Origin of the sequence: Halomonas sp. AOP30-A1-24 (genome assembly GCF_052378165.1) — a bacterium.
GTDB classification, from domain to species: domain Bacteria; phylum Pseudomonadota; class Gammaproteobacteria; order Pseudomonadales; family Halomonadaceae; genus Vreelandella; species Vreelandella citrativorans.
Genome location: NZ_JBQSXL010000012.1, coordinates 1 through 57671, shown reverse-complemented (window position 1 = coordinate 57671; position 57671 = coordinate 1). Strand labels below are relative to the sequence as shown.

Annotated in this window: 42 protein-coding genes, 1 tRNA gene and 1 pseudogene (1 of these 44 running past the window's edge); 27 read left to right on the top strand and 17 right to left on the bottom strand. The window is 54.2% G+C overall.

What is annotated here, in order from left to right:
• From ACT3TJ_RS08765 to cysQ, 10 genes are all read left to right on the top strand, one after another.
• Nucleotides 1–52, top strand: the final stretch of a protein-coding gene (locus tag ACT3TJ_RS08765) for a glycosyltransferase (RefSeq protein WP_444665605.1). Its footprint begins 1601 nt before the window's first position; only the last 52 of its 1653 coding nucleotides appear in the window; its start codon lies off the left edge, out of view; it ends in the stop codon at nucleotides 50–52.
• Between the two features lie 43 nt (nucleotides 53–95).
• Nucleotides 96–2213, top strand: coding sequence for a hypothetical protein (locus ACT3TJ_RS08760; protein ID WP_444665603.1), 2118 nt, complete (start codon nucleotides 96–98; stop codon nucleotides 2211–2213).
• Between the two features lie 2 nt (nucleotides 2214–2215).
• Nucleotides 2216–5332, top strand: a complete 3117-nt coding sequence (locus ACT3TJ_RS08755) for a glycosyltransferase (protein ID WP_444665601.1) — start codon at nucleotides 2216–2218, stop codon at nucleotides 5330–5332.
• A gap of 127 nt (nucleotides 5333–5459) precedes the next feature.
• Nucleotides 5460–6872: an alginate O-acetyltransferase AlgX-related protein gene (locus ACT3TJ_RS08750; protein WP_444665599.1), complete on the top strand. Its 1413-nt coding sequence runs from the start codon at nucleotides 5460–5462 to the stop codon at nucleotides 6870–6872.
• Nucleotides 6873–6983: 111 nt separating this feature from the next.
• Nucleotides 6984–9206, top strand: a complete 2223-nt coding sequence (locus ACT3TJ_RS08745) for a glycosyltransferase family 2 protein (RefSeq protein ID WP_444665597.1) — start codon at nucleotides 6984–6986, stop codon at nucleotides 9204–9206.
• Nucleotides 9207–9767: 561 nt separating this feature from the next.
• Nucleotides 9768–10826, top strand: coding sequence for a glycosyltransferase (locus ACT3TJ_RS08740; RefSeq protein ID WP_444665595.1), 1059 nt, complete (start codon nucleotides 9768–9770; stop codon nucleotides 10824–10826).
• 93 nt (nucleotides 10827–10919) lie between these two features.
• Complete coding sequence (locus tag ACT3TJ_RS08735; protein ID WP_444665593.1) at nucleotides 10920–12086, top strand: nucleotide sugar dehydrogenase; 1167 nt, start codon at nucleotides 10920–10922, stop codon at nucleotides 12084–12086.
• 880 nt (nucleotides 12087–12966) lie between these two features.
• Nucleotides 12967–14538: a phosphoglucomutase (alpha-D-glucose-1,6-bisphosphate-dependent) gene (pgm, locus tag ACT3TJ_RS08730; protein ID WP_444665591.1), complete on the top strand. Its 1572-nt coding sequence runs from the start codon at nucleotides 12967–12969 to the stop codon at nucleotides 14536–14538.
• A 55-nt stretch (nucleotides 14539–14593) separates the two neighbouring features.
• The gene (locus ACT3TJ_RS08725) at nucleotides 14594–15448 is read left to right on the top strand and encodes a UTP--glucose-1-phosphate uridylyltransferase (RefSeq protein WP_193054197.1); all 855 of its coding nucleotides are present in this window, start codon (nucleotides 14594–14596) and stop codon (nucleotides 15446–15448) included.
• Nucleotides 15449–15688: 240 nt separating this feature from the next.
• Complete coding sequence (cysQ, locus tag ACT3TJ_RS08720) at nucleotides 15689–16450, top strand: 3'(2'),5'-bisphosphate nucleotidase CysQ (RefSeq protein ID WP_193054196.1); 762 nt, start codon at nucleotides 15689–15691, stop codon at nucleotides 16448–16450.
• A gap of 452 nt (nucleotides 16451–16902) precedes the next feature.
• On the opposite strand, the gene ACT3TJ_RS08715 is transcribed toward cysQ, so the two are convergent.
• From ACT3TJ_RS08715 to ACT3TJ_RS08660, 12 genes are all read right to left on the bottom strand, one after another.
• Nucleotides 16903–17412: an REP-associated tyrosine transposase gene (locus tag ACT3TJ_RS08715; RefSeq protein ID WP_441680232.1), complete on the bottom strand. Its 510-nt coding sequence runs from the start codon at nucleotides 17410–17412 to the stop codon at nucleotides 16903–16905.
• Nucleotides 17413–17591: 179 nt separating this feature from the next.
• The gene (gene rnk / locus ACT3TJ_RS08710; protein WP_193053109.1) at nucleotides 17592–18005 is read right to left on the bottom strand and encodes a nucleoside diphosphate kinase regulator; all 414 of its coding nucleotides are present in this window, start codon (nucleotides 18003–18005) and stop codon (nucleotides 17592–17594) included.
• A 151-nt stretch (nucleotides 18006–18156) separates the two neighbouring features.
• On the bottom strand, nucleotides 18157–19509 hold the full coding sequence (gene gdhA, locus ACT3TJ_RS08705) for an NADP-specific glutamate dehydrogenase (RefSeq protein WP_193056240.1): 1353 nt from the start codon (nucleotides 19507–19509) through the stop codon (nucleotides 18157–18159).
• A gap of 320 nt (nucleotides 19510–19829) precedes the next feature.
• Nucleotides 19830–20222: a hypothetical protein gene (locus tag ACT3TJ_RS08700; RefSeq protein WP_444665589.1), complete on the bottom strand. Its 393-nt coding sequence runs from the start codon at nucleotides 20220–20222 to the stop codon at nucleotides 19830–19832.
• 268 nt (nucleotides 20223–20490) lie between these two features.
• Nucleotides 20491–22098, bottom strand: a complete 1608-nt coding sequence (locus tag ACT3TJ_RS08695) for a gamma-glutamyltransferase family protein (RefSeq protein WP_193053880.1) — start codon at nucleotides 22096–22098, stop codon at nucleotides 20491–20493.
• A gap of 116 nt (nucleotides 22099–22214) precedes the next feature.
• The gene (gene rfaH, locus ACT3TJ_RS08690; protein WP_193053879.1) at nucleotides 22215–22760 is read right to left on the bottom strand and encodes a transcription/translation regulatory transformer protein RfaH; all 546 of its coding nucleotides are present in this window, start codon (nucleotides 22758–22760) and stop codon (nucleotides 22215–22217) included.
• Nucleotides 22761–22764: 4 nt separating this feature from the next.
• Complete coding sequence (locus tag ACT3TJ_RS08685) at nucleotides 22765–24114, bottom strand: aminotransferase class I/II-fold pyridoxal phosphate-dependent enzyme (protein ID WP_444665587.1); 1350 nt, start codon at nucleotides 24112–24114, stop codon at nucleotides 22765–22767.
• Nucleotides 24111–31469 carry an SDR family NAD(P)-dependent oxidoreductase gene (locus tag ACT3TJ_RS08680; RefSeq protein ID WP_444665585.1) on the bottom strand — a complete coding sequence of 2453 codons (7359 nt, stop codon included), beginning with the start codon at nucleotides 31467–31469 and terminating at the stop codon, nucleotides 24111–24113. The genes ACT3TJ_RS08685 and ACT3TJ_RS08680 overlap by 4 nt, the downstream gene beginning before the upstream one ends.
• The gene (locus ACT3TJ_RS08675) at nucleotides 31466–33097 is read right to left on the bottom strand and encodes an LTA synthase family protein (protein WP_444665583.1); all 1632 of its coding nucleotides are present in this window, start codon (nucleotides 33095–33097) and stop codon (nucleotides 31466–31468) included. The genes ACT3TJ_RS08680 and ACT3TJ_RS08675 overlap by 4 nt, the downstream gene beginning before the upstream one ends.
• Nucleotide 33098: 1 nt before the next feature.
• Nucleotides 33099–33908, bottom strand: a complete 810-nt coding sequence (locus ACT3TJ_RS08670) for an SDR family NAD(P)-dependent oxidoreductase (protein WP_444665581.1) — start codon at nucleotides 33906–33908, stop codon at nucleotides 33099–33101.
• Nucleotides 33905–35140, bottom strand: a complete 1236-nt coding sequence (locus ACT3TJ_RS08665; protein WP_444665580.1) for a capsule biosynthesis protein — start codon at nucleotides 35138–35140, stop codon at nucleotides 33905–33907. Before ACT3TJ_RS08665 ends, ACT3TJ_RS08670 begins: the two co-directional genes overlap by 4 nt.
• A 1-nt stretch (nucleotide 35141) precedes the next feature.
• Nucleotides 35142–37145 carry a capsular polysaccharide biosynthesis protein gene (locus tag ACT3TJ_RS08660; RefSeq protein WP_444665579.1) on the bottom strand — a complete coding sequence of 668 codons (2004 nt, stop codon included), beginning with the start codon at nucleotides 37143–37145 and terminating at the stop codon, nucleotides 35142–35144.
• Between the two features lie 278 nt (nucleotides 37146–37423).
• Between ACT3TJ_RS08660 and ACT3TJ_RS08655 the strand changes: the two are divergent.
• From ACT3TJ_RS08655 to ACT3TJ_RS08625, 7 genes and pseudogenes are all read left to right on the top strand, one after another.
• Nucleotides 37424–37649 (top strand): annotated as a pseudogene (locus ACT3TJ_RS08655) (GGDEF domain-containing protein); the annotation flags it as partial.
• Nucleotides 37650–37763: 114 nt separating this feature from the next.
• Nucleotides 37764–38711 carry an AEC family transporter gene (locus ACT3TJ_RS08650; RefSeq protein ID WP_087109657.1) on the top strand — a complete coding sequence of 316 codons (948 nt, stop codon included), beginning with the start codon at nucleotides 37764–37766 and terminating at the stop codon, nucleotides 38709–38711.
• Between the two features lie 67 nt (nucleotides 38712–38778).
• A tRNA-Arg gene (locus ACT3TJ_RS08645) sits at nucleotides 38779–38855 on the top strand.
• 166 nt (nucleotides 38856–39021) lie between these two features.
• Complete coding sequence (locus ACT3TJ_RS08640; RefSeq protein WP_444665577.1) at nucleotides 39022–39555, top strand: hypothetical protein; 534 nt, start codon at nucleotides 39022–39024, stop codon at nucleotides 39553–39555.
• Nucleotides 39556–40492: 937 nt separating this feature from the next.
• Nucleotides 40493–41350, top strand: coding sequence for a tyrosine-type recombinase/integrase (locus tag ACT3TJ_RS08635; protein ID WP_444621973.1), 858 nt, complete (start codon nucleotides 40493–40495; stop codon nucleotides 41348–41350).
• Nucleotides 41343–42494: an IS91 family transposase gene (locus ACT3TJ_RS08630; protein WP_444621974.1), complete on the top strand. Its 1152-nt coding sequence runs from the start codon at nucleotides 41343–41345 to the stop codon at nucleotides 42492–42494. Before ACT3TJ_RS08635 ends, ACT3TJ_RS08630 begins: the two co-directional genes overlap by 8 nt.
• A gap of 331 nt (nucleotides 42495–42825) precedes the next feature.
• Nucleotides 42826–43842: an AbiV family abortive infection protein gene (locus ACT3TJ_RS08625; protein ID WP_444621975.1), complete on the top strand. Its 1017-nt coding sequence runs from the start codon at nucleotides 42826–42828 to the stop codon at nucleotides 43840–43842.
• 469 nt (nucleotides 43843–44311) lie between these two features.
• Here ACT3TJ_RS08625 and ACT3TJ_RS08620 read toward each other — a convergent pair whose 3' ends face one another.
• Nucleotides 44312–45355 carry an IS110 family transposase gene (locus ACT3TJ_RS08620; protein WP_444621976.1) on the bottom strand — a complete coding sequence of 348 codons (1044 nt, stop codon included), beginning with the start codon at nucleotides 45353–45355 and terminating at the stop codon, nucleotides 44312–44314.
• Nucleotides 45356–45494: 139 nt separating this feature from the next.
• Here ACT3TJ_RS08620 and ACT3TJ_RS08615 point away from each other — a divergent pair, with 139 nt between their 5' ends.
• The 3 genes from ACT3TJ_RS08615 to ACT3TJ_RS08605 all read left to right on the top strand — a co-directional run bounded on the left by ACT3TJ_RS08615 (nucleotide 45495) and on the right by ACT3TJ_RS08605 (nucleotide 47308).
• Nucleotides 45495–46454, top strand: coding sequence for a DUF4238 domain-containing protein (locus ACT3TJ_RS08615; RefSeq protein WP_444621977.1), 960 nt, complete (start codon nucleotides 45495–45497; stop codon nucleotides 46452–46454).
• Between the two features lie 85 nt (nucleotides 46455–46539).
• Nucleotides 46540–46887: a hypothetical protein gene (locus tag ACT3TJ_RS08610; protein WP_444621978.1), complete on the top strand. Its 348-nt coding sequence runs from the start codon at nucleotides 46540–46542 to the stop codon at nucleotides 46885–46887.
• Nucleotides 46888–46990: 103 nt separating this feature from the next.
• On the top strand, nucleotides 46991–47308 hold the full coding sequence (locus tag ACT3TJ_RS08605; RefSeq protein WP_444621979.1) for a hypothetical protein: 318 nt from the start codon (nucleotides 46991–46993) through the stop codon (nucleotides 47306–47308).
• A 782-nt stretch (nucleotides 47309–48090) separates the two neighbouring features.
• Here ACT3TJ_RS08605 and ACT3TJ_RS08600 read toward each other — a convergent pair.
• Nucleotides 48091–49455 (bottom strand): aminotransferase-like domain-containing protein, encoded by a 1365-nt coding sequence (locus ACT3TJ_RS08600; RefSeq protein ID WP_444621980.1) that lies wholly within the window; start codon nucleotides 49453–49455, stop codon nucleotides 48091–48093.
• Between the two features lie 178 nt (nucleotides 49456–49633).
• On the opposite strand from ACT3TJ_RS08600, the gene ACT3TJ_RS08595 reads away from it, so the two are divergent.
• The 7 genes from ACT3TJ_RS08595 (at nucleotide 49634) to hmpA (ending at nucleotide 55948) form a co-directional block, all read left to right on the top strand.
• Complete coding sequence (locus tag ACT3TJ_RS08595; RefSeq protein ID WP_444621981.1) at nucleotides 49634–49867, top strand: hypothetical protein; 234 nt, start codon at nucleotides 49634–49636, stop codon at nucleotides 49865–49867.
• 2 nt (nucleotides 49868–49869) lie between these two features.
• Nucleotides 49870–51222: a tripartite tricarboxylate transporter permease gene (locus tag ACT3TJ_RS08590; RefSeq protein WP_444621982.1), complete on the top strand. Its 1353-nt coding sequence runs from the start codon at nucleotides 49870–49872 to the stop codon at nucleotides 51220–51222.
• Nucleotides 51223–51321: 99 nt separating this feature from the next.
• The gene (locus tag ACT3TJ_RS08585; protein WP_444621983.1) at nucleotides 51322–52581 is read left to right on the top strand and encodes a hydroxymethylglutaryl-CoA reductase, degradative; all 1260 of its coding nucleotides are present in this window, start codon (nucleotides 51322–51324) and stop codon (nucleotides 52579–52581) included.
• 9 nt (nucleotides 52582–52590) lie between these two features.
• The gene (locus ACT3TJ_RS08580) at nucleotides 52591–53496 is read left to right on the top strand and encodes a hydroxymethylglutaryl-CoA lyase (RefSeq protein WP_444621984.1); all 906 of its coding nucleotides are present in this window, start codon (nucleotides 52591–52593) and stop codon (nucleotides 53494–53496) included.
• 126 nt (nucleotides 53497–53622) lie between these two features.
• Complete coding sequence (locus ACT3TJ_RS08575) at nucleotides 53623–53862, top strand: DUF333 domain-containing protein (protein WP_444621985.1); 240 nt, start codon at nucleotides 53623–53625, stop codon at nucleotides 53860–53862.
• A gap of 129 nt (nucleotides 53863–53991) precedes the next feature.
• Nucleotides 53992–54483, top strand: coding sequence for a CreA family protein (locus ACT3TJ_RS08570; protein ID WP_444621986.1), 492 nt, complete (start codon nucleotides 53992–53994; stop codon nucleotides 54481–54483).
• 295 nt (nucleotides 54484–54778) lie between these two features.
• Nucleotides 54779–55948 carry an NO-inducible flavohemoprotein gene (gene hmpA / locus ACT3TJ_RS08565; protein ID WP_444621987.1) on the top strand — a complete coding sequence of 390 codons (1170 nt, stop codon included), beginning with the start codon at nucleotides 54779–54781 and terminating at the stop codon, nucleotides 55946–55948.
• A 150-nt stretch (nucleotides 55949–56098) separates the two neighbouring features.
• Here the strand turns inward: hmpA and ACT3TJ_RS08560 are convergent, their stop codons facing one another.
• The 3 genes from ACT3TJ_RS08560 to ACT3TJ_RS08550 all read right to left on the bottom strand — a co-directional run bounded on the left by ACT3TJ_RS08560 (nucleotide 56099) and on the right by ACT3TJ_RS08550 (nucleotide 57631).
• Complete coding sequence (locus ACT3TJ_RS08560) at nucleotides 56099–57076, bottom strand: cation diffusion facilitator family transporter (RefSeq protein WP_444621988.1); 978 nt, start codon at nucleotides 57074–57076, stop codon at nucleotides 56099–56101.
• The gene (locus ACT3TJ_RS08555; RefSeq protein WP_444621989.1) at nucleotides 57073–57456 is read right to left on the bottom strand and encodes a hypothetical protein; all 384 of its coding nucleotides are present in this window, start codon (nucleotides 57454–57456) and stop codon (nucleotides 57073–57075) included. Before ACT3TJ_RS08555 ends, ACT3TJ_RS08560 begins: the two co-directional genes overlap by 4 nt.
• A 64-nt stretch (nucleotides 57457–57520) precedes the next feature.
• Nucleotides 57521–57631 carry a hypothetical protein gene (locus ACT3TJ_RS08550; RefSeq protein WP_444624381.1) on the bottom strand — a complete coding sequence of 37 codons (111 nt, stop codon included), beginning with the start codon at nucleotides 57629–57631 and terminating at the stop codon, nucleotides 57521–57523.
• Nucleotides 57632–57671: the final 40 nt, after the last annotated feature.

Sequence of the window (57671 nt, the reverse complement as noted above, 5' to 3'; positions counted from 1 at the left end):
TAGTCCAGAAATACGCCCTTTCCCAGCGCCGGATGCCAACTTGCCCGGTTAAGCTGGTATTCTATTGTTAATCTATTACCTGTCAGGAATTTATTGTGAGCCAGCAACAACACCAGGTAGCACCGCACGCCGCCACGGAACTCGCTATTAAGCCCTCTATTAATACCTTGGCCCAAGGGTCAATGTTCTGGCAGCCTGATTATCGCGAAGCTTCTTCCTGGCTGGAACATTTGCCGTTCCTGTTCTGGTTGGTGGAGGCATTAAGGCCACAGCAGGTAGTAGGGCTGGGGGTGGATGATGTACCCCACTTTGCGGTTTGCCAGGCGGCTTCGCGCCTTCGCTTGGGTGCACGCTGCTACATGGTGGGTGAGGACGTAGACGAAAAAGCGGCGAATGAGATTCACGCCTATGCGTCCGATCACTTTTCAGCCATCAGCCAATGGCTTCAAACCAACCCAACTCGGGCAATCGAACAGTTTGATGAAGGCTCAATTGATCTGTTGCTGCTGCATATAAGTCCTGATGACAATAGTGTCGATTACCTGTTGGACCGCTGGTTGTCGCGGCTCTCCTCGCAAGGTGTGGTGGTAGTGCCGGGTATTGCCCGCCGCGAGCCGGGGTGCTTTGTATTCCGTGCCTTTGAGTCCATTAAGAATCGTTACCCGCATTTCGTATTTCATCATGCCGGTGGGTTGGGTGTGATTGCCGTGGGTAACGAGTTGCCCCATCTGGTTAATAACCTGTTAGGCGCACTGGAATCCAATGCCTCTACTCAAGTAGTGCAGGACGTGTTCGCGCGCCTTGGCCGCAGTTGCCAGGATAAGGTGACGGTTCGCCAGCAACAGGCGCTATTTCAAACGCTGGAAACTCGGGTAAGCGAGCAGGCAGGCAGCCTGGCGGAAGCGGAGCGACAGGTAGCCCAGCAGGCAGAGCAGCTGCGCCAAGCGCATGATGAGCGCATCAAGCTCAAGGAGCGCTTGGAACAACAGGAGGCACGCTTTGCCCAGGAGCGTGGCCGGTTGGCCGAGCGGGTTAGCTCTCTTGAGGAGTTCAACGCTGAGTTGAAAAGTGAGTTGATGCGCCAGCGTGAACAGGGCGAACGCCACGCGGCTGAGGCACGCGAACATGCTCAAGCCGCCAAGGTAAGCGAGCAGACGCTGAGCCAGGCCCAGAAGCAGTTGGAAGAAAAGAACAACGCGCTTGAAGCGGCGCGTACAGAACACACCCAGCTAACCGGTAAGCTTGAGAAAACCGAGCATGCTCTTGCCGAGTCGCAGGCGCAGGTTGAGTCGCTACAAAGCAGTGAGCAAGCGCTTCAAAGAGAAGTAAATGAAACCCAACAGATAGTGGAAACGCGTTTTAGTGAGCTTACCAAACTCACCAGTTTGCTTGAGGCCAATGAGCAGAGTTTGCACAGTGCACACGAAGAGCGCGCTGAGCTCAACGCCAAGCTGCGGCAAACCGAGTCCTCACTTCAGGCGCGTTTTAACGAGCTGGGCCAGTTAACCCGCAAATTGCAGGAAGCTGAACAACGCATCGCGGATGGCGAACAAAGTCGAGCAGCTTCAGAAAAACAGCTGGCTCAGCAAAAAAAGGCGAGTGAGGACGCATTGAAAGATGCGCGCCATAGTGTGGACGAGCGCTTCAAGGAGCTGGCCGTACTCACTGACCTGCTGGAGAAAAACGAAGCACAACGTGAGCAACTGGAGCGTGAGCTTGGAAGTGCGAAAGCCGCTAGGCAGAAGGTTGAAGCAGAGGCTAAATCCAGCCAGGAAACCCAGGCACAACAGCGCCGCGAGATAGAGCGACAAACGCATGAGCTGGCACATCTGGTTGAGCAGCTTGAAGCGTTGCGTATGAGCCAGGTAGCTAAATCCCCGGAAGCTAAAGGCACTGGCGCTTCCGTTGCCAAGACGCCTGCATTAACGAAGCGCGCGATTAAGCGTCAGGTGTCGTTGATTGAAGCCAGCCAGTGGTTTGATGCCAAATGGTATTTAGCACAGTACTCGGATATTGCTTCAGACCCTAAAATGTCGGCCAGCCCGGCCCGCCACTATCTGCTGATGGGCGGTTTTGAAGGTCGCAACCCCGGCCCAGAGTTCGATTCAGTGTACTACTTGACTCATAACCCGGATGTAGTGGAGAGCGGTATCAACCCGCTGGTGCACTACCTTAAGTTTGGCGAGAAAGAACAGCGCAGCGTGAAGGGCTAATAATGAGTAATGCTAAGCGCGCGCTACTGCTGGATTCCGGCTTATTTGATGAAACCTGGTATGTACAGCGCTACCCGGATGCTTCCTTTAGCCAGCTATCTCCACTAGACCATTTTGTAAACTACGGATGGGCTCTGGGCCGTTGCCCAGGGCCACACTTTGACACTGACGCGTACCGAACTCGCTACCCTGATATTAGCAACTCCGGGCTAGACCCCTTAATGCACTATCTCTGCCACGGTTGCCATGAGGGGCGGCTTAAACTGGCGGGTGATAGTAACATCGCGCCAGTGTCTCGGTTGGCGGTGGTAGCGCATGTTTACCATCTTGATTTGATAGCCCCATTAGGTGACCGGCTAGCGTTATTAAGCGAGCCATTTGACCTGTTCATTACCACGCCGCATGCCTCGGATACGAAAGAAGTGGTCGCCTTGCAGCGCCGCTTCAGTGGTGCGCAAGTAGTAAACTGCCCCAACCAGGGGCGCGATATAGCACCGTTTTTTTCGTTGCTACCGCGTTTGCAGGGCTATGAGCTATGCCTGAAGCTGCACACCAAGCAGGGCGTTACACCGGTTGCCCAGCAGTGGCGAGAGGCGCTGGTAAGTAGCGTATTACCAAGTCGTGAGGGCGTGCGGCGATTGGTGGCCAAGCTGCGAAGTGACTCGCGGTTGCAGTTAGCCGGGCCAAAGCGTTTGTTCATGAGCCAACAGGCCATGCGCTTTGGAAACGAAAACTGGCTTACGCGGATCGCCAAGCCATTGGGTGTACCGTTTGAAAGCGATTGGGGCTTCTTGGCTGGCAGCATGTTCTGGTGCCGACCCCAAGCACTATTGCCGTTGGCGCAAGAGGTGGCCCAACATCAGTTCGAACCTGAGACTGGTAAACAGGATGGTGAGCTGGCGCATGCGTTGGAAAGGCTGGTAGGCGGCGTCATCCAGCCCCAGGAAGGGCAGATTTTGCTTCTGGAGCTCGCTTCTTCTGGTGAGTTTTCCATTGCGCCGTATCAATCGCATATGCCCCTTGAGCGCACTATGCCCTCACGCCTGCTTGCAGCGCCAATTACCAGCGCTGACGTTAGCCAAAACGAGAGCAGCCTGCGCATAACCGGCGATCTCAATTTAGACAGCAGTAACGCCATTCGCGGGTGGCTGGCATCACTCGTAAACCCGGCGCCCCGAGAAGTTATTATCCGTATTGATGGCGTGCGAGACATCAAGACATCTGCCAATCACTTTCGAGCCGATTTACGTGCCAACGGGCTGCACCAGGGGCGCCATGCCTTTGATGTATATCCGCCCGTTGAGCTGTTGGATGACCAGCAGCATAGTATCGAACTGTTGGATGCCGAAACCGGCGAATGTATCGCCAGTAAAAAGGTGCGCTGGGCTTTTGAGCGCAGCTTTAGCGATTTTTCCGGGTATCTGGCGCACACTCTGGTCAACCCTTACGTCGCGCAGCCTTTCCGCGAAGCCGACAAGCGCTGTTTTGCCGCCATGGAAAACGTGGCTCGCATACTCGTTGAGCACACTCAGGTGCTAACTGAGCCGCCGCTTGTGTCAGTCATCATGCCTTGCTTTAACCGGCTGGATACCATTGAGGAAGCGGTAAACTCGGTACTGGCGCAGTCGTATGCGTGCATCGAGCTGATTTTGATCGACGACGGCAGCGAAGATGGTACGGCCCAGTGGTGTGAGCGCTGCGCTAATACTAACCCCCAGGTAAACGCACTGTTGCTGAGCCAAAACGGTGGGGTATCGGCGGCACGTAATCGAGGGTTAGAAGCCGCCCAGGGCGAGTACATTATGTACCTGGATTCCGACAACCGCTGGGATACGCGTTATGTGGCAGCCATGGTAGGGGCGTTTAAGAAACTGCCCCACGCCGAAGCGCTATATTCAGGCTTATACCGTTACCATGGCGATAGTGAAACACCCGCCGGGGTGATGTTTGGGCCGCTTAATCGATCACTGCTGTTCAATCGCAATTACGTTGATTTGAATACGTTTGTGCATACTCGCAAAGCGTGGCAGCGCTTGGGAGGCTTCGATGAAGCACTACCGCGTTACGTGGATTGGGATCTGGTACGCCGTTACGCACTGGATGCCGTGCTGTATTCAGTGCCGGTAATACTCACCCATTACTTCATCGATAAAGCGAGCAATTCGCTGACCAATAATCAGCAGTATTTATCTTATCTGGAGGCTGTGCGCGAAAAAACCGGGGCTACTTACGCCGCCAAACCACGTCAAACTCAGGCGGTCGTTACTGATAACTCCGTGACTGGTACGCCGCAAGCGGAAGTAGCTACCCTTGAGCGGGGCGTAGCAGTCGTTATTCCCAGCTACGAGTCCAGAGATGATTTACAAGAGTGCCTGGAAAGCCTCTACGCACTGAATTTAGGTGCCTCACTTGAGATCATCGTGGTGGATAATAACTCCTCGCCAGCGGTATGCGAGTTCATCCGCCATGAAAGTGACGGCGGGCGCATCAAAGCGGTTTTCAACGATGCGAACTTTGGTTTTACCCACGCGGTTAATCTGGGCATTCATGCGGCGAAAGCCGACCATGACATCGTACTTCTCAATAACGATTCGCTAGTAACCCCTGGCGCGTTTGAGGCTATGCAGCATGCAGCTTACAGCTTGCCTGAGTGCGGCTTGGTAGTGCCCCAGCAAGTGCTGTTGGGAGGTACTAAAACACTGAATGATCACGTGCCGTATGCCGATGCTAGCTATCCATGCGACGTGAATATTTCAAAACATCACGCTAACGTTCACCACGTGCCACTCTTTCACGATGGTCGCACGCTGGAAATTACCTTTGCGCCGTTTTTCTGCGTGTATATTCCCCGCCACGTGTATCGCGAAGCTGGCGATCTGGATGCTCAGTACGGGCGCCACTACCGGTCAGACCGTATTTATTGCGATGTTGTACGCCATATCCTCGGTCTCAGAATCTACCACGTCAGCGATGCGTTGATTTATCACAAGTTGCAAAAATCCACTGATGAGCTGGCGGGTAAGAAAGAGAGCGAGTTCGATATCATGTTCAAGAAAAATCGCTGGGACCCCGCTAATAAAATGAGGCTGGACTTCGTGGATGCTCCTTGGGATATATAACGTTTCCAGAGGCACTACTGAAATTTGTTGTTCAGGCAAGCCGCACTTTACGAGATGCGGCTTGTCTCATTTTATACAATTCTTACCGAGTGTCGCCGTGGCGTAAGGTTATGATGGAAACTTCGATGTGAAAAGCCTACGTACAGCGTCTAATCACTGGCTGCAGCAGGTGAAAAAAACAGTCATCAGTCATCGGGGGCAGCAGGTGGTTAACCAAGGCCTGCGATGGCATCTGGATTACCCATCGCTTGAATGCCCGCCTTGGTTGAATCAAAACGGCTGGGTAGTGCAGGGCTGGGTGTTACTTCCCCCTTCGCTTTCGAAATCCATGGAAGATGTAAGAGTCATTGCTTGCTGGAACTCGGTATTTGAGCTTTGCCATCCGCTGAGCCTGGAGCGCCCTGACGTTATTGAAACCGTGCTTGGCGAAGACCCAGCTAAGCACCCTCAATTACGCTGTGGATTTCGCTTTACTGTTCCGCGTCAACTAACTACCTGTACGCTGGAATTATGTGTCAACGGTGAACGTATACCGTTGCCCATAGTGAGTATGCCCGAATTGCCGGATTCAGACGGTGCTGAAGTCGCACCCTTGAAAGTACTGGAAGGTAAAGCGAACTGGCTATTTCTGGACAACGATACCAACGGCAGCGTTGACCAGTACCGAGGGCGTTTACTGCTTACCGATGAAGGGGTTAAAGGTTGGCAGCGTTATTTGAAAGACTTCCGCACGCTTGCTGAAAAGCATGGAGCGGACTCTGCAGTGCTGGTGGCGCCTGCCAAGGAGAGCGTGATGGGGCCTCGGTATCACCCTTACGCGGAAGGCGCAGGCGGGCCCATTCAACAACTGTTAGCGCTGCCGGAAGCCCAGGTGCTGGTCTATCCCGTGCAGGCATTAATGGCACTAGGTGATGACGCATTTATTCAGACGGATACGCATTGGACGCAGCGGGGCGCCATGGCGGCGTCCAAGGTGCTGGCAGCGGCGCTTGGGCTTGATGAGTGGGCGGTGGAGAACACCTTTGTCGATGATGAGTATGGTGAACGTTCCTTGACCGGCGATTTGGGCAGTAAGCTAAAACCCGAACGAACCTGCCGTATCAACTCGCTGCGCACGTTTAATTATCATCAGTACCGCTGTTTTGATAATGGCCTGCCGAACTTTGGACGCCTGATAGTGCTTGCCAATGGAAAGGCTTTGATGCCGGGTACTTGCTTGATATTTGGTTCTTCATCCAGCTATTCGATGTTTAACTACGTGAGTCGGCTGTTTAAGCGTGTGGTGTTTGTGCATAGTGCTGGTAATCTTGACCCTGAAGTGGTCAAGGCTGTACAGCCTGAATTTTTGGTCGCTCAAACGAATGCGCGTTTTGTGGTGCAGGTGCCTAGGGCTAGTTGTTCGTTGCAGGCGTTGATCGCTGAAAAAAAAGCGTGTCTTTCCGAGGAGGAGATCATGATGGTGGCCAAGCGTCGTATAGATGTAGAAACGCATAACCCTATCATTTCCTCACTGGGTCTTTCTCCTTGGATAGTTACATAAGGTGTCTTCCGGGATGTTGCAAACGCTGCTGGCTGTTAAGATACCCGCTTTTTTAAAGCTGGGTACGCCGCTGACACAATGAAGAGAATCCAACCCTATGAGATGCCCAAAATGTGGCGTCTTCATCACCGCGCTCCCCAGCATTTTATCCCGTTGCAGCAGCTATCTGCCGCTACCCGTCCAAGTGAATGGTGCTCGCTTGGCACACAGCCTGTTTTCCAACTGCGTGGACAATTGCCGCTTGCGGGCTGGAACATGCTCGAAATGGCCTGTGAGTGCGATAAGAGTGGGGTCGTAGCCACCTTGACGCTTGAAACGGCGCGGCAATCCATAACGGTCGATTTCCCGTTGCGCATGGGCAAGATCACCAAGCGATTGGTCTATGTGCCGTACGGGGTTGAGCGAATGACGCTGACGCCGGTAAATACAGAGTGCACCTTTTCCTACCGCCATTTCAGGTTTGTCTGGCTAACCCCCAGGTTTGCCTATAACCGCTTGTTTCAGCGGTTAACCAACATGCACCAGCACTACCGCGACTTGACGTTGGCCGAAGTAAAGCAGAGCTTGCAGCAGCAGGCGCGCAAACAGAGTCGAAAATGGCAGACTATCGCCCTTGAAGATTACGATAGTACCTTTATCAGTATGTCGACAAGGCGCCATTACCAGCAGTGGATCCACCAAGTGGAGCGCCGTCGAGGGCCCAGCGAGCAAGATGCCAAGGAGCGGCGCCAATTTGCATGCAGTGTGCTGCTGATTAACGGAAGCTTCTCAGCAACCGATGTAGCAACGTTTAAAAAGGGCTTGAGCCATAGTTTGGCGAGTTTGGCGGAACAGTCGCTTTTCCCTCGTCAGGCGCTACTGCTAATAACCCCCGCTGTTCATCAACAATTACATAGCTGGCTGGCGGAATGGATGCGCGAGCTACCCTTTCTGGAAGTTAAAGAGAGCGAGGCGCAAAGCGTGGCAGCACAGCGCTTGGAAGCACTGACCTATTGCGAGCACCCTTGGGTGTGGTTTCTACGCCTTGGCGACCGTTTGGCAGATAATGCCTTATTTCATTCGGCTAGCATTGCTCACGATAACCCGCAGGCGCAGGTGCTGGTGGCCGATGAAGACAGCTTGGACGAGGACGGCGTACGTCATTCGCCGCAGTTCAAGCCAGCGTTCAATTCGGATATGCTGCTTTCCATGCCATATGTAGGGCGGGCGGTATGTTACAAGCGTGCGTTTTTGCCAAGGCTTACCGTACAAAGTGATGCAGGGGGCGCGGCTAACGCAGATTGGTTGGACTACTCGCAAGTTCTAAGCGTTATGCGCCGCGCCGATTTTACGCACGCCATGCTGGCGCATATTCCCCATGTTGCCTATCACGGAGTGCCCGAAACGGCTAGCGCCTCCTATGTTTCGCTGGTTCAGCAGCATCTTGACCAGTTGGGCGTGGGGGCCAAGGTAAGTGAAGGGCTGTTACCCGGCACTCAGCGGGTACGTTGGCCAATGCCTGAGCCCAAGCCTTTAGTGACTCTATTGGTGCCCACTCGCGATGGTGTGAATATTCTTCGCCCCTGTGTCAACGCGATATTAGAACGTACCGACTACTCCCATTTTGAACTCCTGATTCTTGATAACCAGAGTAGCTGTGCTGAGACGCTGTCCTACCTGAAAGATGTGGAAGCTCGGGATTCACGGGTTAAGGTGCTGCATTGGAACCATTCGTTTAACTATTCGGCCATTAATAACTTTGGTGCTGCTAACGCGAAAGGCAGCATCATTGGATTAATCAACAACGATATCGAACCCATGGAAGGCACCTGGTTAACCGAAATGGTCGAACAGGTGTCACGCCCTGAAATTGGCTGTGTCGGCGCCAAACTTTATTATCCTAATGATACGATTCAACACGGTGGGGTAATTTTGGGGTTGGGGGGCTTGGCTGGTCACGCTCATCGTTTCTTCCAGCGCGACGAAGACGGTTATATGGGGCGGCTTAAGGTAATTCAAAATCTTTCAGCCGTTACCGCTGCCTGTTTGTTGGTGCGTAAATCAGTCTTTGATGAAGTGAATGGCCTGAACGAGACTGACTTGGCCGTGGCTTACAACGACGTTGACTTATGCATTAAGGTACGCGAAGCAGGTTACCGCAATCTTTGGACCCCCTACGCGGCGCTCTATCATCACGAGTCGGTCTCACGCGGTGCAGATGATACGCCTGAGAAACGCGCAAGATGGCTAAGTGAGTATGCCTATATGCGCAATGCCTGGGGCGAACTGCTCGACAGTGACCCTGCCTATAACCCAAATTTAACCTTGGTGCACGAAGATTTCTCGTTACGTTAACAAGATCGTAAGTGAGAAATAGTAGGCGATGAACAGTTAGCCTGGGTTCAGCGTACATCGACGCGGCGTGGTTCACCCGTAGTGCGGCGTAAGCGAAGCGCACCCGCAGCGGCGGCCCGGCGCAAAGCAGCGCACCGCGCTGCCGGGGTTGGTTGCCAATATCCAAGCGGCTGGCGTCGCCTCCCGCGGGTGCCGCAGGCTCGTTCCTCACCTGCGTTACCGCGCGCTACGATTTGCTATACGGATGCGAAGTGGTTCACCCGTAGTGCGTGGTAAGCGAAGCGCACCCGCAGCGGCGGCCCGGCGCAAAGCAGCGCACCGCGCTGCCGGGGTTGGTTGCCAATATCCAAGCGGCTGGCGTCGCCTTTCGCGGGTAACGCAGGCTCGTTCCTCGCCTGCGTTACCGCGCGCTACAATTTGCTATACGGATGCGAAGTGGTTCACCCGTAGTGCGTGGTAAGCGAAGCGCACCCGCAGCGGCGGCCCGGCGCAAAGCAGCGCACCGCGCTGCCAGAGCTAAACCTCCCAACAGCCATCGGGGCGAGAAAAAGAGGCGTAACAGTGAACAGTGAGGCACGCTGGGTAGTGCTTAGCGATGGCGGTAGACCTACGGAAGATATCTATTTTCTGGAATCAGCCGCGCCTGCTTTACGCCAACAAGGGGCAACGGTTAATCGGGTAACGGCTTCGCGCTCATTGGGCGCTGTACTTGCCCATGGGCGAACGTTTTTAAAGCGCTACGCGGGTGCGAACCTGCTACTTTGCCGTTCATTATCACCTGGTTGGTTACGCTGGTTGGAGCGTCATCGAAATGCTTTTGGCTATATTGCCTATTTAATTGATGACGATATTGCCGCTGCTGCCAATGACCCAACGCTACCTGCTGCCTATCGCCAGCGTATGGGGCGCATTGTCCACCTTCAGCCACGTTTGTTGATGTTAAGCGATGAAGTGGTGGCTTGCAGCGAACAGCTCGCGCAGCGTTTTGTTGCCCAGCATGGCCACGTTTCGGTATTAACACCGCCATTGATTGCTTCATTGCCGAACCTTGAGCATTTTAGGCTACCGCCTTCAGCACCGACGCCGTGGAAGATTGGTTTTCACGGTACGCGTGCCCATCTTACGGATCTGCTGTATATAGCGCCTGCATTAACGGCGGTTCAACAGGGCAGGTCAGATACTCAACTTGAAATAATGCTGGGTAAACACACGCCCGCCCAACTGGCGGGTTTGCCACGCGTTAAAACACCCGACCCATTACCCTGGCAGGCGTTTCGGTCCTACCAGGCAAACTGTCGGTTACATATTGGCGTAGCACCGCTGTTGGAAACACCGTTTAACCAGGGTAAGTCGTTCATCAAGTTTTTGGATATCACCGCGATGGGGGGCGTGGGTATTTACTCAAACCGCTATCCCTATACTGAGATCGTTCGCCATGGAGAGAATGGCTTGCTGGTGGACGACGCGCCCAAGGCGTGGCAGGCCGGTTTAATACAGCTGCTTGATAATCCTGAAGCAACCACCAGGATGGCAGCTCAAGCAGCGCGGGATGCATTCGCCATGGGTGCTCCGCAAATAGCGGCAGCATTTTGGCGGTTACGGCAAGGGCGATTGAGCTGACGGAGTTTAGTCCTTGCTTGCAGGGGAAAGGGCCAATGGTTTTGATAAACTAACTCGTGCGTTTTTTTATTCAGCTTTAGGAAGTAACTAAAAATGAAAATTGCCGTTGCCGGTACGGGCTATGTGGGGCTTTCCAACGCCATGCTGTTGGCGCAGCACCACGACGTGGTCGCGGTGGATATTGTGCCTGAAAAAGTTGAATGGCTGAATAACCGCCACTCTCCGATTGAAGACGCTGAAATAACGGCGTTCTTGCAGCGTGACGATCTGCGCTTTTCAGCCACGCTGGATGCTGAGCAGGCCTATGCGGATGCGCAATTTGTCATTATCGCTACCCCTACCGATTACGACCCTCAAACCAATTATTTTAATACGCAAAGTGTTGAAGCAGTGATTGAGCAGGTGATGCGTATTAACCCCCAGGCCGTCATGGTGATTAAGTCCACGGTGCCCGTGGGTTACACCAAGGGGGCATCGGCACGCTTTAATACGCAAAACCTTATTTTTTCACCGGAGTTTTTGCGTGAAGGCAAAGCGCTTTATGACAACCTATATCCTTCCCGCATTATTGTGGGGGAGTGTTCCGAGCGTGGCGAAACCTTTGCTGCACTTTTAAAGCAGGGGGCAGCGGCTGAACATATTGAAGTATTACTGACTAACAGCACGGAAGCCGAAGCAATCAAGTTGTTTGCTAATACCTACCTCGCCATGCGGGTAGCGTACTTTAATGAGCTGGACAGCTACGCAGAATCCCAAGGCTTGGATACCAAGCAGATTATTCAGGGCGTTGGCCTGGACCCGCGCATAGGTAGCCACTACAACAATCCAAGCTTTGGCTATGGCGGTTACTGCCTGCCCAAGGATACCAAGCAACTGCTAGCGAACTACGCCGATGTGCCGAGTAACATGGTTCAGGCTATTGTAGATGCCAATCGTACGCGCAAGGATTTTATTGCGGAGTCGGTACTGCGTCGTAACCCTTCTGTGGTTGGCGTGTATCGCCTGATTATGAAAACAGGGTCGGATAACTTTCGCGCCAGTGCCATGCAGGGCGTGATGAAGCGCATTAAGGCGAAAGGTATAGAAGTGGTCGTTTATGAACCGGTATTACAAGAAGATAGGTTCTTTGGTTCAACCGTTATGCGTGATTTAGCGGTGTTTAAAGAGAAGTGCGATATTATTTTAGCAAATCGCATGGTGCCAGAGCTTCAGGATGTGGAAGCCAAGGTATATACCCGCGACCTGTTTGGCAGCGATTAAGCGTATATCATACGGAAGTAGTTCAACCGTAGTGCGCGGTAACCGAAGCGCACCCGCAGCGGCGGCCCGGCGCAAAGCAGCGCACCGCGCTGCCGGGGTTGGAGATGGTTACCAATACCCGGGCGGCTGGCGCCGCCTTTCGCGGGTGCCGCAGGCTCGTTCCTCGCCCGCGTTACCACGCGCTACAATTCAGCGTATATCGATTGGAGTGATTCAACCGTAGTGCGGTGTAAGCGAAGCGCACCCGCAAAAGCAGCGCACAGCGCTGCCGGAGTTGGGGATGGATACCATGCCTAGGCGCCTGGCGCCGCCTCTCGCGGGTGCCGCAGGCTCGTTCCTCGCCCGTGTTACCGCGCGCTACGATTTGCTATATCGATGCGAAATGGTTCAGGGGCTGGTATTGGTTACCAATACCCGGGCGTCTGGCACCGCCTCTCGCGGGTGCCGCAGGCTCGTTCCTCGCCCGCGTTACCACGCGCTACGATTTGCTATATCGATGCGGAGAGGTTCATGTAGTGCGGTGTAAGCGAAGCGCACCCGCAAAAGCAGCGCGCTGCGCTGCCGGGACTGGTGTTGGTTGCCATGCCTAGGCAGCTGGCGCCGCCTTTCGCGGGTGCCGCAGGCTCGTTCCTCGTCTGCGTTACCGCGCGCTACAATTTAGCTATACCGTGATGGAGTGGTTCAACCGTAGTGCGCGGTAAGCGAAGCGCACCCGCAGCGGCGGCCCGGCGCAAAGCAGCGCACCGCGCTGCCCGGGGTTGGTTTTGGGTACCATGCCCAAGTGCCCTAGCGCTTCACAATATATCAGTGACCAGCAACAGGCCGTCACGTTTGGCAGGCTCGGCAGAGCAACGATTAAGCTGATTAGGAAGATGTTTGTATGGAAGCGATTATAACTGCATTTTTTGACGAAATGCCCGATGCCAATGTTGCCAAAGAGCGCGTCGCCTTTGGTACCTCTGGTCACCGTGGCCGCGCAGGTGAGCGTACTTTTAACGCTGCGCATATTGCTGCTATTACTCAAGCCGTGGTGGATTTTCGGCGTGAGGCAGGCTACCAGGGCCCGCTGTTTCTAGGCTTCGATACCCACGCGCTTTCCAGGCCAGCCTGGGAGTGTGCATTGCAGGTATTGGTCGCTAACGACGTACCGGTATTGGTTGAAAAAGGCCACGGCTATACCGCGACGCCGTTGGTTAGCCACGCCATTTTGCAACACAACGCGTCCAACGCAGCGTTGGCCGACGGTTTGATTATTACGCCGTCGCATAATCCGCCTGAAGATGGTGGTATTAAGTACAACCCCGCCCACGGTGGTCCGGCCGATACCGACGTGACATCGTGGATTGAGTTACGTGCCAACGCGTACCTGCTGCGCGAACTGGACGATGTGCCGCTTGTTTCTCTAGAAGAAGCACTTGCCCATGCGCAAGAGTACGATTTTACCGCTCATTATGTGGCAAGCCTGAACAGCGTTATCGATATGCAGGCTATTCAGCGGGCAGGCCTGCGCCTGGGGGCCGACCCGATGGGCGGCACTGCGCTGCCCGTATGGCAGGCGGTTGCAAAGCACTATGCGCTGACACTGGAGGTAGTCAATACTCAGGTGGATGCGTCCTTTGCGTTTATGCCGCCCGACCACGACGGTAAAACCCGTATGGATTGTTCAAGCTCGGCGGCGATGGCGAATCTGTTAACGGTGAAAGACCGCTTCGATATCGCCTTTGGCAACGACCCGGATGCCGACCGCCACGGTATTGTGGATGCCAGTGGCTTGATGAACCCGAACCACTTTTTAGCGGTGTGTATTGATTACCTGATGACGCATCGGCCTGAGTGGGCGGCGTCGCTAAAGATTGGTAAGACGCTGGTATCATCTTCCATGATCGACCGGGTGGTGGCATCGCATAATCGTGAGCTTTATGAAGTACCGGTTGGATTTAAGTGGTTTGTCGAAGGCCTGCATAAAGGGTGGTTGGCTTTTGGTGGCGAAGAAAGTGCTGGTGCCAGCCTGCTAACCCGCGATGGGGCAGCGTGGTCAACCGATAAAGACGGTATCGCGCTGTGCTTGCTGGCAGCGGAGATCTTAGCTGTCACTGGTAAAACCCCTAGTGCCTATTATCGCGAGTTGACTCAGCGCTTCGGCGAGCCTTGCTATAAACGGGTCGATACTGCTTGCACGCCTGAAGAAAAAGCGGCTTTCAAAAAGCTGAACAGTGAGAGCGTGACGGCACAAACACTGGCAGGAGAGGCGATTACCGCTGTGCTGGTGACAGCGCCCGGTAATGGGGCGAGCATTGGAGGTATCAAGGTGACCACCGAAAATGGCTGGTTCGCTGCACGCCCCAGCGGCACAGAATCGCTCTACAAGGTATATGCTGAAAGCTTCAAAGGCCCTGAGCATTTGGATGAGTTGATTGAAAGCGCCAGGGCGTTGCTTTCGGCTATTTTATAGCGCGTTACCCGCCAGCAGGTGGCGCCCGTTACGAAATGAAACAAGGAAATCAGTAATGACCCAGGTGCGCAAAGCGATTATTCCCGTCGCCGGTTTTGGTACGCGGTTGTTGCCCATTAGTAAGGCCATCCCCAAGGAAATGGTGCCTGTTGTGGATCGCCCCTTAATTCAGCACGTTATAGAGGAAGCATTGGCAGCGGGCATTAATGAAATTATCCTGGTGACACGTTCAGGTAAATCGGCGATTGAAGACCACTTTGATGCCCATGTTGAGCTTGAGGACGCACTGGCCAGTAAGGGGAAAGATGCATTGCTGGCAACGCTTGCAGCCATTGCCCCGCCAGAGCTTAAAATTACCAGCGTGCGCCAGGCAAATGCTAAGGGCTTGGGGCATGCAGTTTTTTGTGCTGCGCATTTACTGGGTAACGATGAGCCGTTTGCGGTTATCCTTCCGGATGTGTTGGTAAAGCCCCAGCCAAGCAGTAATACCTGTGATTTGGGGCGTATGGTGGCGCTTTGGGACGCCAGCAGCGCCGCGCAAATTATGGTGGAAGCCGTGCCTCAGGAAGATGTTTATCGTTATGGTATTGTTGACTGTGATGAGCCCAGCGCCGGTGAAAGCGCGGATATGCGCGGCGTGGTCGAGAAACCCAAGCCCGAAGACGCGCCTTCACGGTTGTCGGTCATTGGCCGGTATATTCTGCCGTATCGGGTTATGGAGCTTTTACGCGACCAGCCGCCTGGCGCTGGTAATGAAATTCAGTTGACTGACGCCATTGATCGCTTAATGCAGGAAGGTCAGCAGGTCCAGGCGTTCCGAATGAAAGGGCGCACCTTCGATTGCGGCCATATTGAAGGCTGGCTGCAAGCGAATAACACGCTTGCCCGTGAAGCGGGCTATAACCTGTAAGTTAGCACGTATATATGTTTGCATCGTAAGCCGCCATTTTTGGCGGCTTTTACGTTTTAGGGTTTGTACGAAAAGTCGCTGAGCGAAGGCCAGACCAGGCAAAAATCAGCGAAAAAACGGAGTTTACATGGGTAAATGAGTATTTTGAGCTGATTTTTAACGCCGTATGGTCGAGCGCAAGCAGTTTTCGTACAAAGCCAAGGGTGCGGGTTAAAACGATGTAGCAGACAAGGGGGCGGTATGAATGAATTGTTAACAGAAGTATGTGCGATTGCTCGTGAGGCGGGCGATGCTATTTTACGTGTTTACGCTCAACCGTTCGATGTAGCGATTAAAGCGGATAACAGCCCCGTTACCGCCGCCGATAACGCGGCAAACCAGATTATTTTAGACAAGCTGAAAGCGCTTCCAGAGGGGATCCCCATTCTTTCCGAAGAAGGGGGCGAGACGTTCACCGGGCCGGATGCCAGCGGGCGCTACTGGCTGGTGGACCCGTTGGATGGCACGAAAGAGTTTGTAAAGCGTAATGATGAGTTCACGGTGAATATCGCCCTCATCGAGAACGGCAAGCCTGTATTGGGCGTTGTGCTGGCACCGGTATTTAACGTGGCGTATATCGCAGCTAGCGGCGTGGGGGCGTTTAAGATTGATAAGTACGGGCAGCGAGTCGCTATTCATGTTTCCGGTAGGCCAAAAGAAGGTACCCCGTGGCGCGTAATGGGGAGCCGTTCCCATGCCAGCCCCTATTTGGAAGATTGGTTAAAACAGCTAGGCCCCCACGAGACAAGGCCCATGGGCAGCTCGTTGAAATTTGGCATCATCGCCGAAGGCAGTGCCGATGTATATCCACGCCTCGGCCCCACCAGCCTATGGGACACCGCCGCCGCGCAAGCGGTCGTCGAACAAGCGGGTGGACGAGTAGTAACCCTGGACGGCACCCCGCTTTGTTATGCCAACCCCAACGAAACCCTCAACCCGGATTTTGTTGTTTGGGGGCATTAGCGAGAAAAGCGCCGCCACCACGTAAATGATGCATAGGCAGTGCGGCTCCAGACCAAGGTGGCACATCCGGGCGGCTGACGCCGCCTTTCGCGGGTGCCGCAGGCTCGTTCCTCGCCTGCGTTACCGCGCGCTACGGTTTGCTATATTGATACGGAGAGGTTCATGTAGTGCGCGGTAAGCGAAGCGCACCCGCAAAAGCAGCGCACCGCGCTGCCGGGGTAGGCCAAGGAGGCACGCCCGGGCGGCTGGCGCCGCCTTTCGCGGGTGCCGCAGGCTCGTTCCTCGCCTGCGTTACCACGCGCTACGATTTGCTATATTGGTACGGAGAGGTTCATGTAGTGCGGTGTAAGCGAAGCGCACCCGCAAAAGCAGCGCACCGCGCTGCCGGGATTGGGTGCGGCACATCCGGGCGGCTGGCACCACCCCTTGCAATAGATACTACTTACAGGCTGTTATTCCCAGTCCATTTTGGAAACGTCGGGAATGCGTTCTGAACCCCAGTCGCTTTCGTACCACCCTTTTTTTACGTATTGATGGAAGCTTGACCACTTCCAATCGCGAGGTGCTCTGCTCCAGCCGTGTTTCACCGGGTTATAGTGAATGTAATCGATATGCTGCTGCCAGTCGTTTTCGTCCCGAATAACGTGCTCCCAAAAACCTCGTTGCCAAGCGTTTGGGTTTCCAGAGGGAAGGAGGAAATCTTTCGATGCATACTTTTTGATATCTCTCCAACGAGAAGAGTAATCAGAATCATCTTCCGGGAGGGTCCAAAGGCAGTGGAGGTGATCAGGGAGAAGTACAAACGCCTCCATCACAAAAGGTTGCTCCTCGCGTACTCGACGAAAAGCTCTCCCAAGCGCATTAATATTGAGTTGATCGGCGAGTAGCGGCTGGCGTGAATGGGTCACGACCGTAAAGAAATAGCTGCCTCCGGGCACGTAGGCTCGCCGATAAATTGCCATTACTGCCTTCCTTTAAAATATTATAAATATTACGAGGTAAGGTTAATGGCTTATGAGGTGTATGTCATCTTGAGGGCATTTTGCTCGCGGGTGCGCTAACGCCACATTACAAGGTTTGAATGTAGTGCGCGGCAGGGCTTTGGCGCGCCCGCGATGGTGCCAAAAGGCGGTAAGAGCGTTTAACGATGGTGCTGCTGTTCGCGTTCGGGCTGCCACAAGATGGCGTCGATACGCAGGCGGACTTCGGAGTTATTGGGTAAAGGCCAATCAATAATATCGCCTACTTTAAGGCCGATAAGGCCCGCGCCAATGGGTGCCATTACCGAAATGCCGTCCTCAACCGTGCTGAGTGCATGGGGGTAAACCAGTGTACGCACCATTTGGCGCCCACGGGTTAAGTCAGTGAAGCGGATTTGGCTGTTCATGCTGACCACGTTGTCGGGGATTTCCTGGGGATCAATCACTTCCCCGCGGGATAGCTCTTCCTCAAGCAGTGTGGCCACGGCAAGCTCTTTATCCGTAGCGTTATCAATCAAGCGCTGCAAGCGCTCTGCATCAAGACGGTTAATAGTAATGGGAGGACGTTGTCCCATGGTCACTCTCCTTGGAAAGCATTGAAATCAATCGGATACTTTTATTTAACAGTAAATAAACGATTTTATAGCTGTCAATAAAAACAGTCCTCCCTGAAAAGGGAGGACTGTTTGCCATGACCAGTGTAAGCGATCTAGCAGAGGAAGGCGATTACATTACTCCTTGCTCAATCATGGCATCCGCCACCTTTCTGAACCCGGCAATATTAGCGCCCAGTACCAGGTTGGTGGGGTCGCCAAACTCTTCCGCCGTGGTGGCGCACTGTTGGAAAATATTGGCCATTATCTCTTTGAGTTTTTGGTCAACTTTTTCCAAGGGCCACTGCTCCATGCTGCTGTTCTGCGCCATCTCCAGCTGGCTTGTCGCCACGCCGCCGGCATTAGCGGCTTTACCTGGGCCATAGGCAATTTTAGCGGCCAGGAAGCAGTCAACAGCCTCGGTGGTCGAAGGCATGTTGGCGCCTTCGCTCACACAGGTAACCTGATTGGCGAGAAGCGTTTTGGCATCAAGCTCGGTTAGCTCGTTTTGGGTGGCACAGGGGAAAGCGGCGTCTGCCTGAATGTGCCAAACCGCATGCCCACCTTGCGGATAATCCCGTGCGCTAATGTAGTGCGCGTCAGGGTGCTCGCTTAGGTACTCTTCAAGCGATACCCGTTTGACTTCTTTAAGCTGCTTAAGAAGCCCAAGGTCGATACCCTTTGGATCGTGGACTGTGCCGCGTGAGTCGCTACAGGTGATGGGGGTGGCGCCCAGCTCATACAGTTTTTCAATGGTATAAATGGACACGTTCCCCGCGCCGGATACCAGGCAGGTTTTGCCTTCCAGGGTCTCGCCGCGGGCCGCCAGCATGTTTTGCGCGAAGTAAACAGCGCCGTATCCGGTGGCTTCTTTACGACCAAGCGAGCCGCCCCAGTTTAGGCCTTTGCCGGTTAATACGCCTTCATAGCGACCTGTCAGACGTTTGTACTGCCCATACATATAGCCAATTTCACGCGCGCCAACGCCAATGTCGCCAGCCGGTACATCGCGGGTAGGGCCGATGTGGCGGTAAAGCTCTGACATGAAGGCTTGGCAAAAACGCATGATTTCGTTGTCTGACTTACCCTTGGGGTCGAAGTCAGAGCCACCTTTGCCGCCGCCGATAGGCAGCCCGGTTAAGGCGTTTTTGAAAATTTGCTCAAACCCTAAAAACTTGATGGTGCCTGCCGTAACGCTTGGGTGAAAGCGTAAGCCGCCTTTGTAGGGCCCAAGGGCTGAGTTGAACTGAATACGATAGCCTTTGTTGACCTGTACGCAGCCAGCATCATCTAACCAGCAAACGCGGAACATGATTTGGCGCTCTGGTTCGACCATACGCTCAATAATGCTGTGCTGCAGGTAGTGCGGCTGACGCTCAAACAGAGGGCGCAAACACTCTAATACTTCTTCTGCCGCTTGATAAAATTCAACCTGAGCGGGGCTGCTAAGCTTTAAACGGGACAGCGTATCGTGAACGTAGGGCATGAAAAAATACCATGTGTAATTACTAAAGACGTTGTTAGCTGGTCAGCTATTTGAGGGACATTAAACGAGGGATGCGCTTTCTTGCATACCCTATGTCGTTTCGGAATGAGTAAAAAAATAGTGGAATTTAGACCAAAGTCGCAGTGTTTTGCTTAGAAAAGCAGAATGTTAACAAAGTCAGTTAAACGGTATTTAAACGTAATGCGGTGCATATCGCCAGCCATCATCGCCATGTTGGTGAGGCTCAATCGTAGTGCGGTGTAAGCGAAGCGCACCCGCAGCGGCGGCCCGGCGCAAAGCAGCGCTCCGCGCTGCCGGGGTTAGGGTTGGGTGCGGCTCCAGGCCAAGGCGGCGCATCCGGGCGGCTGGCGCCGCCTTTCGCGGGTGCCGTAGGCTCGTTCCTCGCCTGCGTTACCGCGCGCTACAATTGCCATGCTGTTGTGGCGTGATTCAACCATCGGGCGCGGTAAGCGAAGCGCACCCGCAGCGGCGGCCCGGCGCAAAAGCAGCGCACCGCGCTGCCGGGGTTGGTGTTGGGTGCGGCTCCGGGCCAAGGCGGCGCATCCGGGCGGCTGGCGCCGCCTTTCGCGGGTGCCGCAGGCTCGTTCCTCGCCTGCGTTACCGCGCGCTACAATTCTGCGCATATCAATGCGGAGTGCTTCAACCGTAGTGCGCGGTAAGCGAAGCGCACCCGCAGCGGCGGCCCGGCGCAAAAGCAGCGCCCTGCGCTGCCGGGGTTAGGGTTGGGTGCGGCTCTGGGCCAAGGCGGCACATCCGGGCGGCTGGCGCCGCCTTTCGCGGGTGCCGCAGGCTCGTTCCTCGCCTGCGTTACCACGCGCTACAATTGCCATGTTGAGGTGGCGTGGCTCAACCATGGGGCTCGGCATTGTTATTGTGGCGATGGTTCATCACATCTCGATGTGACGCACGCCGGGCACGGCATTTGTTATCGTGCGGGCGCGGTAATGGCGTTTATCGGCGCTATACGGGCAGGACGGCGCCATCTGTGCGGGGTTCGGTGCCGCCCTGGAATGTGCCGGTGGCGGCGTTGCGGAGGATGATTTGCCCGCGGCCAAAGGTTAGCGCATCGTTCGTCCTGACAATGTGATGCCCGCGCCGTTCTAATGCTTGGGCGAGGTGGTCGGGAAAGCTGGGTTCCACCTCAACGTTTTTGCCTGCTACCCATTTCCAGCGCGGTAGGTCCAGTGCCGCCTGTGGGTTGAGCCTGTCTTCCAGTAGGCTGGTAACTACCTGTACGTGGCCTTGAGGCTGCATGTAACCGCCCATAACGCCGAAGGGGCCGACCACTTGATTATCCTTGGTGATAAAGCCGGGGATAATGGTGTGGTAGGTGCGCTTGCCGGGGCGCAATACGTTGGCGTCTTCTTCGTTAAGCGAGAATGACCAGCCCCGGTTTTGCAGGCTGATACCGGTGCCTGGCACGACAATACCTGAACCGAAGCCTTCAAAGTTGCTTTGGATAAACGAGACCATATTGCCTTCGTCATCCGCAGTGGCGAGGTATACCGTGCCGCCCAGAAGTGGATTGCCGTGTACGGGGTCAATGGCTTCGTTTCCGATCAGCTTACTGCGCTGTGCCAAGTAGGCCGGTGAGAGCATCTGTTCGACGCTTGGTGTCATATCTTCACGCTCGGTGATATAACGCAGCCCATCCACATAACCCAGCTTGGTCGCTTCGATGCGACGATGCAGCGATTCAACCGCATCGCGTGGCTCATCGCCCAGTGCTTCCAGCATGCCGAGTGCCTGTAGCGCGATTAAACCGCTGCCGTTGGGCGGAATTTCCCAGATATCATGACCGCGATAACGAATGCTAATTGGGTCAACCCATTCAGGTCTAAAGGCTGCAAGATCTTCCTTACGTAGAAAGCCCCCATGCTGGCGCGAAAAAGCATCCATGGCATCGGCTAGCTCGCCTTCGTAGAACGCATTGGCGCCGCTTTCAGCTATCGCGCGTAGCGTGTTGGCCATGTCGGGTGAATGCCAAATGTCGCCCGCTTTTGGGGCATGGCCGTGTGGCGCAAAGTGTTCAAACCAGGGGGCAAACTCAGGGCGGTTGTACTGCTTGTAACGGGTGAAGGCTTTGTGCCATAGCTGACTCACCACGGGAGAAACTGCAAAGCCCTCTTCGGCCAGGGTAATCGCCGGGGCCAACAGTGTCGCAAGGGGAAGCTTGCCAAAGCGCTCAGAAAGCGTGGCCCAGGCAGCGGGGGCGCCGGGTACGGTCACTGGGGTTAGTCCGTGGGCGGGCATTGCATCCAGGCCAAGCTCTCGTACGGCGTCAATACTAATCCCCATTGGGGCTCTGCCGCTGGCATTAAGGCCGTGTAATGTATCCTTCACCCATACCAGGGCAAATGCATCGCTGCCAATACCGTTGGAGGTGGGTTCAACCACGGTAAGTGCGGCGGCTGTCGCAATAGCCGCGTCAATCGCGTTGCCGCCATTACGCAGAATATCGGCACCCACTTGGGCGGCAAGCGTTTGGGAGGTGGCGACCATGCCGCGCTTACCCAACGTCACCATGCGTCGGGAGGCGGCCGGGTAGTAATGAGGGTCGAGGTTCATTGAATTATCCTTGTGCGATATGCCAAGCAGGCCACTGTAGGGCTCAACATTAGCAGGATAATCTTATGAACGTCTTCTGATAGCCTTTTGATTCGAACCGTTGGGGGGCTCACCTTTCAGGGCTTACGCAACAGTTCAATCGGCACGTTAAGGTGTTGCGGGCGCTGGAGTACATTCAGCAACACAATGGCGCGCTCTTCGCCCTTGCAGCGCTCGAATATAGCGTCAAGGTCTTTAAAGGGGCCGTCAGTAATGGTGACTTTTTCGCCTGCGCAGAAATAGGTATGGCTCCCTTCTGAGCGGTGAGGTTGGGCGCGAAGCGTCTCCACCAGTGTATTGGGCACGCTAATGGGCGTATTGCCAAACGTCAGCAGGCGTAATACACCACGGGTAGAGCGAATGGGGCGCCAATTGCTGACAACCAGGTCTAAACGAATAAACAGGTAATAGGGAAACAGCGGTTCGCTCACCGTGGCAAGCTTGCCCTGGCGCTTGCGTTGTACATTCAGTACTGGATGAAACACCTCATAACCCTGGTGAGCGAGGTGTTCGGCCGCGCGGAATGATTCGCTGCCTTTGCACTGAATAACGTACCAGTTGGGCAGGGCGCGCTCTTCAATGCTGGACTCGGAAGTGGTTAGCTCTAGGTCAGTAGGTTCCATGCCGTTAGCTCTGTGCCTGGGCGAGCAGTGTAGCGAGTGCTTCTAGGGTTTGGTCGATATGTGCCTGAGTATGATCATAGGCAAGGAAAAAGCGTAGCCGGGCGCTCTTTTCCGGTACGGCTGGGTAAAGAATCGGCTGAACATTGATGTGGTACTGTTCAAGCAGCGTGTGAGAGAGGTGTGCTGCCAACGGTGAACTGCCCACAATGATGGGAACAACGGCGGCGCCGATGCTGTGCCCGGTATCCATGCCGTGTTTTTTGGCTTGCTGCAGGAAGTAGCGCGAGATCGAGTGAAGTTTTTCCACCCGTTCAGGCTCTTGCTGCATAAGCGCTAGCACTTTGATCGAAGGGGCGGCGACCTGGGCAGGCATTCCCACACTGTACAAGAAACCGGGCGCAAAGTAGCGCAGCGTTTCAACCAGCGCTTTAGTGCCCGCAATGTACCCGCCACAGCCGGAGAGCGTTTTGCTCATCGTGCCCATCCAGATATCCACATCACGTGGGTCGATGGCAAAGTACTCATGAAGCCCTAAGCCGTTATCACCCATAACGCCGAAGGAGTGTGCTTCATCAACCATCAGCCATACTTGGTGCCGCTTTTTGAGCTCGATAAAGCGAGGCAGGTCCGGGATGTCGCCATCCATGCTGTAAAGCCCTTCGATGACGACAATCACCCGTTCAAATTGATGACGGTGGCGGCTAAGCAAGGTATCGAGGGCATCAGGGTCGTTATGGGAAAACGACATGCGTTTGGCGCCGGAAAGCTGCGCGCCAACCAGTGAGCTGTTGTGAATATACTCGTCATGTAGCACGAGGTCTTTAGGCCCAAGCAGATAGCCAAGCGTTGATACGTTAGTGGCATGCCCGCTCACAAACGCGACCGCATCATCGACCTGGTACGCCTTGGCAATGGCGTGTTCCAGCTCCCGGTGAATAGGGCGCTCACCAGAAACGACTCGGCTGGCCGATACGGAGCTGCCGTAACGCGTCACCGCCTCGCAAGCGGCTTGGTTAACGCGCGGGTCACCCGAGTAGCCAAGGTAATTGTAGCTGGCGAAGTTAATGCACGGTTGCCCCTGAATAACGCTGGTTGCTCCGGCAATGCCTTCATGCACCTTAAAGAAGGGGTCTTTTAACCCCAACTGTTCAGCACCCTGGCGCAGCATGGCAAGCTGCTGGTAGCCTGGGTGGGCATCAAACCGCGTAAAGCGCTCGGGCACCGGATTGCTTGAGTCGTTGCCCTGTGAAGGGGCGGCAGCGTTGGACGTTGCGCGTGGCATCGTACGTGGCGTAGTACGTTTACGTGCTTGTTCCAACAGCTGCCGTTTTAAATCAGAGCGCTTAGCGGTCATGGTGTCTCGGTTGTCGATGATGTTGATGCTGGCTCGGTGAGCCCGCCTGCCCCGTGGCGAGCGGCCAGAGAGGCTAACGCATCTTGCGGTGCTTCTTCAACATCGTCGTCATGCTGATGGAGCTTTTGAATCAGCACACCCGCCAGCTTGTTAAGCGTTGAGGCTTCGCTAAGTATCATTACCGGCACCTGAACACCCAAGCGGTTCTCGATTGCTGTCATCAGCTCGACCCCCATCAGCGAGTCAAAGCCCATGTCGTAGACCGAGCGATTAACGTCAATCTTTTCCTCTTCAATTAACAGGATGCTGGCAAGCTCTGCTCGAAGCAGCTCTGTGACCGTACTATGCAGCTCTTCCGGTGAAAGCTCGGCAAGCAGAGCGCTGATATCGTCATCGGTATCGTTGCTGCTGTCGTCATCGCTGGCACGGGCAATCTCGTTAAAGCGTGGCGCATTGGCGGTCGGCAAGAAGCGGGCGAGCGCGCCCCATTCAAGCTCCAGTACGCCAAGGCTGGGGCCGGGTGATACCAGCATCTGCTCAAGCACGTTAAGCGCATCATCTGAGCGAAGGGCAGAACCGCCTAAACGCTCTTGCAGCGCGTCACGCGTGCGCGTGTTGCGCGCCAGGAAGCCGACATCTTCAATGGCACCCCAGCGTACACACGTGGCGGGAAGGCCGGCGGCACGACGATTAGCGGCAAACGCTTCGAGCCAATGGTTGGCAGCCACGTAATTGGCCTGACCTGGGTTGCCAAATAGCGTGGTCGCTGACGAGTAGAGGATGAAGAAGTCCAATTGCTCATTACGCGTTAGCGCATCCAGGTGGCGAGCACCCTCTATTTTGGGCGCTAGCACCTTTTGAATGCGCTCGGCGTCCAGGTTACGAATCAAGCTGTCATCTATCACCGTGGCGGCATGCACGATACCGCGTAGCGGGCCCAGCTCATCCTTGGCGCGTGCTAACACGCTGGACAGTGCATCTCGGTTGGTAATGTCGCAGGCTGCGGCCATTACCTGTACGCCCTGAGCATTAAAATCCGCAAGCGCAGCTTGTGCTTCTTCGCTGGCCGGGCCGCTGCGGCTAAGCAGAATCAGTTGGCGAGCGCCTTTGCTTACCAGCCATTGGGCGGTTTTAAGGCCGAACCCGCCCAAGCCACCGGTCACCAGGTAGCTGCCATCGTTTGATAGGCTCAACGTTTCACGGCCCAGCGCTTCGTTTCTGGGCGGCGCAATAGGCTGCTCATAGGTAACGACGACTTTGCCGATCTGGCGCGCTTGCTGCATATAGCGGAAAGCATCGATGACCTGGCTATGGCTGAACGCGGTAAACGGTAGCGGGCTGAGGGTGCCGTCGTTAAACAGCGCCATCATTTCCCCGAACAGCCGCTGGGTCAGCGCAGGCTGTACTTTCATTAGCTGATCGGAGTCGATACCGAAATAGCTTAAGTTATTGCGGAAAGGGCGCAGGCCAATGTGGGTATTCTCGTAGAAGTCGCGTTTACCCAGCTCCAGGAATCGACCAAAGGGGCGCAGGGCGCGCAGGTTTTGGTTGATGGCTTCCCCGGCAAGCGAGTTCAGTACGATATCGACACCTTCGCCCTGAGTGTCTTCAAGAATTTCTTCAGCAAAGGTGAGTGAGCGAGAATCATAAAGGTGCTCCACGCCCATTAGCCGTAAAAAGTCGCGTTTCTCTTCCGAACCCACCGTGGCGTAAATTTCCGCGCCAAGCCATTGGGCAATTTGCAGCGCGGCAATACCGACACCACCGGCTGCACCATGAATCAAGACTTTTTCGCCTGGCTCCAAGCGTGCCAAGTGTTTAAGCGCGTAGTACACGGTAAAAAACGTGGTCGGGATGGTGGCAGCGGCGGCGTAACTCACGCCTTCTGGAAGAGGCGCTATCGCGTGCTGACTGGCAATCAGCCGGTCACTAAAACTGGCTGGCCCAAAGCCGACGATGGCTTGCCCTGGGGCTACGTGAGTAACGTTGTCGCCCACGGCAATAACTTCACCAGAGAACTCAAGCCCCAGCGTGGGGCCCGCAAAGCCGTTCTCGATCGCTTCGTCAGAAAGCAGGCCGAGCGTGTACATCACGTCACGGAAGTTAAGCCCGGTAGCTTTTACCTTGACCTCAACCTCATCGGCCTTAAGCGCAGGTAACGCTCGTGGGCGCCACTGTAACTGGCGCAACTGCCCGGGTAGCGCAAAGCCGAGGGTCATTGCTTGACGAGCAGGCGTGCTAACGGTTTGTTGAGGTGCAGGTGCAGGCAAGGTGCGCAAGCGGGTGGCAAAGCGTTCACCGCCTGCATGGATGACGACTTCGTTTTCGCTGTCCGCGATAGTCAGCGATGCAGCCCATGTACTTAACGCTGCATCGCTAACCTCATGGGGAATATCCAGCAGGCTGGCCGTATGCCCTACAGCTTCATTGGCAAGCGAGCGGCCAAAGCCCCAAAGTGCGGCATCATCGGGTACGTTGTCGTGTGTTTGCTGTGTTTGTTGAGTGTGCCAAAGCAGGCTAACACCTTGAGTGGTAAGCCATAGCGTTGCCGAGGTGAGCTTGGCCGCTTCCAGCGCCAGGCTCCACTGCTGGGCACGATAACAACGCAAGGTTTGCACGCTGGTGTCGTTACCGCCCAGATCGCGTAGGTCAATCACATTCAATATTTGAGCAGCATCGCCCCATTCGCCGAGTGCATTTTGCAATAGCGTATCGGGTGCGTCGTCGCTTTGCTCAACCCGGACCTTGGCCTGGTGTGCGGTAAGTGCTTTAGCCAAGCGCGCCGCAAGCGCCTCGTTGGTCGGGTCGGTGATGATTAACTGGCAAGGCGTGTTGGCAAGGCTTTCATCCGCCTGAGAAGTGACGGATGCCAGTGGCAGCTGGGCATGCAGCAGGTAAGCGCTCGCCGAGCTCTCTTCAAGCTCGATGGGGGCTGAAACCATAAAGCCTTGGGCACTTAGCCAATCGCTTAGTGTGCTGTGTTCCAGTGCCGTTTGGTCGATGCCTGGCGTTGCCAGCACGTCATCTAGCCACTGGCTGGGGGCTATGCCCATCACCATAAGGTGGGCGCCAGAAGCCAGCTGGGCAGGCAAGGCTTCAATCAGCTGGCGCGTGCGAGCAGGTTGGGTGGCATCGGTACTGATGAAGGCGAGCTGGGCTTTTTCTGCGTTTGCTAACGTGTGTGGCGCATCATCCAGCGACTGCACATCAATAAGCGGGTAGCGCTCTTGCAGCTGTTCTGCCTGGTGGCGTGCGCTGTCATGCGTGGTAATCACTCGGTAGTGGTGATTGCCTGCCTGGCCCGCATTGGCTAGCTGTTCCAGCAGTCGCTGGCCCAGCGCAGGCGCACAGGGGCCCGCTTCAAGCAGTTGCAGACGCTCGCCTTGGCCCAATAGGGAAAGTGACGCTTCGATCAGGCTGCCAAGCTCAGTGGCAAGCGCTTGCCAACCGCATTCACCGATCAGTACACGGTTTAGCCTTGCCATTAGCTCAGTGGTAATGCCCAGTGTCTCAAGCGATGTCGTGCCGTTGAGTAGTGCATCACGGTGCAAGCCCAGGCGGCCCACCAGGTGAATCGGTGCAAAATAGTCGGGGTAATCCTGCACCAGTAGTTGCCAGATAGCTTCGGGCGCCAGTGCTTCCTCGTCGCCTTCAATGGCATAGCCATGCTGGGTAAATGCTTCGCTTAGGCTATCGAGTAACGGAGCGACCTCTTGGGCGTAGCGTTGACCGGTATATGACGCGTAGTGGCCGCTTAGTTGTGCCAAGCGGTTTAGGGCGTCGGCCGCCAAGGGCAGTGGCTTGGCGTCAAGCGGCGCTGGGGTAAGCTCGATATCCAGATAGCTAAACGATTGATGATGCGCGCGGTTCAAACGAATCGCCTTGAAGCGTGTTTGGCTCAGCACAGCCACAGCGTTTCCACTCGCATCGTACAGCTCAAAATCTGCAGTAAACGAGTGGGGCGCACGTTTGCCCATTACGGCGCGGGCCAGTACCGGCACACCCGCTTCGAGGTTGACCTGTATACGACCAACCCGAACAGGCACAAACGCAAGCTGTGCGGCAAATTCGCTGTGCTGCGCTAGCAAGGGGATAAACATCTGGAAGGCGCTATCCAGAATGCCGGGATGAAGGTGAAGCGTCGCTAGCTGTGCCTGCACGTTACTGGATAAATCGATGGCGCCGATGACGGCGTTATCTTCGATCCATCCGTGGCTAATTGCCTGGAAGGCAGGCCCATAGTGCAGGCCGATGCGCTCGGCCATTTGCAGGTGTTCTGTTAGCGTGTAGTCCGGTGCGCGCGAAGGCAGTTTAGGTGCCCGACGGTTGAGCAGAAAGCCACGGCTTTCATGCATATTGCGCGCTACCGCGTTTAACTGCCATTCGTGACCATTGGCTGGTTCTCGGGAGTGAATGGCGATGCGGCCGTCTTCCGAATTGAGCGCTAAGCGCAGAGCACGACCATTAGGCCCATCCAGCAGGAGGGGGGCACGAATTTCCAGCTCTTCGATATCCAAAAGTGGGGTATCTTTTTGCTGTAATGCGGCGGCCAGGGTTAGCTCAACAAACCCGGCACCGGGGAACACCGCGCCTTCACCCACCACGTGATCAGCAAGCCAAGGCTGACGCTTAATGTCCAACTGGCTTTCCCAAGTGTGCTCTTGCTGCGCCAGAGGATAGCCCAGTAGAGGATGCTGGTAATAGCGTGAAAGCAGTCCTTGACTGTCTTGTGTGCTGTTGACCCAGTGCCGCGTGCGTTGCCATGGGTAGCGGGGCAGTAAGGTACGTTGGCCTTCCACGGGGAAGGCATGACGCATATCAAATGAAAGCCCGCTCAACAGTAACTGGCCAACGCTTTGCTGCAGTTGTTCAAGACCAGGCTTGTGCCGCTCAATAGTGCCAATTGCCAGCCCTTTACGCTCTTGCTGGCGTAGTGTTTCATTGAGGTAGCGGCGCAAAATGGGATGCGCGCCAACTTCTACAAATACGTTATAACCCTGTTGTATCAGCGCGGTGGCTGCGTTATCAAACAGGACCGGTTCGCGGATGTTTTTCCACCAATACGTGGCGTCAAGCTCAGTGCCTAGGCTAAGTTCACCAGTAACCGTTGAGTAGTAGGGCAGCTGTGTTTTACAAGGGGTAATGTCGGCCAGCGCATCAATAACCCCCTGCTGGATGCTATCCATGGCGGGGCTATGGAAGGCATAGTCCAGCGGTAGGCGTTTGGCGAAAGTGCCTTGTTCACTTAACGCGGCTTCAAGCTCGGCCAGTTGATCACGGTTACCTGCCAGCGTGATGCCTTTAGGACTGTTAATACCCGCAAGGCAAACCTGGTCAAATTCTGGCTTGGCAAGCCATGGCGCAATATCTTTGGCGCTCATGGCGACGGCGCTCATTTCGCCCTTGCCACGGGTTTTGCCTTGATAAAAACTGCGGAAATAAATGACCTTGACGGCGTCTTCAAGACTGAGTGCGCCTGCAGCCCAGGCGGCAGCGACTTCCCCGACACTATGCCCAAACACAGCGGTAGGCATGATGCCCTGCGCTTTTAGCCATTCTGTTAGCGCGACCTGTAGAGCAAACAGGGCTGGCTGAGCGATTTCGGTAAGCTCGAAGCGGTTCTCTCCGTTCTGCCCCTCAAACTCAGCACGTAGCGAGAAACCGCCGTGCTGCTGAAAGAGGCTGTCCACGCGGTCAATAGCGTCGGCAAAAACGGGGGCTGTATTGAGCAGTTCACGGCCCATGGTTTCCCACTGGCAGCCATTGCCGTCATAAACAAATACCGGGCCACGCGCATTGGGCAGCCGTTCCAGCGTGATCACATGCGGGGTGTCTTCACCCTTGGCAAATTGGCCCAGCGCCGCTGCGGCTTCTTCTGACGTTTGCGCAAAGCAAAGGGCGCCAAAGGTATGCTGTTCACGGTGGTTAAACAGTGTATGGGCAACATTGTAGAAGGCGTCACTGCCTTCTATTAGATGCTCTGCTAATAAGTGAGCGCTATCCGTAAGTGCGTCCTGGCTTTTAGCACTTAGCCGGATGGGCAGTGCATGAGCGGATGTGTGGCCAGCTGCTGCCGGCTTTTCGGGTGCGCTTTCTAAAATAACGTGGGCATTGGCGCCGCCAAAGCCAAACGAGTTAATCCCGATGACCAGGCGCCCCTCTTTTTTAAGAGGCTGCGCTTTGGTAACGACATGCAGGTTCCATTCATCAAATTTGATGCGTGAATTAAGCTTGCGAATGCCGATGGTCGCAGGTACTTCACGGTGTTGCAGGCTATAAAGCGCTTTGGCAAGCCCCGCGACCCCCGACGCCGTTTCCAAGTGGCCAACGTTACTTTTTATAGAGCCAATCGGCAGGGGGGCCTGGCGATACTTGCCCAGGGCTTCACCAATGGCGCGGGTTTCTATTGGGTCGCCAACGGCGGTGCCCGTGCCATGGGCTTCCAGATAGTCGATCTCGTCGGGGCTGATGCCTGCCTGTTCGTAGGCGCGGCGCATTAGGTCAATCTGTGCGCTGGGGTTGGGTACCGTAATGCCTGATTTATGGCCATCGGTATTCACCGCCGAGCCAGCGACCACCGCGAGAATATTGTCGCCGTCAGCGATCGCCTGGTCGTAATCCTTGAGCAGGAAAAGCCCCGCGCCTTCAGAGCGCACGTAGCCATCGCCTGAGTCATCAAACACCTGGCAGCGGCCCGTTGGCGAGAGCATGCTCGCCTTGGAGAATATAATGAACCCATAAGGGTGCAGATGAAGGCTGATACCCCCCGTCAGCGCCATGGTCGTTTCACCGCTGCGAATGGATTGGCAGGCTTGATGAAACGCCACCATGGATGACGAACAGGCGGTATCCAGCGACATGCTTGGGCCATGCAGGTCAAACACGTAAGAGAGACGGTTGGAGGCAATGCTTGACGTGTTACCCGTCGCGGTTGACGCATCAATGGCCGCCATGTCATCCGCCATGCGATACGAGTAGTCAAGGCTGGCGACCCCCAGGAACACGCCGCACTGGCTGCCGCGTAAGCTGCTGGGGACGATGCCGGCGCTTTCGATGGTTTCCCAAGCGAGCTCTAGCAGCATGCGCTGCTGTGGGTCCATATTGGCCGCTTCGCGGGGCGAAATACCAAAAAACTCGGCATCAAACCCGCTGATGTCGCCAAGGCTACCTGCCGCGAAGGTAACGCTGGTGCCAGGGTGGCGCTTGTCGGGGTGCAAAAAAGCCTCATGGCTCCAGCGGTCAGAGGCCACTTGGGTGACCAGATCTTTTTCGGCTTGCAGGTCCTGCCAGAACGTTTCAGGGGTGGTGCCGGGGAAACGATGGGCGGCGCCGATAATGGCAACGCGTCTAGTCATTCTTGCTCCTGAGGTTCTGGTTCTGCCTTGATCACATCGCTACTTATATCGTGTCCAAACGCTTGTTTAAATAGCTGGACGCCAAGTTCACTGGCGGTTAACGCGCACGTGTCATGCTGTTCGGGCATAAAGTCGTTCGACCACTCTTTAGTCTGCGTCGACCATATCATGTACGGCGTCGTGCCAGCCGGTAACGAGAAGTGCTCATACGCTTCGGGCAATATAGGTACATGATCACCATACCAGCCCAGCAATCCTGGCCGCTTACGTTCATCCAGCGTGCTTTTAACGCTAGCCAACATTTTGTCGGCCTCGCCTAGATGGCGCAAGTACACGGCTAAATCGTGTAAATGTGCAGGTAGTGGCCAAGGTGCTGTGGGCAGTGCAGCCGCGAGGCTTTCCTGGTGAGGTGCTTCCAGGTGCAACGGCCCATGATTCTCCATGGTAATCACAAATATAAAAAGAGGCCCATTATCGCTATCTTCAAGCAGGCGTCCAACCTTTCGTGCAACGGCAAGGTCACCGATGTACTGGCCTTGCTTTTCGCTACTTTCAAAACCAGTGAGATCGATAAACTGGTCGAACCCTAACTGGGGGATCACTTTATGGCGCATATAAAAGCTGGCAGGGTAGGGGTGAACGCATACCGTACGGTACCCCGCTGCCTTAAACGCACTGGCCAGGCTTGGCAGTGGGTGGCGCGACAGCGTGCGATAGGGGTTAAATTGGCGCGGGCCCCATGCGGCCGGTGAAAGTCCGGTGAGCACTGCACATTCGGTACGTACGGTATTAGCACCCCATGCGGGCACATTCAGCTCGCCATGCAGCTGCGCTTGTAAGCGCGTAGCATCAAAATTCTTTAATAAGCTGTCACTAATGTCAGAGTGCCAGGGGCGTGGGTCGAAAAAGGATTCGCTTTGCACCAGTACGACATTAGGACGTACGTTAGATGTTGCCGTGAGGCGACTGGCTTCAACCTTTTTGGTTAACAGGTAAAACGGGGATTGTTCTGGCGCGGGAGGAGATGAGCGCATAAGGGCGATGCCATAAGCCCATAGGCTTGCAAATAAGCCCAAACGATTTATGTCATCTACCGGGTTCAATGTGATGGGAGCGAGTGCCCGCCAGCCCAATGCGATAAGCGGGGCACCTATTGCGATGAGTAATCCGCAGAGGGTGATAAAGCGTTGCCCGCCCCACTGAGATACGAGCGAAGGTTCCCAGTACAGAAACGCTCCGATGGCTCCCGCTCCCGCGCCAATGGCGGCTATGGCAAGGCCGGTCCCAAAAAAGGGCACATAAAGGCGGGGGTGGAGGATGGCATCCCAAAAGTACTCAAAATCGTGGCAGATGAACGGCTCACAAAGTGTGCGAGATTTTGTATTACTGGATTGAACGAGCACCAGCTGAAGCGCCAGAATAAACACCACCGTAAACCAGGGCCGCTGAAGCACCAGAATAAACGCGCCAAACAGCAATAGCCAGCTGCCTAAATGCACGCTGTTGACCGCCAGGCCGCGCCGCCAAAGTGGCTTAGGGCGTGGGTCAAGGAGGGCTTCGAAGATGATCGTCCCCATTCCTCCAACCAGCAATGGCCAAAAAAGCGGAAAGGGCAGCGAAGTCGTCATATCAATCGCTCCCCGAATGGTCAGTATGATTAAAGCCCAGGCGTTTGATTAACCATTGTGAAATAGCGGCCGGAAGTACAGCCAGCCACCAGGTGCCAAAATTGAGTGGGAACGGAAAGCTGATACGAGCCCGGTTCGCATCAATGCCCCGCTTAATCACGTTGGCAGCCCGCTCTGGTGGCCATTCAAAAGGCTTGGGGCCTGGCATGGCATTGCACATGGGCGAGGTTACATAGCCCGGCATTACGACCGTTACCCCCACACCATGAGGCGCCAGTAGCCCGCGTAACCCTTCCCCATAAGCCTTAATCCCTGCTTTGCTGGCGCTGTACGTGGGCGTAGTAGGCAGGCCGTGCCAAGCGGCGAGCGAGCTAATCAACACTAACTGCCCGCTACCTCGTTTTTGCATGGCGGGTACCAAATGCTGGGCCATGGCGATGGGGGTTTTCAGATTGATATCCAGAAGCGCTTGAACATCATCCCAAGGCTCTAATGCCCCGTTTGTTTGGGGATGGGTGTTCTTGCCAGCGGTGGCGATCACAATATCAGGCAGGTGTTCTTTACGCAGTGTATGAAGCCACTGCTTGAGTGCTTCTTCATCGACCAGGTTAACCGAGCTGGTTGTCACTTGAGCGCCTAGCGCCCGGCAAGTATCCGCCAGGTTGGATAGTACGTCTTGCTGCCTGCCGTGGAGCACCAGGTGAGTGCGTGGAGCGGCATAGGCGCGTGCCAAGGCACCACCTATGGCACCGGTTGCTCCCGTGATCAGCACGCAGCGCTCAGGTGTGGTGAGGTCTGGGGCGGCACTCAAAGTAGTTTCTCCAACGGCGATGGGCAGGCTTCCAGTATGTGCGCTGCATTGTTAACGGCCAGGTCAATGCTTGGCTGGCAGTAAAAACCGCCGTTCACTTGGACGCTATGCATCACCGTATTACGAAAATAGGTGAAAAGCGCTTGGCTTGGTGGAGGCGGCCGATTCCAAAACTCGTCGAGGTTACCTTCATAGGTAAGCCCGGCAAGATTGTAAATTGGGTCGCTTAGCGCAAACGTAGGGCACTGTTTTTCCAAAGAAACAAAGCCGACGGTGCTGTTAACCGTCACGGTGCCCACTGCATGTTTAATCAGCAACTCCAGGTTGCCGGACTCCAGGTAGACGATACGTCCCTGCAAACCGTAAAACTGGGCAAGCTGTTCAATAACTCTGGCGTAATTGACCAGCCCCATATCCAGCGGGTGATTCTTGATACAGAGAAGGGCATCGCTTGGCGCATGTTCGGCAAACGACCCCATCACATGATCCATCACTTCTTGCATATTGGCATAGGGTGAGTGATCGCGAATTTGGGCATCGGTATTGAGCTGAAGCGGCAGCATAAAGTAGGGCTTGGCGCTTTCAATCAACGTTTTTATGCGTTGGGCATCCTGCTTTTTCCACTGCCTTAATAGCGCAAAGCGTTTGATATAGCCTGCGTATTCAATCGGCGCAGTAATCGGTGCATGGTTTCGGTAGTGCGGTGCCACCAAGGGGTTGGCTAACCCAGCCAAGTGATAACTGACATCGTGCATGGCGCGGATCTTGAATGATGATCTAAAACGCACCGGTGGGGGGAATTGGGGTAGCGCCTTACCCGTTTCATAAAACCAGGTGGGGTCGCGGGGTAAGAGCGAGTGACCATTTACCCCGTCGCGCTCAAGCGTTACCCAAAATGGGCGAAAGTAGCCCTCTTCAAACACGTGGGTACGCACCCCTGCCGCCGGGGCATTTTCTATCGCAGGCCGATGGATAGGGCGGCGGTCGCCGAACATGATCTGGTCGGTAATCGCATGGCGCTGCCAGAGCGATGCTATGTAGTCAGGCAGTTCACTTAATGATTCACGAAACAGGTAGTTTTCACTGTGGGTACGTTGCCAGTAAGCAATATCGCCAGCGTTGAAGTTAACCTTTACGACGCGGTGCCCGTCCTCTGTCAATCGACGTGCTAAACGTTGATAAAAGGGCGAGCAGACCCCTTGTAAGAATAAGAATGCGCGCTTTGACTTCAACTCAGTGTCTTCCAATCAATAAATTACGGTAAAGCCGGTAGAGGCGCTGCTTCCATGTCAGCGTCGGTTGCTGTGTGCGTGCTTGCTCTAAAAGGCTAATGGCGGTTTCCGCATTACAGAGCTGACGGCTCGAGGGAGCGACGTAGCATGGATACAGAATTAGCGTGCCCGCCACCAATGCTTCCAGCGTTAAGGCGCGAGAGCGGCGCGGGCAGCGCATAGCATCTTGTGTTAATCCCCAGCCTGCGTAAAACGGCATGCCGTAAGTATGTACTTTGCGGTGACGTAATAGCGCCTCAAAGCCTGTCAGCGAACTCATGGTGTGAACCGCATCGACGCGCTCAAGTAGTGTGGTGATTTCCACATGGCTGGCATCCAGATCATACAGGTGTTTAGTATCGGGTTCGAGTGCTCCGATGCGAGCACCGCTGACCACGTCTGGATGTGCCTTATAAATAATAAACGCATGGGGGTGAGTACGGCGCACCTCACGTAAAAGCGCGCTGTTGGTACGAATATGCGGCGAGCCAGTGGCAATGGATGCATCACTCTCAACTTGGCCAGGTACGAGTATTATCAGTCGATTATTGGGCAGCTCAAGAGTATCGTGCCCGCGCACGTTATATTTGGAGAGCTTTAATGCCACTAAACGCTCTCGCAGTTCGCCGGCACGCTCTAGTAGATCATCGCTAAAATCGGCATGCTCAAGCAGCGACTCCAAGTCACTGGGTTGGCTTGGGTCGTAATAAATCCCTTGAGCATCAATGACCAGTGAAAGCGGCTGAGTAAGATCAACCCCCAGGCCTACAGAGCGGATAAAACCATCTTCAATCCGCCACACATGAGGCATCAGCACGGCGTGCTGCTGCTCGAAGGTTTGATCAATACGGCTAGACCACACTAAAAGCTTTTGCGAAGGTGGCGCCTCAGGCAGCGTTTTCTGGTACGTGAGCTGTGCGGCACCGCCTAAAAAGTCATGAATAAAGCGTCGCTTCCACGAGGAGAAGCCACAGCCTATCCACTTGCCGCGTAGCCGTTCCTGCTGGCGCTTTTGGTCGGCAATCAGCGCAATGGTTTCCTCTAGCGTGGCAGGTTTTAGCGTATACGGATTGGCATAGCGCGTATAACGCAGATAAGCCGCCGCGAATACTTCATGGAGCGTGCGTTTTGTATGTCGTCGCGAGCAGGCTAGCCGGTCTTTGGTGAGCCCCCAGCCTGCATAAAAGGGTAGGCCAAAGCAGTGAACGCGCTTGCCAGCCAGCAACGCTTCAAAACCGAGCTGGCTGGTCACGACATACACGGTTTCAACCTGATCAAATAATGCCCAAGGGTTAATGTCTTTACTGATCACGCGGCAGCGGGGGTGGTTTTGCGCGCTGAGCAGGTGACCCCGTTTTTTGCCTGCGATAACATCCGGGTGAATCTTGACCAGAATCTCAGCATTGGGATGGTCGGTAAGCGCTGCGGCCAGCATCTGCTCGAAACTATCCGCATTCGCTCCCCCAAACTCAATAGAGGCATCGCCTGCGGTTTGATCAACAACTAGCACTCTCTCTTGGAGCGAGCCGCTTGAAGCAGGATCTGGCGCGTGGTTGTACTTTGATAGACGATAGCGAGCAAGCTGCTTAACACACCGCTCTGCCTGGTTGATTTCGTCGGTAGTAAAAGTAGCGTTGTTAAGCCAGTTTTCTAAGTCGGAAGGTCGTGAAGCATCGTAATAAATACCGGTGTGATCAACGACCAGGCTATGCCCTTGATAGCCCTCTACTCCCAGCCCAAGCGAGCGCAAAAAGCCGTCTTCCAAGGCAATATAGGGCAGCTGGTGGCGCTTGGCATACCGCCTTGCCTGAAAGCTTGATGGCTTTAATCCCCAGCCAATAACGACATCAGGTTTTTTTTTCAGTGGTCGTAAGTAAGAAAAGTGGCTAAATTCAGGCAGCAAGGCAGGAAGTGCGCTAATTTTTCCGATACCTGATGAGGTAAAACCTGCCGTTTTATTTGCCATGGGTATTGTCATTCGTAACGGAACAAAAAGTTAGGCGAGCGAACATACGTGAAACAGGCCCGCTTATCAATTAGTCACAGCAAGTGCTTACGGGATTACAGAAATTTGTGTTTATAGTCACGAAGCTGAATGATCGTTTAAATTTAATTTAATGCGGCGCGAGAAAATCTGCTGTTTTGATAGGGTGGTGTAATAGAAACAAGGTGTTAGGGCCGTACAGTATACTCCAGACGTATGCTCAAGTTTGGCTTGCCAATTGGGTAATTGGACGTTATTTACCTATAGTGGCGTGGGAAGTACGGTGTAGCGACCACGTTGCCCGCCAAGGGGGGCGATGAATTTGGCGTGTTACTGCCAAGCTGTACACTGGGGCAAGCGCAAACCATTGCGGAGGCACTGTGCCAGGCCGTCAGTGAGGTGTCGGTTGTCCACTCAGGCAAAGGGCGCAACAGCGTGGTGGTCAACGCAGCAACCGACCAGGTGCTTCAGGAACTCTTTGATTAAGTTATTATGTCACGACAGCTACGCTGTCCGGCGTCTGCCTTTCTTGATATTCATTCGATAAACTACCCGCAACCGCAAACTATCAGGGCACGCTGAATTGGCTGAGGCAACACTGTGAACCTACTTGAATTGTTTACTCAAACGCTTGATATCACCTTACCCGTGTTTGCCATGGTTTTTCTGGGGATTGGCCTAAAGCGCCTGGGATGGATTGATCGCACTTTTGTCACCACCGCGTCTGCGTTGGTATTTAAAGCCACGCTGCCCACCTTGATCTTTTTAAGTTTGATTAAAGCCGATATTAGCGTTGCGCTGGATATCTCGTTAATGGTGTTTTTTGCCATCGCCACACTTGGGCAGTTTGTGTTGAGTTGGCTATGGGCACACTTTCGCATTCCCTATGCCGAACGCGGGATTTATGTTCAAGGAGCCTTTCGCGGTAACTGTGGTGTCGTTGGGCTGGCGCTGGCAGCGGGCATGTACGGCAACTATGGGCTTTCAACCGGCAGCCTGCTGGTCGGTGTGGTCATTATTATGTATAACGCGCTATCAGTGGTGGTACTGACCGCTTATCAGACGGAGCAAGCTGCTAACTGGCGCAGCATTCTCAAACATATTGCGACGAACCCGCTGATTATTTCAGTGATCGTGGCCTTGCCGTTTACCGCTTTTTCCATTTCGCTCCCCAGTTGGGTGATGACCTCTGGGGACTATTTTGCGTCGCTCACGCTACCGTTGGCGTTGATCTGTATTGGCGCTACGCTCTCGATGTCCAGCATTCGAGATAAAAGCGACATTGCGGTGAGCTCCAGCATTATGAAGATGGCCATCTTGCCTGTGCTCTCTACCGTAGCTGCCTGGTTGTTAGGCTTTGAAGGCGAGCAGTTGGGCTTGCTGTTCCTCTTTTTTGCCAGCCCCACCGCCGCTGCCAGCTTTGTCATGGTAAAAGCCATGGGCGGCAACGCAGGCCTGGCCGCCAACATCATTGCGATCACCACGTTAATGGCCAGTATTTCGGTAACACTGGGCGTTTTTGCGCTGCGTCTGTTGGGATGGGTGTAAGAAGGACAGAGGCGGGTTGGAGTGTTATCTGTAACACGTTATACTGTGCGGCCCTTCTGCAAGCAAAGTCCCTGTAGCTCAGTAGGATAGAGCAGCCGCCTCCTAAGCGGCAGGTCGCAGGTTCGACTCCTGCCAGGGACGCCAACGGCCATTCTTGAGCAGTCCTGAGAAGGCCAGAAATAGAGTGTAATACTCTGAAAGACATGGTTTTTTAGCTCCTCGTTGTTCCTCAGCATTCCTTCCAAATCCCGCTTCCAAGTGGTATACAGTACGGTATAGACCTCCATTCGAAGACGCTCGGTATACCCGTATGGCGCTAACTATCCGTCAGATAAACGCAACTAAGCCTGGCACGAAATTGTTACCCTTGGAGGGAGCTATCGGTCGTCTGGCGGAAATTTCATCCCGCAAGAGGCTGATGAAATGCCTCAAGGATATGAGCAATAGTGAGGAAATGGCCGCCTTGAGCGCTGAGCTGCCAAGGCTGTTCAGTCGCATTCATGAAGGGACTTACAATGACCATGGTTACATGGCGGGGCTGGGGATCGATGTATCGCTACAGCCAGGAAGCAATATTGATCCATTAATGGATAAGCACAGCCGTAGCCAGGTCAGTCACGAAATCCGACTTCGTCAGCATGCGGCCTTGGGTGAACTGTTGCTGAGTGTCATGCCCAAAGCCAAACCGGTGCCCACTCCGGAGGCTTTACGGACGCCGTCACTGCTCGCCTGCGAAGCTGAAAGAAGGGAATATTCATCGCCCATTTTCTTTAACCGCCGGTTGAAAGAATTAGAAGCTCAAATGGAGTACGTGCCGAGTCAGGCCGACCTCGATAGCGCGTAGCGTATCGGCAAGACTTATACTGATTTAGGTATCCACGCCTCGCCTTTGTGCGGGGCGTTCGCTTGTGGGGCCATGGTTGCGGACTGATAGCGACCTGTGAGGCTTATAGCGGCATAGTGGGCGATGTTGCCAACCCCGTACCCGCTCACCGGCCGCGACCCACGCCGCGCACTCGACACCCCGCCCCGCCCGCGCGCTAAATGGTGTGGTTTTATGCACTCCTTCGCTCGCCGCCAAGCCGCGCCACTGCTGGGCTGGTTGGTGAAAAATGGGTGCATGAAAATTATGCGAATTCATGCGGGGTTATGCAGTTTTAACGAATAGGATGGGGAGCAACAATCTAGAGCTAGGCTATCTGCTGGCCGATAGCTAAACAGGACATTCCTGACAAGACCCTGAAGAGCCAAAGCCTTCCACAAAGACGCGGAGCAGGGTGGCCTAAAGTCGCAGCTAGACGGGTTGCACCGGTGTAAAGGAATGGGCAATACTGCTAAAAATAATTAAAGTAGAAATCAGGGGTTTATGAGTTTCAATTTGCTTGCGGCCAGGGTTTGCAAATCACCAGCCACCGAAGGTGGTGCCGATGTGCGATGTCATTGTTTGATTACAGAAGCTTGCAGTTCTTCTGGTTCAGTAACCTTTACACTTCAATTGTCGACCCTGAGCGGACGTGCCAGGAAAGGCAGTAGGCGCGCAAATTTTCAAATATATAGCCTAATGGAAATTAATAGCCCAAAATATCATGGGCTTGGGAGAATCTTGCAGGCTGCATTTGCCGGGTAAAAGTGCCAGCAAGTTCATTCAATCATAAAACGCGCCGTCTAATACGCTGTTGAACTAAACCGCTTCGCGGTAGCTGTCGACGAACCACGTTTTTCGCCTCATCGGGCCACACTGTTGATTGACCCACGTGGGTCAAACAACAGGAGTGACGACGATGACTGCCTTGCGACAGAAGATGATCGCGGCCATGCGTCAGCGTGGCTTTGCGCAACGTACCCACAACACCTACCTGATGGTGGTCACTGATCTGGCACGTTATTTCCACCGTCCGCCAGACACGTTGAGTACCGACGACCTGCAACACTTCTTTAATCACTTGGTTCAGGAGCGCGGTTTGTCCGCCGCCAGCTGCCGTGTCTACCTGCACGGCGTACGGTTCCTGTACCTGCACGTGTTGCAGTGGCCTTCGTTTGATGTGCCGCTCACCGTCCCCAAAAAACCGCAGCGGATTCCAGAATTGCTGACTCGCGACGAGGTTCGGCGGATCCTGGCCGCCTGTCAAAACCCCAAGCATCGCATGATGCTCGAACTGTGCTACGGCTGTGGATTGCGTGTGACCGAGGTCTGCCACCTGCGAGTCAGTGACATCGACAGCCAGCGTTACCAACTCCGTGTGACGCAGGGCAAGGGCGGCAAGGATCGTATGGTGCTACTACCGGTGACCCTGCTTGATCGCTTGCGCGATTACTGGCGCGCCTACCGGCCCGTCACATGGCTGTTCCCGAGCGCTCTGTTTCCCGATCAAGCCCTGCACACCAGTGCGCCGCAGAAGGCCTTTACCCAAGCCAAGCGCCTGGCCGGAGTCGAGCGGGTGGGTGGCATCCATGGTCTGCGCCATGCCTATGCCACCCATGTCCTGGAGCAGGGCCTGCCCGTTCATCAGCTCCAGCGGCTGCTGGGCCACCGCAACCTCCAGTCGACGATGCGCTACCTGCACTGGCTACCGAACCAGCAAGGGGGAGATCAGTGTCATATTGACCTGGTGGCCGCCTTGGAGGTGAGCCATGACTAAGGCCGCTACCTTGCAGCAGGCGCTGATCCGCTTCCTCGATCCAACCGGTCTTGATCGCCAGCGCCAACGGGTGTGTACCCATCTGCTGGCCTGCCGAACGGAGGCGATGGGCGGGATGATCTTGCAGTGCTCCGACTGCGCCCACGTACAGCCACGCTACTTTGGCTGTCGCGATCGTCACTGCCCACAGTGCCAAGGCCGTGCCATGGAGCAATGGGCTGAGCGTCAGCAGGCCAATATCCTGCCGGTGCGCTATTACCACGTTGTATTCACGCTACCGCACAGCCTTAATGGCTGGGTTCAGCTTCATCCCGAGGTGATTCACCGGTTGCTGTTCCAGAGCGCCTGGCAAACGCTACGCACTTTTGGACGAGACCCCAAACGCCTTGACGGCGAAATGGGGATGATCGCCGTGCTTCACACCTGGGGCCAGAACCTGAGCCAGCATGTGCATCTGCACTGTTTGGTTCCAGGCGGTGCCTTGAGCGACGATGGCCGCTGGCATAGGGCACATAGCAACTACTTGTTCCCGGTGCGGGCCTTGTCACGCCACTTTCGCGGGCACATGGTGAGCGCTCTGCGCAAGGCCGCCAATGCAGGCGATCTCCACCGAGTCACCCGGCCCGGTGATGTTGATGCTCAGCTGAACACGCTGATGGCCACTGAATGGGTGGTTTACAGCAAGGACTGCCTTGAACACACCCATGCGGTGGTTCGCTACCTGGCGCGCTACACGCGCCAGATCGCCATCAGCAACGCGCGCATCCTCGCTGTCGATGACCATCAGGTGACCCTACGCTACAAGGACTATCGCGACCACGACCGGCACAAGTCACTCACCCTCAATGGCGAGGAGTTCGTGCGCCGCTTCTTGCTCCATGTCCTGCCCAAGGGACTGATGCGGGTGCGTCACTACGGTTTTCTGGCCAATCGCTGCCGTCGGCAACGACTGGCGCGGATCCGCCAAGCGCTAGCGGTTGCTGAGCAAGCCCCAAATGTCGATACAGCCGCCAGCGATGTGGAGCCAACCTACACCTGTCCACACTGTCGGCAGCCGACATTGCGGATGATCGGGACGCTCACTCCCCAGCGGCCCATCCATGATCAGCCGCCTAACCACAAGGAGCAACGCTATCGAGCATGATGTAACGCTATACGACGACAACGGACTAGGCTAACCGGCCCACTCGCGGGTCGCGGCTACGTTCGTCTCGGTGATGGATTTTAGCCATCAAGCGCGCTACATTGGGTTAACTTAGGTTCGGGGGGGGCACTGAAATGATGGCGAATCTCACCACTAGAGCGCGTTACCACAGAATGCCTATGCACGGTTTGTTGCCTCCGGCCACATGCCCGTCAATACAATCCCCTATTAAATAGCCGCCTGATGGACGCGCCTTAGTCCAACAGGCATTTATGCGCCATGCTCCGCACGGCGAATAAATGCTTCACTGTTAGCCGTCATAGGAATCGCCGTGCCGATATCAAACAATGACCAAGACGAGTTCGCCGCCTACTTGGCTCGCTATGTCTCTGGTGCCAACCCGAAGAACGCATTAACCCCGGAGCAGGCCGCTCAAGGTGCTCATTTATGCTTCGTGAATACGAATGAATTGCTTATTGACGCGCGGATTCTGGCCAAGGAAGGGCGCCTATGCCGAGCGCTTTCCGTTACGGTACTGGCGTTAGAGGAATTGGCGAAAATCTCCGAATTGTACCGAGTGGCAATTGAAAGCCAGTTGTCCTCGGATGCCGTGGACTGGAAGGTATTCTGGAAAGAGTTTAACTATCACAAGCCAAAGCAGAAACGCGCCACGGCATACGGAAATGTGATCAGAGGTGTTGTGGGAGAAGGCAATGGCTTGGGCAATCCATTACCTTATAAGTCATACTTTTCAGACGATACGTTTGGGCATTTGGACAAAGCGAAACAGAAGAATTTTTATGTCGATTTCGCTGGCGGAAAGTTTGTCGCCCCGAGAAATGACGACAATACCAAAAAGATTCTTGCAGAGCTATATGGCTTTGTGAGCGAGCGGATAGACACGTTTGGTTCCTGGCATTCCTCAATTGATCGCAACGTGACTTTTTTTGAAGTTACTACCAAGCAAGCCAAGTCTTTCTTGGAGAGTGCTGCTCTCGCTGATTCAGGGCTAACTTCGCTCAATGGATGGGCTAGCACTTTTACTCCCGAGGAGGTTCAGGCGGATATTATCCGGCTAGCATGCTATCGATCATCTGGCGGGGTGCCAGACTACTACAGTTTCACCCCGGAAATGGAGTCAGTTCGCGGCCTAACCGCCGAAAATCGTGAGGCAATTTTGGCCGGGGTGGTTGGTGCGCTAGAGGCTCGCATGGATACTGGTGAGGTTTTGCCGCAGTTTGGCAATCGTGCATTTTGTATGTTCAAACTTATGATCCACTATGGGCAAAACAATCTTTCCAAGAGCGAGTTCAACAATATTTTTCCGAAACTCGCAAATGCTGGCTAACACCTATGAGCCTTCTGCCTGTCAATAGGCCGCAGCATTTTTTATTGGCCGCGTAAGCGGTCAATCTCAAGTCCCTGAGCCAGTGATCCTACTTCATCTGTCATCGTTGGCTGTTGGTGGCTTACAGCAAACACCTATTGAGGCTCTCTAACGTGGTAGTTCACCACTGCCAAACCGGGTTGCTCCTTGCAGGTGGGGCTGGGGCACTAGACATTCATCGGTTAACCAGCATCTGTCCTATTCAAAAAGCGGGTTACTTTACAGTCCCAGTTAGTTTCAGGTTCAGCGCCGGTGTAAGCCCACTCGATCAGGGTGCTGATGCACGCCAGCAGGATGGATAATCAAAGCGACGGGCTTCGAGTTGGGTGTAGAAGTCGGGTTTCAGATCTCAAGATCAGTCAGCAGACACCCTGTTTCAGCACACTCCATGATGATCCAGTTAGACGTTGATCATCATCCTGCTGCGTGACTAACTCCTTAAAAAGCGTTGTTCATCAAACACCTTTTCGTTCTTTAACATGAAATAGACTGCACGCCCCAACTTGTGGGCCAGGGCCGATAAGGCTTTGGCTTTACCCATGCGTTTCTGGAAGCGTTGCAACAGTTTTTGTGCACCTGGATTGCCGCGCAGATAAAGCACCGCAGCCTCAGAAAAAGCCCACTTTAGATGGGCATTACCAATCTTGTTGCCCTGGGTGCCATAGGTCTTACCGGCCGATTCGGCTTTGCACTTGATCAGTCGGGAATAGGAGGCAAACTTCTGAACAGATTCAAAACGTCGAATATCACCCACTTCATACAGAATGGTGAGGGCCAGAATACGGCCAACGCCGGGAATGGTTTTTAATAAGTGGTAGTAGGTCGGCTGATGCTTTTTGGCCTGCTTTTCCAATAGCCATTCCACCTGGCTTAGTTCCCGGTGGTAGCACTCTAAAACGGCCATATCTAGATCGATATTGCGCTGAACGAGCGGGTCATCAAAGGTTCTGCCCAATTGTTCTCTGGCACTGACATTTTTTAAATTGACCTTGTTGGGTGGCAGGTTGTACTGACTCGTTGTGTTGACAACATGAGCTTTGAGATCAGCGCCGTGGCGAACGAGCCCAGTTCGGCGGCGAAGCAGGTCACGGGTAGCTCGCATGCTGCGTGGGTAGACATAAGCGAGGGGAAAATTACCGCCTCGAATAAGCGCCGCAATTTTGTAAGAATCCACGCGGTCATTCTTGGTTTTACCGCCATGAATGGCCTTCATATAAAGGGCATGACCGAGAATGAAAGCAATGCCCTGGTCTTCACAGAAATCAGCGATCCAGTACCAGCAGTGCATGCATTCAACCCCGATGACCAGATCGTCCAGGTAAGGTTCGATCAGATGAAGCAGAGGTTCTGGTTTGGCTGGAATCTCTTTATGCAGAAGGGTTTCGCCCTGCTGATCCAGGATGCAGACATACAGGCTACGGGCATGCAGATCAATTCCACAGTAGTGACGATGAGTGCTATTGTAAAAATTCATTGAGTCTTCTCCTGTTGGGTTTGGTCGCCTTTTCAGCTTAGCCAAACAGCTGAGCTGGGGGAGAAGGCTCAATGAGTATCAAGGCAATGCACGCGACAAGCGCGTGATTGCGACGTTATGCATAATAAGGGGATTGAGTGTGCCGAAAGATGATCATTTTGTAGCCCAAACCTACCTAAGGGGTTTCGTTGACGACGAAGGAAATCTCACGCCTTACTATAAGAATGGGCGAGTTATCGTCGGCAAGAAAAAAACACCGCGACAGGTTTGTTATAAAACTGACGGCGATTCCAATAGTTATTTCGATAACCCGAGGATATTAGATGAATATCTACCTCATATTGAAAATCCTTGGGCTGATAATGTAACAAAACTAGAAGCGGGTAGAGTGGATGCAGATTGTAAGTATGAAATCGGGGCATATATCTCTTTTTTAAGATCCTGCACTCCAACTGCCAAAAGACTTGGCGCTGACATGATCAGCGCAAACATGCAACCTTTGGTTAATAGAACTCTTGCTGAGCACTTTCACGAACTTGGAGAAACTACAGACGAAATCCGGTCGGCTATTAAAGATGCAATGGACAATCGGGAAATTAGATCAGTAGTGGATGAGGAATATGTGCACGCCATATCTATACAGCACTTGATTCATTCAGCTTATAGGTTTTACTGCTCTCATTGGCTCGTGTTATTAAATGAAACAGGTATTCCATTTGTAACCAGTGACAATCCAGCTGGTCTTTATTACAATGGAGGGGAACCACAGTACGCTACTATTTTTGTGCCGCTTTCACCGACATTAGGTGTATTTATAAAGCCCGACTTAACAATTGCGAAACCAACGATTGAAGATGTTGAAAGGTATAGTCATTCAGGCGATGATTATGCTCACCCAAAGGAAAGGTTCGTTGCAACCCTGAATGAGTTAACAATTAGGAGTGCGGAAAATACTGTGCTTCATTCAGCCATTGATGAAGACTTAGAATCTTTGGTTGAAGCGAATCGAGATTGGAGGGTTCAAAACCAAAACTTCGAGCTGCCTTATGAAAACGGAATGTTTATTATCAATAGGCAGCGTGCCTGTAAAAATGCATAGCAAGGTGCTGCTAGAGACAAGACTACGTAGCGCTTCGTTTTGCTCCAGAGGACGCGTTAGCTGTTTCCTAATGATCGAGGTTCCTGTGAAAATTGAAAATGCCAAGATTGAAGACTATCAGAAGTATCTAAAGGAAAAGTCTAGGCCTCCGAGTAGAGGGGGGAATACAAAGGCTCTTCATGCTCACATACTTGTCATTGATGGAAAACAGTATAGTTTTCTTGCGTTAGGCTCACAGCAATGGGTGTTTAAAACCGATCTTGTGAGTTTTGAGTATGAATTAGATGGCCAGTATAGGAATGTCGATAAAGAAACAATCGTTACTATTGATAAGTCGGGAATCAAAGTGATAAGGGGTAATCGAGGTTTTAAAAAACAGCTTCGTACCGCAGACACTCGAATGCCAGTTAGTCGACGAGAAATGAACAGTTAACAAATGCAGGCACGGTGACGGCTTTTCGTTGCGGCTGCGACTTCACTACAAAGCTGCGCGTGCTGCGGGCGTTAAGTTTTCAGTGATTTAGCCAGGAGGCAACATGGGAGCATATTTTACGAGTTCAGGATTTAGTAGCTGCGAGGTAGGTGGCTTTGTCGCCACTGCTTTGCTTCACGATCTTCGAGTCAATAACTTTACCTTTACTAATTTCCCCGAGATTGATGTCGCTTGGGATGTTGACAACTTCCACATAACCCTGAAAGTTCAAGGGGCTAGCAGCTCAACTTTCAGTTTCGGTTATAAAACTGTCATTGCTGAGGTTAAGCGCTTCCGAGACAAAAAGGAGGTAAGCGCTCAGGTTTTTGATGTGATCCAAAAGCATGCTGCCGAATTAGAAGGTGAGGTATCAAAAACTTAACAATCGCAGGCGCAGAGACATCTTTTCCTTTGCGGTTGCGCCTCCACTACAAAGCCGCGCGTTCAGCGGGCGTTATACACCAATGGATAATGTGCTATGACCAATACTGAAAAGCAGGTGCGAAAAGTACTTATTCGCGTAGCACGTGGATCTTTTCAGACTCATCATTTTCGTAAAATCACTTATAAAGAGCTTTGGTTGACCCAGTATCCCAACGGAAGTTGGGGCCAGGGGCATACGTCTGAGGTCGTGGAGTGGATTGTCAATATCTCGGATAGAGATACAGCCAAAGGCCTGCCGCCCCTTAACGCTATAGTGGTGAGAAAAGATACATCCGAGCCTGGGAAGGATTGGAAAACTTGGCATAAAAGTGTCGGTAGTCTTTATGAGTCACAAGCACATGCGCAGGCGGCGTGTTGGGCATACTGGCCCTGCAAAAGCATAGTCACGCAGTACCGCAGGGGGAGTTGATACCTAACGAATCGCTGCCGTTGACCGCCAAAGCGCTGTCGCGCTTTGGTTCCATCCGCGCTCCGGCGTCAACTAAGTTAATGCGTTAAAGCGCTATATTAATGGCTCATAGAAGACCGCTCTTGGCAGTAAGCAGTCCTGCAACAAACATAATTATCAGTGATTGATGTTATCCAACAATACGTTGTTAGCGGGTTGCAGATGGGAGTGCTGGTATACGTGGTGGTATATTTCGCTTTATTTTTTCTTTTTTATTTATTTAAAATTATTATGTTATGTGAGTTTTTCGACTCCTGCCAGGACACCAAACCCTACCCCAAGCAACGCTCAAGAAACCCTAAAAACCGATGATCATTAGCGTAGGCAATATGCATACGCATGGACGATGCATCCGGCCCATTGGGGCGTAGTGAAAAGATGCTGCCAGGGGCGATGAAAATACCTTCGTCCGAGGCTTTTTTGGCTAGTTGCATTGCGTCAATGTTGTTCGGCAGGCGCGCCCATAAGTAATAACCTTCCCCTGGCCCCTCTATATTCTCAAGCCCCACCTCTTTCAACGCGGTAATGGTACTGGCGCTGGCCTTGGTAATGCGTTCGCGAAGCTGTACTAGGTGGCGGCGGTAACGCCCGTGGTTAATCATGTCGTGAATTAGGCGCTCGCTGAAGGTGGAACTGTTAACGACGGTAACCATTTTGATATCGGTAAGCGCATTAACCAGCGCAGGGTTTGCCGCTAAATAGCCCGAGCGAATGCCAGTGGAAAGGGTCTTGGAAAACGTGCCTACGTAAATCACGCGACTCAGGTCATCCAGTGCCGCCAGGTGGGCGCTTCCTCGGTGGAGCAGGTCGGCAAAGGCGTCGTCTTCTACCAGTATCAGGTTGTAGCGCTCCGCGAGAGTCAGTAGCCGGTACAGCTGATTAAGCGAAAGGGTAGAACCTGTCGGGTTATGGGCATTGGGCTGTAGAAAGAAAACATTGGGACGATATTGAATAATTTTGCGCTCAAGGTCATCAAGGTCCAACCCTTCGTGGCTGCGCGAAACGCCAATCAGCTTCGCCTTGGCCAGGCGCAGCTTGCCGAACAACGGGTAATAGCCGGGTGTTTCCACCAGAACTCGGTCACCCGGGGCGATCAGGTGGCGAATAATAAGATCGAATGCGTGATTAGCGCCGAAGGTCAGCAGTACTTGTTCATGGGAGGCGTGAATGGAGCGCCCGGCCAACACCCTGGCAATCGTTTCACGCAGTGGGAGATACCCTTGTGGGGCACCGTACTCGATATCATCATTGCCGATGGATGTTAATCGCTTGGCCTGACGCGCAAGCGCCGCGCCGCCCATCCAACTGGCGGGCGCCCGGCCGTCGCCTACCCGCACCTGAAAATTACCTACCAACTGCTCTCTCAGAAGCGAGACGCTATCAACGGCTTCATTTAGCTCGTGGGTCTTTTCCAGCGCTTCAGGCGTGGGTGGCTGCGTAACAAAAAAGCCGGCTCCTTGCCGGGCGCGCAACCTACCCAGTGCAATCAGCTGATCATAGGCATCAACAATCGTGTTTTTTGAAACCCCATGCTGGCGGGCGGCTTTGCGTATAGAGGCGAGCCTGGCACCCGGTGCTAGGCGGCCTTCTTCGATAGCCTTGAGGATGGTGTCAGCCACGTGCCTGGATTTCGACATGGTAGGTGTCTCCCGAAAACGGGCTAAACCCAACCCGGTGAAATCAGTGTACCTGTCTTTCGATGGGTACAGTACCTCGTACAATCTCGCTAACTGTACCTGTCAGTAATCAGCAAGTTTACCCATCATGAGCGGCATTAAAAAAGAAACATCCATAATAAATTCAAGGAGACACGCTATGGCTGAGCGAAAGAACCGGTTTCTTAATGTGTGGGATGACACGGTGAGTGGGAGAGACCTCCTGCTGTCACTGTGTATTTCTACGCCGTTAACACTAGGCGGCTATCTGCTTGCCCCGGCGCAGCCTCCGCTTCCACTTATTCTGGGGCTAAGCGGCGCTATTCTGGGGTTCTTCATCAATGCGCTGCTGTTTCGCCCTAAGCGGCAGCTGCAAACCGGTGAGGAGAAGTAGTAATGGATCCCGTCTTATTACTTCAAATGCTGGCGGCTGCGATCATTGCCGTCATCGTTTATACCGCTATCGGCGTTGCGCCGGGTACTGATGAAACCGCCGTACTGGCCCCGGTAACCTTGGCGCTGGTGGTCGCAGGTATACCGCTTCCCGTGGTGCTGGCTTTCTTTATGGCGGCAATCGTTGCCAAGAAGCTGACCGACTCCATCCCCGTTTCGGTAGCCGGTATACCGGGCGGGGTGATGTCGGCCCCTATGGTCGAACACGCCCTGATTCTAAAGCGGGAAGGGCACGCCACCCTGGCGATTCGTAAAATGGCGTCCGGTTCGGTCATTGGTACGCTCGTCGCGATACCCATCAGCCTGTTCCTCGCCTTTCTGTTAACGCCGCTAGCCGATGTGCTTGGCCAGTACGCTAGCCAGATTTTCTTTGGTGGTGCCGTATTTCTGGCGCTGATGAGCAAGGAGAAAGTCATCAGTCTGATCAGTATTGTGCTGTTGGCGGCTCTGATTCAGGGGTTACGGCACCTGTATTGGGGGATGGGCGTCATTCCAGAAGGGCAGACGGTATTCATTTCGTTCTTTTTGGGCATCACCATTGGCCCGATGATGTTTAATCTGGCGCAGCTTACGGTCAACAGTGAGCGCCATAAAATGGCGGAGTCTGAGCCCAAGCAGATCCATATCTACGGTGACGATGACAAAGGGCAGCTACCCAATCCGTTCCGTATCCTGACGCGCCAGGAAACCGCCTCGGCCGCGGCAAGCTCGGTGCTGGGATCGGTTACGTTCTTCATGAGCCCAGTGGGCATCACGATCTTTCTGGGCGAAGTAATGTCGAGTTGGGTGAAGGGCACGGTCAATAAGGCCAGCCGAGCGCTCTCTTCAATGGATGCGGTCACCAATGCTTCTTACATCGCGGGCATCTTGATTCCCCTGGCGGCGCTGGGCATTCCGATGAGTCCCATGGCGATTGGTCCGGGCAATGCCTTCTTCAACGCACCGCCGGTGCTGACGCTTGAGCAGAACGCTCACCACTTGATGAGTTTTTCTGAAATTACCATCGCCAGCATTTTGGGCGCCGGTGTCGCTTTGCTGATTACCTACCCGATTGCGGTTCGGTACGCGCGGCGTATCTGCATCTTTGTCTTCAAGCACATTCCCCACGAAGCGTTTCTGGCGATGTTCTTCTCGCTGGTCATGCTGCTCGCCTATATGGATGCTGGCGTAATGGGCATTTTGGGCGTGATGGTGTTGGCACTGATGGCGGGCCTGCTCAACCGGTGGGGCGTCAACTACGGTGTGCAGTTCATGACGCTATATGCCGCACCCTGGATTTTAGGGCTGCTTGCTTAATACGCTTGGTCCATGCCTGAAGCATATGCAGCGTCTTGGTAAACCGCCTGCTTCAGGCACATTTACTTATTCAACCTCAATTGATCAGAGGCATTATCAATGGCACACAGCACATCACGCATTCCCGGTTTTTATCAGCTTTCCCCCAGCGAGCGGCTTGATAAAGTCATTGAAATAGCCGGGCTTGGCAACGAGGTTCGCGCGCATTTTTCCGATACGGGCAATATTTCGTCAGCCACCGCCGATGCCATGATCGAGAACGTCATCGGTACGCTGAACCTGCCCATCGGGGTTGCTACCAATCTGGTCATTGATGGCGAGGAACAGCTGGTGCCCATGGCGACCGAGGAGTCCTCCGTGGTCGCTGCCGTGTGTAATGCGGCCAGGCAGTGTCGCGCCTCGGGCGGGTTTTATACCGATACGTCAGAACCCATCATGATTGCACAGGTGCAATTACTGGATGTGCCCAATCCTGAGTTTGCGCGCCTCCGGCTGCTTTCCGAGTTTGAGCAGGTAAAAAGCATTTGCGATGCAACCGACCCGGTGTTGCTGCAGCACGGGGGCGGTTTTCGCGAGCTGGAAGTGCGCGTGCTCGACAACATGCTGATCGTGCATCTGCTGGTGGATGTGCGTGACGCCATGGGCGCTAATGCCGTCAACTCGATGGCGGAAGCCGTCGCACCTTCTCTGGCACAGTGGAGTGGTGGACGTAGTTGCCTGCGTATTCTTTCCAACCTTGCGGATCGGCGCATTGCGCGTGCGCGTGCTACCTGGAAACTCGAAGACCTTGGCGGCGAGTCGGTACGTGACAGCATGCTTAATGCGTATCGCTTTGCTGATCAGGACCCTTATCGGGCAGCCACCCACAACAAAGGCATCATGAACGGGGTGAGTGCTGTCGTGCTGGCAACCGGTAACGATACCCGTGCGGTGGAAGCGGGCGCGCATGCCTACGCCGCGCGTACCGGGCGCTACCGTTCCTTGACACATTGGGAGGCTGATAGCGGAGGGAACCTGACCGGTACCCTGGAAATGCCCATGCCGGTAGGCCTGGTGGGCGGTGCTACTCGCTCGCACCCCAGTGCTCGGCATTGCCTGGATATTCTGGGTGTAAAAACAGCGGATCGCTTGGCGCGTATCATCGTCGCAGTAGGGTTGGCGCAAAATTTTGCCGCCATGAAGGCGCTGGCAACCACAGGTATTCAGAAAGGCCATATGGCGCTGCACGCCAAGAATATTGCAGTGATGGCCGGGGCCGAAAATGAGGAAGTTGACCGGATAGCGGCGCTGCTTGTGGATGGCGGTAAGGTGCGTGTGGATATCGCCCAACAGCTTCTTGAACAGTTGCGTAACGGATAAGGAGAAGACATGACTTTGCCATCCTCTGTGCGTCTGGTCGAGGTCGGCCCGCGCGACGGTTTGCAAAATGAACAGGCGCGCGTGCCGACTCATCTGAAACTTGCGTTTATCAAGCGCTTGGTGGAGGCGGGCTGTGCCAATATCGAAGCGACGAGCTTTGTGTCGCCCCGCTGGGTGCCGCAAATGGCCGACCACAGGGAAATAATGCAGGGCGTTGAGCCGCGCCCCGGCGTTGTCTATTCAGCCTTGACGCCTAACCTGAAAGGCCTGGAAGCGGCGATTGAGTGTGGTGTTGAAGAGGTCGCTGTATTTGGTGCAGCGAGCGAAGCCTTCTCGCAAAAGAACATAAACTGCTCTATCGCCGAGTCGCTCGAGCGCTTTGAACAGGTGGTCGACCGTGCGCGCCAGGCCGGGCTGCGCGTGCGGGGGTATGTTTCCTGCGTGCTTGGCTGCCCTTATGAGGGAGAGATCGAGCCTTTACAGGTGGCGCGGGTGGCCAAGGCGCTATACCAGATGGGCTGCTATGAGGTATCGCTGGGCGATACGATTGGCACCGGCACGCCATCCAAAGCCAAGCGTATGCTGGCAGCTGTTGCCGCCCAAGTCCCGGTGAATAATCTGGCCGCTCACTTTCATGATACCTACGGCCAAGCACTTGCTAATCTCTATGCGGTGCTGGAAGAGGGAGTAAGCGTTATTGATAGCTCCGTCGCCGGTTTGGGTGGCTGCCCCTATGCCAAAGGGGCTTCTGGCAATGTGGCCAGCGAAGATGTGGTGTATATGCTTGAAGGTTTGGGTATTGCGTCAGGCATCAATTTAAACGCGCTAGCAAGAACGGGGGATTGGATCACGCAAGCGATCAACGCCCCTAACCGGTCACGCGCGGGCAGCGCCTTGATGGCAGCGGGGATGTAACGGCTTGGCTGTTCTCCCTTGGCCCAGGAAAGCCAGAATATTGACTATAGTGAACCAGGCGCAGGCGTTCTTGGACGCCGACGCCAATGAACGCTGTTCAACACATTGACGCAAAGGGAGGCGCGAATGGCTCGTTATGGCCTGTTGGTTTTGATAGCAATTGCACTGGCTGGGTGTTCAACGCAAGGTACGGCGGATGGTGCACAAGAAGCACACCGCTATGCCGTTGAATACTGCGAACGTGAGGGTGGGGAAGTGCGCAGTCGTGAATCTGGCGGTACTCAACGTGACTACTGCCATTTAGTTGAAGGCCGTGTCGTTGAAGTGAATATGCTGTATCGAACCGAAGGGTTGAGAAACGACTGATACACAAGGTGGGCGTTCTCTGTGCTGGCCCATTTCGGCATTAGGGTTAATGCGGCTCCCCTGAATAGGCGCACTCAGGTATGCTCGTCGCCTACTTATTACCTCGTCGCTTTTTCAAGGACACTGCCCATGTTGTCGCCTAACCGTATCGCCAGTGCATCGTTGGCGGGTTTACTTGCTGTACTTCCTGCCACGTTATTAGCTCAGGAGGCGCATATTGGTAGCGTGCGCACCGAGTTCAGAATGCTGGGGCCAAACAATACCATTGAAGTCGAGCGGTTCGATGACCCGAAAGTGCAGGGTATCTCCTGCTATATTTCCTACTCCCAGATTGGCGGAATTTCAGGCGCGATTGGGCTTGCTGAAGAAGCCAGCGAAGCAAGCGTGGCCTGTCGGCAAACGGGCGAGATTGTTTTTAATCCCGATGAGATAGTTCCGCAAGAGGTGGTGTTCACCCAGCGCCGCTCGGTGCTCTTTAAGAATATGCGCGTAGTGCGCATGCATGATACTGAAACACAAACCTTTGTGTATCTGACCTATAGCACCAAGCTGGTGGATGGCTCGCCAAAAAATGCGGTTACCGCTGTGCATTACGGCGATCTAACGCCGGGCACACGCTGATAAAAAGTAGCCCTGTTAATAGCCATGAGCTAATAGTCTTGAAGATCGCGCTTTTATAAACCGCTATCCTGTTTGGAGCGGGGAAGGCGCTGGGCATTGCCTAATTCTGTGCCCAATATGTGACGTAAAAGGCTTATGTTAGCCTGGTTACCCTATACCGATATCGACAAACAGATGCTTTACTCTTCCCCGTGAGAAGCGATTTATTGACGCAGCTCATGCCATGGCTTGCCGAAACCTGATATTTTAAAGGTGCATTTAAAATGAATCTTTAAGCTATAGGGAAGAGGCCGCCATGCTCACACCGGCACAAGAACAGATCATTGCTGCTACAGCCCCCGTTGTGGCTGAGCATCTCGATACGATTACCCAGCGCTTTTATCCGTTAATGTTTGAGCGCTATCCTGAGGTGAAGTCACTTTTCAACCAAACGCATCAGCAAAATGGCGGGCAGCCACGAGCGCTGGCAGGTTCCATTCTGGCGTATGTGCAGGTTCGCCAAAATCCTGAAACGGCGCGCCACATTATGGAAACTGTGGTTAACAAGCATATCTCGCTGGATATTCAGCCGCATCAGTACCCGATTGTTGGGGAATGCCTGATGGAGGCTATCGGTGAGGTGCTGGGCGATGCGGTGACGCCTGAAGTTGCGGATGCCTGGGGGGCGTTGTACCAAGAGCTTGCCGCTTTGTTGATCGAGCTTGAAGAGCAGCGCTATCAGGAGTTCGAGCAGCGCCTTGGCGGCTGGCGCAGCACGCGGCGCTTTCGTATTGAAAAAATACAGCAGGAGAGTAGCGTTATTCGCTCGTTCATCCTGGTGCCTGAAGATGGCGGCCCGGTCGCAAACTATACGCCCGGCCAGTATATCGGCGTTAAGCTTATGATTGATGGCGAGCCGGTACACCGCCATTACAGCTTGTCAGGTATGCCGGATGGGCGTTCTTACCGCCTTTCTATCAAGCGTGAACCTCACGGGCTTGCCAGCCGCTATTTTCACGACCATCTAAACGTAGGCGATACGATTGAGTTGCTGCCGCCAGCGGGTGAGATGACACTCGTGCCGGGCGATGAGCCTCTTTTGTTGGTCAGCGGCGGCATCGGTCAAACGCCCTTACTGCCGATTGCTCAAGAGGCGTTGCAGCAAGGCCGTAAGGTTGCTTATCTGCATGCCGCGATAGATGCTGAGCACCGTGCCTTTGCGACCACGCTACAGGAATTGGCACACGCGTATCCTGAGCAGTTAAGCGTCGTCACCGTATTTGAGCAGGATGACAGCGGTGACTACCAGGGGCGTATCAGTGATGAGCTTTTGGCGAAACATATCGTGTCCGGCGAGCGCTGTTACTTTGTCGGGCCTCATGGCTTTATGAGTGCGGTGGATAAAAGCCTGACTCGCTTGGGCGTGCCCGAGTCACATCGCCACTTCGAACACTTCGGCCCGGCGAAGGCGTTAGACATCGCTTAGTCGAATAGCACCGAACCGCCTCCTTCGCCGTGGGGGAATGCGAAAGAGGCGGCCTTGGTTTTAGAACATCGTTAATCAGCTATGCCAAAGCGGTTCTGGAAAAAGGGATTATGAAAAAAGGATCATGAAAAAGGAGTTATGAAAAAGGAGTTATGAAGGAGTGGCATTGACGGGGGAAGGTATGTGTTCTTCATTGGGCCATGCGGTAACGACAACTTCATAAATGCGCCAGTCGTAATTATTAAGGTGCTGAGAGGCTTCTTTCAGATGCTGTGCCAAATCATCATTACTATGCGGGGTGACAAAGGCCTCGCCGCTGAAGATTGGGCCTTCTTCACGTAAGCGTACCGAGGCGGCGGCTACCCAAGGCATGGCGCAAAGCTCGGCCTCAAGTGCTTCTTCCATGTGCTCCGGCTTTTCGCGAGACGTAAAGTGAGGGCGGCGATCAAGCAGGTCGCCTATGGCTTCCTTTAAATTGGTAATGCCATCCTTGGTAACGTCCAGGGCAATAATGGCCGCAGCAACTGCGTCTGCCCACCAAAAACCGGCCCCTACGCCCAGCACGCCTACAATGGCAGCCATCCCGGTCATCCAGTCAGCTTTGCTCATTTTACCATCCGCAAAGACGGTTTTCTCATGCACTTTAGCGGCGGCTTTGGTCTGTAAACGCCCGATAATAACCGGCGGAATGACACTGTAGATAAGCACGCCAACCATCACCCAGCCCATCCATATCGTCTCACCAAACAGCGTGATGGCGCCGATACTGGGGTGCTCCTGGTGGGCAAGCTTTAGCAACGAGTCTCCTAGTAAAAACAGGCCCATCGCGCTTAGTGCAGTGGCGGTGCATAAAAAGGCAATGATAGTGGCGCGTTGATACCCATAAGGATAGGTCTTATTAGGCGGGCGATTGCGAAACCGGACGGCCAGCAAGAAAGCGATAGGCGGAATGAGCGAAAGCATGTCTTCCAGCCATGCGACTTTCATTGCCTGGCTGTTACCCAATACCGTACCGAGTATCGCTACAATGGAAAGACGAAACGCTAAATTCCACCACTCAAGGCGGATCAGATAGTCGAGACCTTGCTGCTTCTCTGGAGGCAGGTGATAAAGCTTGCGTATTTTCATTGTTCAGCCTCCAGCTGTTGAAGGCGTTGTTCAATACCGGGGTAGCTATTTAAATGGCGCTGTACGACCAGCATCCAGGCATTTTCTCCTTTGGGTAGCGCCATAACATGCTGGTCGGTGGTGATTTTCCACTCTCCAACCTGATAGTTATGCGCATGCAGCCACCAGGAGGGGTTGGCAACTGCTTGGTTTAGTGCATCAAGATCGGAAGTGGGGCGGGGAATCGCGCCCTCTTTTTTAAGCGCATGGGCGATATGGTTAACGGCAGGAAGGGCGACCTCAACACCTTCAAGATGGCTGGGTAAGGAAGTGCTTCTGGGTACCCCGACTGAATAGTGGCTCTCATAGTAGGCCTTGGTGGGGGTGGCGAGGACGCTCACATTTGAATCCTGAGTAAGCCCACCGGCCACCAGGTCAAGCTGGTATTGGGAGAGCGCTGCCTTTTTATGCCACCATTGATGCACATAGGCTGGCACACAGATGACATGCCTGGGCGCACTCTTGGCAATGTTCTGCGTCATGTTGGTCGCATTCATCACCGCACTTTTGACAGATATCCGCACACAGCTGGCAGACATCCTGAGCATATTCGCTA

Bases quoted from the DNA above. Each gene is read 5' to 3' on its own strand.
- ACT3TJ_RS08745 (WP_444665597.1), top strand. From the start codon at position 6,984: ATGTGGCGTCTTCATCACCGCGCTCCCCAGCATTTTATCCCGTTGCAG.
- cysQ (WP_193054196.1), top strand. From the start codon at position 15,689: ATGAATGAATTGTTAACAGAAGTATGTGCGATTGCTCGTGAGGCGGGC.
- ACT3TJ_RS08685 (WP_444665587.1), bottom strand. From the start codon at position 24,114: ATGACCGCTAAGCGCTCTGATTTAAAACGGCAGCTGTTGGAACAAGCA.
- ACT3TJ_RS08675 (WP_444665583.1), bottom strand. From the start codon at position 33,097: ATGACGACTTCGCTGCCCTTTCCGCTTTTTTGGCCATTGCTGGTTGGA.
- rnk (WP_193053109.1), bottom strand. From the start codon at position 18,005: ATGGGACAACGTCCTCCCATTACTATTAACCGTCTTGATGCAGAGCGC.
- ACT3TJ_RS08605 (WP_444621979.1), top strand. From the start codon at position 46,991: ATGGGAGCATATTTTACGAGTTCAGGATTTAGTAGCTGCGAGGTAGGT.
- ACT3TJ_RS08640 (WP_444665577.1), top strand. From the start codon at position 39,022: ATGGCGCTAACTATCCGTCAGATAAACGCAACTAAGCCTGGCACGAAA.
- ACT3TJ_RS08715 (WP_441680232.1), bottom strand. From the start codon at position 17,412: ATGGCAATTTATCGGCGAGCCTACGTGCCCGGAGGCAGCTATTTCTTT.
- ACT3TJ_RS08620 (WP_444621976.1), bottom strand. From the start codon at position 45,355: ATGAATTTTTACAATAGCACTCATCGTCACTACTGTGGAATTGATCTG.
- ACT3TJ_RS08635 (WP_444621973.1), top strand. From the start codon at position 40,493: ATGACTGCCTTGCGACAGAAGATGATCGCGGCCATGCGTCAGCGTGGC.
- hmpA (WP_444621987.1), top strand. From the start codon at position 54,779: ATGCTCACACCGGCACAAGAACAGATCATTGCTGCTACAGCCCCCGTT.
- ACT3TJ_RS08585 (WP_444621983.1), top strand. From the start codon at position 51,322: ATGGCACACAGCACATCACGCATTCCCGGTTTTTATCAGCTTTCCCCC.
- ACT3TJ_RS08580 (WP_444621984.1), top strand. From the start codon at position 52,591: ATGACTTTGCCATCCTCTGTGCGTCTGGTCGAGGTCGGCCCGCGCGAC.
- ACT3TJ_RS08660 (WP_444665579.1), bottom strand. From the start codon at position 37,145: ATGGCAAATAAAACGGCAGGTTTTACCTCATCAGGTATCGGAAAAATT.
- ACT3TJ_RS08630 (WP_444621974.1), top strand. From the start codon at position 41,343: ATGACTAAGGCCGCTACCTTGCAGCAGGCGCTGATCCGCTTCCTCGAT.
- ACT3TJ_RS08755 (WP_444665601.1), top strand. From the start codon at position 2,216: ATGAGTAATGCTAAGCGCGCGCTACTGCTGGATTCCGGCTTATTTGAT.
- ACT3TJ_RS08725 (WP_193054197.1), top strand. From the start codon at position 14,594: ATGACCCAGGTGCGCAAAGCGATTATTCCCGTCGCCGGTTTTGGTACG.
- ACT3TJ_RS08735 (WP_444665593.1), top strand. From the start codon at position 10,920: ATGAAAATTGCCGTTGCCGGTACGGGCTATGTGGGGCTTTCCAACGCC.
- ACT3TJ_RS08680 (WP_444665585.1), bottom strand. From the start codon at position 31,469: ATGACTAGACGCGTTGCCATTATCGGCGCCGCCCATCGTTTCCCCGGC.
- rfaH (WP_193053879.1), bottom strand. From the start codon at position 22,760: ATGGAACCTACTGACCTAGAGCTAACCACTTCCGAGTCCAGCATTGAA.
- ACT3TJ_RS08590 (WP_444621982.1), top strand. From the start codon at position 49,870: ATGGATCCCGTCTTATTACTTCAAATGCTGGCGGCTGCGATCATTGCC.
- ACT3TJ_RS08695 (WP_193053880.1), bottom strand. From the start codon at position 22,098: ATGAACCTCGACCCTCATTACTACCCGGCCGCCTCCCGACGCATGGTG.
- ACT3TJ_RS08570 (WP_444621986.1), top strand. From the start codon at position 53,992: ATGTTGTCGCCTAACCGTATCGCCAGTGCATCGTTGGCGGGTTTACTT.
- ACT3TJ_RS08560 (WP_444621988.1), bottom strand. From the start codon at position 57,076: ATGAAAATACGCAAGCTTTATCACCTGCCTCCAGAGAAGCAGCAAGGT.
- pgm (WP_444665591.1), top strand. From the start codon at position 12,967: ATGGAAGCGATTATAACTGCATTTTTTGACGAAATGCCCGATGCCAAT.
- ACT3TJ_RS08575 (WP_444621985.1), top strand. From the start codon at position 53,623: ATGGCTCGTTATGGCCTGTTGGTTTTGATAGCAATTGCACTGGCTGGG.
- ACT3TJ_RS08595 (WP_444621981.1), top strand. From the start codon at position 49,634: ATGGCTGAGCGAAAGAACCGGTTTCTTAATGTGTGGGATGACACGGTG.
- ACT3TJ_RS08600 (WP_444621980.1), bottom strand. From the start codon at position 49,455: ATGTCGAAATCCAGGCACGTGGCTGACACCATCCTCAAGGCTATCGAA.
- gdhA (WP_193056240.1), bottom strand. From the start codon at position 19,509: ATGCCCTACGTTCACGATACGCTGTCCCGTTTAAAGCTTAGCAGCCCC.